Annotated in this window: 51 protein-coding genes and 2 riboswitches (2 of these 53 cut by a window edge); of the genes, 19 read left to right on the top strand and 32 right to left on the bottom strand. The window is 76.1% G+C overall.

The window, feature by feature from the left end:
- On the bottom strand, positions 1–844 hold the 5' portion of the coding sequence (locus tag ACFY07_RS03270) for a class II 3-deoxy-7-phosphoheptulonate synthase (protein ID WP_390867143.1). The gene continues 491 nt to the left of window position 1, outside the view; 844 of the gene's 1,335 nt are visible here — the first part of the coding sequence; its start codon is at positions 842–844; its stop codon lies off the left edge, out of view.
- A 333-nt stretch (positions 845–1,177) separates the two neighbouring features.
- Here ACFY07_RS03270 and ACFY07_RS03265 point away from each other — a divergent pair, with 333 nt between their 5' ends.
- Both ACFY07_RS03265 and ACFY07_RS03260 read left to right on the top strand, forming a co-directional pair.
- Positions 1,178–3,199: a chorismate-binding protein gene (locus ACFY07_RS03265; RefSeq protein WP_390867142.1), complete on the top strand. Its 2,022-nt coding sequence runs from the start codon at positions 1,178–1,180 to the stop codon at positions 3,197–3,199.
- Positions 3,200–3,301: 102 nt separating this feature from the next.
- On the top strand, positions 3,302–4,456 hold the full coding sequence (locus tag ACFY07_RS03260; RefSeq protein WP_230648236.1) for a P1 family peptidase: 1,155 nt from the start codon (positions 3,302–3,304) through the stop codon (positions 4,454–4,456).
- Here the strand turns inward: ACFY07_RS03260 and ACFY07_RS03255 are convergent.
- From ACFY07_RS03255 to ACFY07_RS03235, 5 genes are all read right to left on the bottom strand, one after another.
- Entirely contained in the window at positions 4,423–4,953 is a 531-nt protein-coding gene (locus ACFY07_RS03255) for an AAA family ATPase (RefSeq protein ID WP_390867141.1), read from the bottom strand. The genes ACFY07_RS03260 and ACFY07_RS03255 overlap by 34 nt on opposite strands.
- Positions 4,954–5,059: 106 nt before the next feature.
- Positions 5,060–6,085, bottom strand: a complete 1,026-nt coding sequence (locus tag ACFY07_RS03250) for a 6-phosphofructokinase (RefSeq protein WP_390867139.1) — start codon at positions 6,083–6,085, stop codon at positions 5,060–5,062.
- A 128-nt stretch (positions 6,086–6,213) separates the two neighbouring features.
- Positions 6,214–6,858 (bottom strand): response regulator, encoded by a 645-nt coding sequence (locus tag ACFY07_RS03245; RefSeq protein ID WP_390867401.1) that lies wholly within the window; start codon positions 6,856–6,858, stop codon positions 6,214–6,216.
- Positions 6,859–6,962: 104 nt separating this feature from the next.
- The gene (gene macS, locus ACFY07_RS03240; RefSeq protein ID WP_390867138.1) at positions 6,963–8,135 is read right to left on the bottom strand and encodes a MacS family sensor histidine kinase; all 1,173 of its coding nucleotides are present in this window, start codon (positions 8,133–8,135) and stop codon (positions 6,963–6,965) included.
- 180 nt (positions 8,136–8,315) lie between these two features.
- Entirely contained in the window at positions 8,316–9,152 is an 837-nt protein-coding gene (locus ACFY07_RS03235; RefSeq protein ID WP_390867400.1) for a lysophospholipid acyltransferase family protein, read from the bottom strand.
- Positions 9,153–9,301: 149 nt separating this feature from the next.
- On the opposite strand from ACFY07_RS03235, the gene ACFY07_RS03230 reads away from it, so the two are divergent.
- Positions 9,302–10,069 carry a carboxylesterase gene (locus ACFY07_RS03230; RefSeq protein WP_230648240.1) on the top strand — a complete coding sequence of 256 codons (768 nt, stop codon included), beginning with the start codon at positions 9,302–9,304 and terminating at the stop codon, positions 10,067–10,069.
- A gap of 40 nt (positions 10,070–10,109) precedes the next feature.
- Positions 10,110–10,811, top strand: a complete 702-nt coding sequence (locus ACFY07_RS03225; protein WP_390867137.1) for a hypothetical protein — start codon at positions 10,110–10,112, stop codon at positions 10,809–10,811.
- A 157-nt stretch (positions 10,812–10,968) separates the two neighbouring features.
- Here the strand turns inward: ACFY07_RS03225 and ACFY07_RS03220 are convergent, their stop codons facing one another.
- The 6 genes from ACFY07_RS03220 to ACFY07_RS03195 all read right to left on the bottom strand — a co-directional run bounded on the left by ACFY07_RS03220 (position 10,969) and on the right by ACFY07_RS03195 (position 16,536).
- On the bottom strand, positions 10,969–11,709 hold the full coding sequence (locus ACFY07_RS03220; protein ID WP_390867399.1) for an endonuclease/exonuclease/phosphatase family protein: 741 nt from the start codon (positions 11,707–11,709) through the stop codon (positions 10,969–10,971).
- A 234-nt stretch (positions 11,710–11,943) separates the two neighbouring features.
- Positions 11,944–12,888 carry an ROK family glucokinase gene (locus tag ACFY07_RS03215; protein ID WP_390867398.1) on the bottom strand — a complete coding sequence of 315 codons (945 nt, stop codon included), beginning with the start codon at positions 12,886–12,888 and terminating at the stop codon, positions 11,944–11,946.
- Between the two features lie 222 nt (positions 12,889–13,110).
- The gene (locus tag ACFY07_RS03210; RefSeq protein ID WP_390867135.1) at positions 13,111–13,632 is read right to left on the bottom strand and encodes a DUF5304 family protein; all 522 of its coding nucleotides are present in this window, start codon (positions 13,630–13,632) and stop codon (positions 13,111–13,113) included.
- A 223-nt stretch (positions 13,633–13,855) separates the two neighbouring features.
- Positions 13,856–15,076: an ArsA family ATPase gene (locus ACFY07_RS03205; protein ID WP_390867134.1), complete on the bottom strand. Its 1,221-nt coding sequence runs from the start codon at positions 15,074–15,076 to the stop codon at positions 13,856–13,858.
- Between the two features lie 152 nt (positions 15,077–15,228).
- On the bottom strand, positions 15,229–15,663 hold the full coding sequence (locus tag ACFY07_RS03200) for an SRPBCC family protein (protein ID WP_230648244.1): 435 nt from the start codon (positions 15,661–15,663) through the stop codon (positions 15,229–15,231).
- A gap of 105 nt (positions 15,664–15,768) precedes the next feature.
- A complete protein-coding gene (locus tag ACFY07_RS03195) occupies positions 15,769–16,536 on the bottom strand; it encodes a metallophosphoesterase (protein WP_230648245.1) in 768 nt (255 codons plus the stop codon).
- A 284-nt stretch (positions 16,537–16,820) separates the two neighbouring features.
- On the opposite strand from ACFY07_RS03195, the gene ACFY07_RS03190 reads away from it, so the two are divergent.
- Positions 16,821–18,614 carry an AMP-dependent synthetase/ligase gene (locus tag ACFY07_RS03190; RefSeq protein WP_390867133.1) on the top strand — a complete coding sequence of 598 codons (1,794 nt, stop codon included), beginning with the start codon at positions 16,821–16,823 and terminating at the stop codon, positions 18,612–18,614.
- Positions 18,615–18,798: 184 nt separating this feature from the next.
- On the opposite strand, the gene ACFY07_RS03185 is transcribed toward ACFY07_RS03190, so the two are convergent.
- Complete coding sequence (locus ACFY07_RS03185; protein WP_390867132.1) at positions 18,799–19,938, bottom strand: glycosyltransferase family 4 protein; 1,140 nt, start codon at positions 19,936–19,938, stop codon at positions 18,799–18,801.
- A gap of 147 nt (positions 19,939–20,085) precedes the next feature.
- Here ACFY07_RS03185 and ACFY07_RS03180 point away from each other — a divergent pair, with 147 nt between their 5' ends.
- Positions 20,086–21,627 (top strand): glycosyltransferase 87 family protein, encoded by a 1,542-nt coding sequence (locus ACFY07_RS03180; RefSeq protein WP_390867131.1) that lies wholly within the window; start codon positions 20,086–20,088, stop codon positions 21,625–21,627.
- Here the strand turns inward: ACFY07_RS03180 and ACFY07_RS03175 are convergent.
- Entirely contained in the window at positions 21,577–22,854 is a 1,278-nt protein-coding gene (locus ACFY07_RS03175) for a M48 family metalloprotease (RefSeq protein WP_390867129.1), read from the bottom strand. The two genes, ACFY07_RS03180 and ACFY07_RS03175, sit on opposite strands and share 51 nt — an antisense overlap.
- Before the next feature lie 105 nt (positions 22,855–22,959).
- Positions 22,960–23,940 carry a hypothetical protein gene (locus ACFY07_RS03170; RefSeq protein ID WP_390867128.1) on the bottom strand — a complete coding sequence of 327 codons (981 nt, stop codon included), beginning with the start codon at positions 23,938–23,940 and terminating at the stop codon, positions 22,960–22,962.
- Here ACFY07_RS03170 and ACFY07_RS03165 point away from each other — a divergent pair.
- Positions 23,917–24,138: a hypothetical protein gene (locus ACFY07_RS03165; RefSeq protein ID WP_390867127.1), complete on the top strand. Its 222-nt coding sequence runs from the start codon at positions 23,917–23,919 to the stop codon at positions 24,136–24,138. The two genes, ACFY07_RS03170 and ACFY07_RS03165, sit on opposite strands and share 24 nt — an antisense overlap.
- A gap of 128 nt (positions 24,139–24,266) precedes the next feature.
- Here ACFY07_RS03165 and ACFY07_RS03160 read toward each other — a convergent pair whose 3' ends face one another.
- The 4 genes from ACFY07_RS03160 to ACFY07_RS03145 all read right to left on the bottom strand — a co-directional run bounded on the left by ACFY07_RS03160 (position 24,267) and on the right by ACFY07_RS03145 (position 29,284).
- A complete protein-coding gene (locus ACFY07_RS03160) occupies positions 24,267–25,295 on the bottom strand; it encodes an NlpC/P60 family protein (RefSeq protein WP_390867126.1) in 1,029 nt (342 codons plus the stop codon).
- Between the two features lie 307 nt (positions 25,296–25,602).
- The gene (locus ACFY07_RS03155) at positions 25,603–26,667 is read right to left on the bottom strand and encodes an NlpC/P60 family protein (protein WP_390867125.1); all 1,065 of its coding nucleotides are present in this window, start codon (positions 26,665–26,667) and stop codon (positions 25,603–25,605) included.
- Positions 26,668–26,678: 11 nt separating this feature from the next.
- A riboswitch (cyclic di-AMP (ydaO/yuaA leader) is annotated at positions 26,679–26,830 on the bottom strand.
- Positions 26,831–27,350: 520 nt separating this feature from the next.
- Entirely contained in the window at positions 27,351–28,874 is a 1,524-nt protein-coding gene (locus ACFY07_RS03150) for an NYN domain-containing protein (protein ID WP_390867124.1), read from the bottom strand.
- A gap of 104 nt (positions 28,875–28,978) precedes the next feature.
- Entirely contained in the window at positions 28,979–29,284 is a 306-nt protein-coding gene (locus ACFY07_RS03145; RefSeq protein WP_230648253.1) for a hypothetical protein, read from the bottom strand.
- A gap of 235 nt (positions 29,285–29,519) precedes the next feature.
- On the opposite strand from ACFY07_RS03145, the gene ACFY07_RS03140 reads away from it, so the two are divergent.
- Both ACFY07_RS03140 and ACFY07_RS03135 read left to right on the top strand, forming a co-directional pair.
- Positions 29,520–30,362 (top strand): rhomboid family intramembrane serine protease, encoded by an 843-nt coding sequence (locus ACFY07_RS03140; protein ID WP_390867123.1) that lies wholly within the window; start codon positions 29,520–29,522, stop codon positions 30,360–30,362.
- Between the two features lie 116 nt (positions 30,363–30,478).
- Positions 30,479–30,760, top strand: coding sequence for an Lrp/AsnC family transcriptional regulator (locus tag ACFY07_RS03135; RefSeq protein WP_230648255.1), 282 nt, complete (start codon positions 30,479–30,481; stop codon positions 30,758–30,760).
- Positions 30,761–30,820: 60 nt separating this feature from the next.
- Here ACFY07_RS03135 and ACFY07_RS03130 read toward each other — a convergent pair whose 3' ends face one another.
- From ACFY07_RS03130 to ACFY07_RS03120, 3 genes are all read right to left on the bottom strand, one after another.
- Positions 30,821–32,293: an aminotransferase class V-fold PLP-dependent enzyme gene (locus ACFY07_RS03130; RefSeq protein WP_390867122.1), complete on the bottom strand. Its 1,473-nt coding sequence runs from the start codon at positions 32,291–32,293 to the stop codon at positions 30,821–30,823.
- Positions 32,294–32,553: 260 nt separating this feature from the next.
- Positions 32,554–32,671, bottom strand: a riboswitch (SAM riboswitch).
- A gap of 107 nt (positions 32,672–32,778) precedes the next feature.
- The gene (gene trpD / locus ACFY07_RS03125) at positions 32,779–33,852 is read right to left on the bottom strand and encodes an anthranilate phosphoribosyltransferase (RefSeq protein WP_390867121.1); all 1,074 of its coding nucleotides are present in this window, start codon (positions 33,850–33,852) and stop codon (positions 32,779–32,781) included.
- 169 nt (positions 33,853–34,021) lie between these two features.
- The gene (locus ACFY07_RS03120) at positions 34,022–34,438 is read right to left on the bottom strand and encodes a hypothetical protein (protein WP_390867120.1); all 417 of its coding nucleotides are present in this window, start codon (positions 34,436–34,438) and stop codon (positions 34,022–34,024) included.
- A gap of 173 nt (positions 34,439–34,611) precedes the next feature.
- Between ACFY07_RS03120 and ACFY07_RS03115 the strand changes: the two genes are divergently transcribed.
- The 5 genes from ACFY07_RS03115 to ACFY07_RS03095 all read left to right on the top strand — a co-directional run bounded on the left by ACFY07_RS03115 (position 34,612) and on the right by ACFY07_RS03095 (position 39,422).
- Positions 34,612–35,232 (top strand): heme-copper oxidase subunit III, encoded by a 621-nt coding sequence (locus ACFY07_RS03115; protein WP_230648259.1) that lies wholly within the window; start codon positions 34,612–34,614, stop codon positions 35,230–35,232.
- Between the two features lie 68 nt (positions 35,233–35,300).
- A complete protein-coding gene (locus ACFY07_RS03110; RefSeq protein ID WP_230648260.1) occupies positions 35,301–36,104 on the top strand; it encodes a c-type cytochrome in 804 nt (267 codons plus the stop codon).
- Complete coding sequence (locus ACFY07_RS03105; protein WP_390867119.1) at positions 36,101–37,165, top strand: Rieske 2Fe-2S domain-containing protein; 1,065 nt, start codon at positions 36,101–36,103, stop codon at positions 37,163–37,165. The genes ACFY07_RS03110 and ACFY07_RS03105 overlap by 4 nt, the downstream gene beginning before the upstream one ends.
- Positions 37,162–38,820 carry a cytochrome bc complex cytochrome b subunit gene (locus tag ACFY07_RS03100; protein ID WP_230648262.1) on the top strand — a complete coding sequence of 553 codons (1,659 nt, stop codon included), beginning with the start codon at positions 37,162–37,164 and terminating at the stop codon, positions 38,818–38,820. The genes ACFY07_RS03105 and ACFY07_RS03100 overlap by 4 nt, the downstream gene beginning before the upstream one ends.
- Before the next feature lie 233 nt (positions 38,821–39,053).
- Positions 39,054–39,422 (top strand): GntR family transcriptional regulator, encoded by a 369-nt coding sequence (locus ACFY07_RS03095; RefSeq protein WP_390867118.1) that lies wholly within the window; start codon positions 39,054–39,056, stop codon positions 39,420–39,422.
- A 126-nt stretch (positions 39,423–39,548) separates the two neighbouring features.
- Here the strand turns inward: ACFY07_RS03095 and ACFY07_RS03090 are convergent, their stop codons facing one another.
- The 5 genes from ACFY07_RS03090 to coxB form a co-directional block, all read right to left on the bottom strand.
- The gene (locus tag ACFY07_RS03090; protein WP_390867117.1) at positions 39,549–40,295 is read right to left on the bottom strand and encodes a hypothetical protein; all 747 of its coding nucleotides are present in this window, start codon (positions 40,293–40,295) and stop codon (positions 39,549–39,551) included.
- A 225-nt stretch (positions 40,296–40,520) separates the two neighbouring features.
- Positions 40,521–41,948, bottom strand: a complete 1,428-nt coding sequence (locus ACFY07_RS03085; protein WP_390867116.1) for an Ig-like domain-containing protein — start codon at positions 41,946–41,948, stop codon at positions 40,521–40,523.
- 283 nt (positions 41,949–42,231) lie between these two features.
- Positions 42,232–42,630 carry a cytochrome c oxidase subunit 4 gene (locus ACFY07_RS03080; RefSeq protein ID WP_230648266.1) on the bottom strand — a complete coding sequence of 133 codons (399 nt, stop codon included), beginning with the start codon at positions 42,628–42,630 and terminating at the stop codon, positions 42,232–42,234.
- On the bottom strand, positions 42,627–44,384 hold the full coding sequence (gene ctaD / locus ACFY07_RS03075; protein WP_390867115.1) for a cytochrome c oxidase subunit I: 1,758 nt from the start codon (positions 44,382–44,384) through the stop codon (positions 42,627–42,629). Before ctaD ends, ACFY07_RS03080 begins: the two co-directional genes overlap by 4 nt.
- A complete protein-coding gene (coxB, locus tag ACFY07_RS03070; protein ID WP_230648268.1) occupies positions 44,381–45,226 on the bottom strand; it encodes a cytochrome c oxidase subunit II in 846 nt (281 codons plus the stop codon). Before coxB ends, ctaD begins: the two co-directional genes overlap by 4 nt.
- A gap of 356 nt (positions 45,227–45,582) precedes the next feature.
- Here coxB and ACFY07_RS03065 point away from each other — a divergent pair, with 356 nt between their 5' ends.
- Positions 45,583–47,109 (top strand): cysteine desulfurase/sulfurtransferase TusA family protein, encoded by a 1,527-nt coding sequence (locus tag ACFY07_RS03065; protein ID WP_390867114.1) that lies wholly within the window; start codon positions 45,583–45,585, stop codon positions 47,107–47,109.
- A 109-nt stretch (positions 47,110–47,218) separates the two neighbouring features.
- Here the strand turns inward: ACFY07_RS03065 and ACFY07_RS03060 are convergent, their stop codons facing one another.
- The gene (locus ACFY07_RS03060) at positions 47,219–48,193 is read right to left on the bottom strand and encodes a carbohydrate kinase family protein (protein WP_390867113.1); all 975 of its coding nucleotides are present in this window, start codon (positions 48,191–48,193) and stop codon (positions 47,219–47,221) included.
- A 233-nt stretch (positions 48,194–48,426) separates the two neighbouring features.
- Here ACFY07_RS03060 and ACFY07_RS03055 point away from each other — a divergent pair, with 233 nt between their 5' ends.
- A complete protein-coding gene (locus tag ACFY07_RS03055) occupies positions 48,427–48,651 on the top strand; it encodes a hypothetical protein (RefSeq protein ID WP_390867112.1) in 225 nt (74 codons plus the stop codon).
- A gap of 320 nt (positions 48,652–48,971) precedes the next feature.
- Positions 48,972–49,589, top strand: a complete 618-nt coding sequence (locus ACFY07_RS03050) for a hypothetical protein (RefSeq protein ID WP_390867111.1) — start codon at positions 48,972–48,974, stop codon at positions 49,587–49,589.
- Positions 49,590–49,718: 129 nt separating this feature from the next.
- Here the strand turns inward: ACFY07_RS03050 and erpA are convergent, their stop codons facing one another.
- The gene (erpA, locus tag ACFY07_RS03045) at positions 49,719–50,072 is read right to left on the bottom strand and encodes an iron-sulfur cluster insertion protein ErpA (RefSeq protein ID WP_230648273.1); all 354 of its coding nucleotides are present in this window, start codon (positions 50,070–50,072) and stop codon (positions 49,719–49,721) included.
- 297 nt (positions 50,073–50,369) lie between these two features.
- Between erpA and ACFY07_RS03040 the strand changes: the two genes are divergently transcribed.
- Complete coding sequence (locus ACFY07_RS03040; protein ID WP_390867110.1) at positions 50,370–51,248, top strand: GNAT family N-acetyltransferase; 879 nt, start codon at positions 50,370–50,372, stop codon at positions 51,246–51,248.
- Positions 51,249–51,311: 63 nt separating this feature from the next.
- Here ACFY07_RS03040 and ACFY07_RS03035 read toward each other — a convergent pair whose 3' ends face one another.
- Positions 51,312–52,682 carry a pyridoxal phosphate-dependent decarboxylase family protein gene (locus ACFY07_RS03035; RefSeq protein ID WP_390867109.1) on the bottom strand — a complete coding sequence of 457 codons (1,371 nt, stop codon included), beginning with the start codon at positions 52,680–52,682 and terminating at the stop codon, positions 51,312–51,314.
- Positions 52,683–53,046: 364 nt separating this feature from the next.
- Positions 53,047–53,538, bottom strand: a complete 492-nt coding sequence (locus tag ACFY07_RS03030) for an Lrp/AsnC family transcriptional regulator (protein WP_230648276.1) — start codon at positions 53,536–53,538, stop codon at positions 53,047–53,049.
- Between the two features lie 223 nt (positions 53,539–53,761).
- Here ACFY07_RS03030 and nadA point away from each other — a divergent pair, with 223 nt between their 5' ends.
- Positions 53,762–54,946, top strand: coding sequence for a quinolinate synthase NadA (gene nadA / locus ACFY07_RS03025; RefSeq protein WP_390867108.1), 1,185 nt, complete (start codon positions 53,762–53,764; stop codon positions 54,944–54,946).
- A 164-nt stretch (positions 54,947–55,110) separates the two neighbouring features.
- Here nadA and ACFY07_RS03020 read toward each other — a convergent pair whose 3' ends face one another.
- A protein-coding gene (locus ACFY07_RS03020; RefSeq protein ID WP_390867107.1) for a hypothetical protein crosses the window boundary here: on the bottom strand, positions 55,111–55,267 show its 3' portion. The gene runs 122 nt beyond the window's last position; only the last 157 of its 279 coding nucleotides appear in the window; its start codon lies off the right edge, out of view; it ends in the stop codon at positions 55,111–55,113.

Genomic DNA, 55,267 nt, shown 5'->3' with positions numbered 1-55,267 from the left:
TGCGGATGCGGGAGGCGAACTCGACGTGCGCCCCGTCCAGCTGCCGGGTCCGCTCACCGATCCAGACCATGTGGCCGGAGACGTCGTAGAGGTGCCCGGTGCGCGAGTCGGTGCGGGTGAGCGCCGTCTCGTAGTCCAGGATCAGCGCCTCGTGCGAGGAGAAGAACTCGACCGTCCGGAACTCCTCCGGCTCGGCGCCGCAGGCCCGCATGAAGGCCAGCGCGTTGTCGATCTCCTTGGCCAGCGACTCGTAGCGCTGCCCGGCCGGGGAGTTGCGCACGAAGTCCTGGTTCCAGGCGTGCACCTGCCGCAGGTCGGCGTAGCCGCCCGTGGTGAAGGCGCGGACCAGGTTGAGGGTGGCGGCGGAGGCGTTGTACATCCGCTTGAGCCGCTCCGGGTCCGGGATGCGGGACTCGGGGGTGAACTCGAAGCCGTTCACCGAGTCGCCCCGGTAGACCGGCAGCGTCACGCCGTCGCGGGTCTCCGTCGGCTTGGAGCGCGGCTTGGAGTACTGGCCGGCGATGCGGCCGACCTTCACCACCGGCACCGAGGCGGCGTAGGTCAGCACGACCGCCATCTGGAGCAGTGTCTTGAGCTTGTTGCGGATGTGGTCGGCGGAGACGCCGTCGAAGGCCTCGGCGCAGTCGCCGCCCTGCAGCAGGAACGCCTCGCCACGCGCGACAGCGCCGAGCCGGGCGCGCAGCTGGTCGCACTCGCCGGCGAAGACGAGCGGCGGATACGACGCGAGGTCCGCGAGTGCGGTGCGCAGAGCCTCGGGGTCGGGCCATTCGGGCTGCTGCGCCGCGGGCAGGGACTGCCAGGTGTGGAGATCGTTCACGGTCACACACCCAAGGCTACGGGGTGTGTGCACGGATGTGTCCGAAGGGCCCGAGGACTGAGACGCGTCGCGGACACGCCTGGTCCCGGGCCCGGCCGCGGCGGCACGGCGCGCGGACGGCCCCTCCGGGGGCGCCCGATCCGCTAGAGTCGGAGCCATGCACGCGCCGCACACCTTCTCCTGGTGGTGGACCGTCCCTCACGGCGGCCCACAGCTCGCGCGTCCCTAGACGAACACGACGGCCGCCCCGCGGGGCGGCCGTCGGCGTACCGGCCAGGCGACCCTCCCCGGACGGCGGAAGCACCCGCTCCCCGCAGCCCCCTCGGAAGGAAGCCCGCCATGGCCCCCGAACCGCACCCGGCACCCCCCGCCCCGCGGACACCCCCCGCCCCTGGCAGCCCGGCGTCCGGCACCCCGGCGTCCGGCACCGCGGCGTTCGGGACCCGGGCGCCCGAGGCGCTGGTCGGCCGCCTCACCGCTCCCGGCGCCCCCGCGTTCGCCCTGCTCCACCGCCGGGCCCCCCGCCTCGCCCCGGACACCGTCGAGGTGCTGCTCGGGGAGATCGGCACCCACGAGCGCCTGGCCGACCTGCCGGTCCCCTCCGGCGCGCCCGCCTCCCGCACCCCCGTGCACGACCTGCTCGCGCTGGTCCCGTACCGGCAGATCCGCGAGCGGGGCTTCGAGGTCCGCGACGACGGCACGCCGCTGCAGGCGCTGCGGGTCGCCGAGCAGTACGCGCTGCCGCTGGACGCCCTGCTGGCCGCCCTCCCCCGCGAGCGGGTGGTGCTGCGGGACGGCGCCTTCGACGTGGACGACGCGCGGTACGCCGAGACCGTGCGCCGGGTCGTGGAGGAGGAGATCGGCCGGGGCGAGGGCGCCAACTTCGTGGTCCGCCGCGACTTCACCGGCACCCTGGAGGGCTTCTCGCCCGCCGTGGCGCTCACCCTCTTCCGGCGGCTGCTGGAGCAGGAGCGCGGCGCGTACTGGACGTTCCTGGTCCACACCGGGGAGCGGGTGCTGGTGGGGGCGAGCCCGGAGGTGCACGTCCGGCAGACCGGCGGCACCGTCGTGATGAACCCGATCTCCGGCACCTACCGCTACCCGGCGGGCGGGCCGACCCTGCCGACGCTGCTGGACTTCCTGGCCGACCCCAAGGAGCTGGAGGAGCTCACCATGGTGGTCGACGAGGAGCTGAAGATGATGTGCACGGTGGGCGACCTCGGCGGCCAGGTGCTCGGGCCCCGGCTGAAGGAGATGTCCCACCTCGCCCACACCGAGTACGAGCTGCGCGGGCGGACCAGCATGGACGTGCGGGACGTGCTGCGGGAGACCATGTTCGCCGCCACCGTCACCGGCAGCCCGGTGCAGAACGCCGCCCGGGTGATCGCCCGCCACGAGCCCACCGGGCGCGGCTACTACTCGGGGGCGCTGGCCCTGATCGGGCGCACCGGGAGCGGCGGGCAGCTGCTGGACTCCCCCATCTGCATCCGCACCGCCGACGTCGACGCCGCCACCGGCCGGCTGGCCGTGCGGGTCGGCGCGACCCTGGTCCGGCACTCCGACCCCGCCTCCGAGGTCGCCGAGACCCACGCCAAGGCCGCCGGCGTCCTCACCGCGATCGGTGCCCGGCCCGCCCCCGCGGGCCGCCCGGTGCGGCGGGCCGCGCCGCGGCTCGCGGACGACCACCGGGTGCAGGCCGCCCTGGACGCCCGGCGGGCCGGCCTGGCGCCGTTCTGGCTGCGGATGCAGCAGCCGCTCCCCGCGACCGGCCCGCACGCGCTCGTCGTCGACGCCGAGGACACCTTCACCTCGATGCTGGCGCACCTGCTGCGGTCCCTCGGCCACCGGGTCACCGTGCTGCGGCACGACGCGCCGGGCCTGCGGGAGGCGGTCGCCGCCCACGACGGGCCGCTCGTCCTCGGCCCCGGCCCGGGCGACCCGTCCGACCCGGACGACCCGCGGATCGCGGTGCTGCGGGAGCTGGCGGACCACGCCCTGGCGGAGCACCGCGGCGGGGTGCTGGCCGTCTGCCTCAGCCACCAGCTGGTCGCCGGGCGGCTCGGCCTGCCGCTGCGGCGCCGGGCCGTCCCGTACCAGGGCGCGCAGGAGCAGGTCGACCTCTTCGGGTGGCGGCGGACGGTGGGCTTCTACAACACCTTCGCCGCGCGCTGCGACGACGCGGACGCCGCCCGGCTCGCCGCCCTGGGGGTGGAGGCGGCCCGCGACCCGCTGACGGGGGACGTCCACGCGCTGCGCGGGCCCGGCTTCGCGAGCGTGCAGTTCCACCCCGAGTCGGTGCTGACCCGGGAGGGCGCCGCGATCACGGCGGAGCTGCTGCGGGCCGCCGTGCCGGCGGTCTGACCCGGGCCCGGCGGCCGGCTGCGGGGCCGGGGCGGCCCGCGCCGCCGGATCCGCCCCGCGGACCCCCTTCCCCGGGGCGCCGCCGGCTGGGAGGCTCGCCCCATGAGCCAGCTCACCGCGCCCGGCTCCCCCACCGGCCCCGTCCCGGTCCACGGCCCGGTCCCCGGCCCGCGCAACGCGATCACCGACGTGCCGGGCCTGCGGGTGGGCCACGCCCGGCTGCCCGGCGCGCTCGCCCTCAGCGGCACCACGGTGGTGCTGGCGCCGCCGGGCGGGGCGGTGGCGGCGGTCGACGTGCGGGGGTCCGGTCCGGGCACCCGGGAGACGGACGCGCTCACGCCGGGCAACGTGGTGGAGCGGGTGGACGCCGTGGTGCTGACCGGGGGCAGCGCGTACGGCCTGGCGGCGGCCGACGGGGTCGCGGCCTGGCTGGAGGAGGCGGGCCGCGGCCACCGGGTCGGGCCCGACCCGGCGCAGGTGGTGCCGGTGGTGCCGACGGCCGCCCTCTTCGACCTGGGGCGCGGCGGCGACTTCCGGGCCCGGCCCGACGCGGCGACCGGCCGGGCCGCGGTGGCGGCGGCCGCCGCCTCCCCGGAGGGCGCGCCGGTGGAGCAGGGGGCGGTGGGCGCGGGCACCGGTGCGATGACGGCCGGGATGCGGGGCGGGGTCGGCACGGCCAGCGCCGTCCTGCCGGGCGGGGTGACGGTGGCGGCGCTGGTGGCGGTCAACGCCCTGGGGTCGACGGTGGACCCCGCCACCGGGCTGCCGTACGGCGTCGGCGACGGGCTGCGGTACGCGGACGGGACGCCGGAGTTCCCGCTGCGGGTGCCGGGCCCGGAGGCGGCGGAGCGCGCCCGGCGGCGGCTGCGGGAACTGGCGGCGGAGCGGGAGGCGCTCTCCCCGCTGAACACCACCCTCGGCGTGGTCGCGACCGACGCCCGGCTGGACCGGGCGCACACCCGCAAGCTGGCCGCGGTCGCCCACGACGGCATGGCGCGCGCGGTGCGCCCCTGCCACTCGCTCGCCGACGGCGACACCGTCTTCGCCCTGGCCACCGGTACCGCCGGGCCGCCGCCCGCACGGCCGGGCCTGCTGCCGGAGCACGCCGCCGCGGACGCGGTGAACGCCCTGCTGGCGGCGGTCGCGGACGTGTTCGCGCGCGCCGTGGCGCACGCGGTGCTGCACGCGGAGCCGGCGACGACGCCGTGGGGGCACCTGCCGTCCTACCGCGAGCTCCACCCCGAGGCCTTCGCCTGAGACTCCAGGGCGAACATCAGCTCGGCGAGGCAGTCGCTGACGCCGCGCCCGGCGGTGTCCAGGACGATCCGGTCGCGGTGCCACGGCTCGTACGCGCGGCGGCAGACCGCGTCCCAGTCGGGGAGCGGCAGGCCGGGGACGTCGGCGGAGCGGGAGGCCACCCGGCGGCGGTGCTCGGCGCGGTCCGAGCAGACGACCTCCACCTCGGCGACGTCGGCGCCCGCCCGGCGTCCGGCGTCCCGCCAGGCGTCGCGGGTGACGGCCAGCGGGTTGACGGACTCGGCGACCACGGACAGGCCCTGCCGCAGGTGGTCCTCGGCGAGGGCGTACCCGACCGCGTACCCGGCCGGGCCGACCGGGTGGACCGCCAGGCCGGAGCGGACGATCGCCTGCTCCACCGTACCGGTCCGCAGGTGGACGGCGCCGGTGCTGCGGGCCAGGGCCCGGCCGACGGTGGTCTTGCCGGTGGCGGGGAGGCCGCCCAGGACGATGAGCATGCTCCATCCTGGCGCACGCCCGCCCCCCGGCGGGGGCGGACGCCGCTGACGTCCCGCCGGTCCCGCGGGAGGGGCACCGGTCCCACGGGAGGGGCACCGGGGGCCGTCAGCCGAAGAAGACGCCGAACTCCTCGTAGAGGGCGAGGTCCACGGTCTTGACGCGGGCGGTGGCGGCCTCCAGCGGGGCGCGGACGATGTCCGTGCCGCGCAGGGCGACCATGGTGCCGAAGGCGCCGTCGCGCACGGCGTCGACCGCGTGCAGGCCGAAGCGGGTGGCGAGCCAGCGGTCGGCGGCGGTGGGGGTGCCGCCGCGCTGGATGTGGCCGAGGACGGTGGTGCGGGCCTCCTTGCCGGTGCGCCGCTCGATCTCGGCGGCCAGCCACTCGCCGATCCCGGAGAGCCGGACGTGCCCGAAGGCGTCCCGGGAGTCGTCCTTGGTGACCATGCCGCCGTCGGCGGGGACGGCCCCCTCGGCGACGACCACGATCGGCGCATAGTTGATCTTGAACCGGTTCTCCACCCACCCGCAGACGCGGTCCAGGTCGAAGGGGTGCTCCGGGACGAGGATCACGTTGGCGCCGCCGGCGACGCCCGCGTGCAGCGCGATCCAGCCCGTGTGGCGCCCCATCACCTCCACCACCAGCACCCGCCGGTGCGACTCGGCGGTGGTGTGGAGGCGGTCGATGGCCTCGGTGCAGATGTTGACGGCGGTGTCGAAGCCGAAGGTGTAGTCCGTGCCGTCGAGGTCGTTGTCGATGGTCTTCGGCACGCCGACGACGCGCACCCCGGCCCGGCCCAGTTCGGCCGCCACGCCGAGGGTGTCCTCGCCGCCGATGGCGATCAGGGCGTCCACCCCGTGCCGGTCGAGGTTCTCCCGGACCCGCCGCACCCCGCCGTCGACCCGGAGCGGGTTGGTGCGCGAGGAGCCGAGGACGGTGCCGCCGCGGGGCAGGATGCCCCGCACGGCCGGCACGTCCAGCCGCACCGCCACGTTCTCCAGCGGCCCGCGCCAGCCGTCGCGGAAGCCGACGAACTCGTAGCCGTGGCTCTGCACGCCCCTGCGCACGATGCCCCGGATGACCGCGTTGAGCCCGGGGCAGTCGCCGCCGCCGGTGAGCACTCCGATCCGCATGGTCCGTTCCCTCCAGCCGTGCGGCCCCCGGCCGTGCGGTGGCGCGGGGGCCCGCAGGACGAGTGTGACCCGGATCACCCGGCGGCGGGAGGGGGCCCGGGGGCCCGGCGGGCCCCGCCGGCGGACCGTCAGTCCCCGTCCAGCCCCTGCTCGATGGCGTACCGGACCAGCTCCACCCGGTTGTGCAGCTGGAGCTTGCCGAGGGTGTTCTGGACGTGGTTCTGCACGGTGCGGTGCGACAGCACCAGCCGGTCGGCGATCTGCCGGTACGACAGGCCCTTGGCCACCAGCCGCAGCACCTCGGTCTCCCGGGGGGTGAGCTGCGGCGGCGCCGGGGCGCGGGTGTCCGCGGACGGCGGCTCGGCGGCGAGGCGGCGGAACTCGCCCAGCACCAGGCCGGCCAGCCCCGGTGTGAAGACGGCGTCGCCCGCGGCGGTGCGGCGCACCGCGTCCAGCAGCTCCTCCCGGCCCGCGGACTTCACCAGGTAGCCGGTGGCCCCGGACTTCACCGCCTCCAGCACGTCGGCGTGCTCGCCGCTGGCGGAGAGCACCAGGACCCGCACGCCCGGGTCGGCGGCGACGACCTCCCGGCAGACCTGCACGCCGGGCAGGCCGGGCAGGTTGAGGTCGAGCACCAGTACCCGGGGGCGCACGGCGCGGGCGCGGCGCACCGCCTCGTGGCCCTCGCCGGCGGTGGCCGCCACGTCGAACCCGGCGTCGGCGAGGTCGCGGGCGACCGCGTCGCGCCACATCGGGTGGTCGTCCACCACCATCACCCGGAGCGGTGCCCCGCCGTCCGACGGCGTCCCCTCCACGGGCGCCCCCTCCACGGGAGCCCCGTCCTGCGGTGCCCCGTCCGCCGCTCCGCCGCCTGCCGTCACGCCGTCCCGTCCTTCCCGGGGCCGCGCGGCCGCGGCACCCGCATCTCGACCTCCGCGCCCTGGCCCGGCACGGAGACCACGTCGGCGCTGCCGCCGAGGTCGCGCAGCCGGCCCCGGATGGACTGGGCGACGCCCAGCCGCCCCTCGCGCTCCGCGTCCCCCAGCCGCCCGGGCGGGAAGCCGGGCCCGTCGTCGCGGACGCCGACCACCACCTCGTCCGGCTCCTCCTCGACCAGGATCCAGGCGCGGGCGCCCTCCCCGGCGTGGACGCGCACGTTGTCCAGCGCCGCGCCCACGGCGGCGGCGAGCTCGGCGGCGGTGCGGCCGGGCAGCAGCACCGGCGTGCCGGGCGCGGAGACGGTGACCCGGGCACCCGCGTACCGGCCGAGCAGCGCCCGCAGGTCCTGCGGCGCGGCCGGGTCGGGCCCCGGGGCGGCGCCCCGCGGTCCGGCGGGACCGCCCTGCTGCGGGACCCCGCCCACCAGGGCGCGCAGCGCCGCCTCCTGCTCGCCGGCCCTGCGGCCCAGTTCCGCGGCCTCCCCGCCGAGCTCCGCGCCGCGGCGCTGCACCATGGCGAGCACCTGGAGGACGCCGTCGTGGATGTCCCGGGCCAGCCGCTCGCGCTCCCGGGTGGCCGCCTCCAGCTGCAGGGCGCGGGCGAGCGCGGTCTCGCTGGCGCGGGCGAGGTCGACGATCCAGCCGATGGCGCAGCCGGCCACCAGGAGCAGCACGATGTTGTGGACGTTGTCGGTGGTGACGGCACCGCGCTCGGCGATGTCCGCGGTCCCGACGACGGCCGCGGCGAGGGCTGCGGTCCGCCAGCCGCCCTTGGCGGCGAAGCCCAGGACGGGTCCGGCCGCCCAGATGGTCGGCAGGGTGACCTCCTCCGGCAGGGCGATGCGGGCGGGGGCGTCGAGGAACCGGGTGAGCATGATGCCGGTGACGGCCATGCCGAGGTCGGCGGCGAGCAGCGGCCAGGCGCACCGCTCGGCGGAGAGGAACGAGCGGGCGGTGGCGAGGGTCCAGGCGGCGAGCACGGCCATGAAGAGCCAGCCGCCCAGCGGGTGGGCGTACTCGCGGTGGACGGCGAGGTAGCGGAAGGCGGCGTAGGCCAGGGTCAGCAGGCGGAAGAACGCGATGGCGCGCCAGAGCGGGAGCTCGACGGACATGCCCCCGCCCGGACCGGCCCCCGGGGCCCGCCCGGCCGCGGCCGCCCTCTCCCCCGTCCCGGCGGTCCCCGCCCTTCCGGCCCGCGCTCGTCCGGTCCGCACCATCCCGACACCCCCCATCCCGGCGGCCCCCGCCCCTTCCGGTCCTCGCTCCCCGGCCCCGTCCCGCGGCGCCCGGCGTCAGCCGGCCGCCGGGCGCTCGTCCCGCTGCTCCGGCTCCGCCGGCTGCGACGGCTGCGACGGCTGCGCAGGCTGTCCGGCGTCGTGCGCCTGGGCCTGCTGGGCCTTGGCGGCGGCCTGCTCGGCCTTCCGCTCGGCCTTGCGCTCGGCGTCGGCCTGCTTCTTCTCGTCGGCGATCCGGCGCTTGGCGGCGGTGGCGTAGATGTCCACGTACTCCTGGCCGGAGAGCTTCATGATCTCGTACATGACCTCGTCGGTCACCGAGCGGAGGATGAAGCGGTCGTTCTCCATGCCCTGGTAGCGGGAGAAGTCCAGCGGGCGGCCGACCCGGATGCCCGGGCGGACGCCGAAGTTGGGGACGACCTGGCCGGGGGGCTGCACCTTCTCGGTGTCGATCATCGCGACGGGGATGACCGGGGCGCCGGTGGCCAGCGCGACGCGGGCGAGGCCGCCGACCTTGCCGCGGTAGAGCTTGCCGTCGGGCGAGCGGGTGCCCTCCGGGTAGACGCCGAACAGCTCGCCGCGCTCGATGACGGCGATGCCGCTGCGGATCGCCGCCTCGCCCGCGCCGCGGGTGCCGGAGCGGTCGACCGGCAGCTGGCCGACGCCCTTGAAGAAGGCGGCGGTGAGCTTGCCCTTGAGGCCGGGGGTGGTGAAGTACTCGGCCTTGGCGATGAAGGTCACCCGGCGCTTCATCAGCGCGGGCAGGAAGAAGGAGTCCGAGAAGGACAGGTGATTGCTGGCGATGATGGCGGGGCCCTCGTCGGGGATGTTCTCCATGCCCTCGACCCACGGGCGGAAGAAGATCCGCAGCAGTGGTGCGACGATCATCTTCATGAACCGGTAGAACAACGCCTGACCTCCTGAGTCCCGGACCGATAGAACCTTAATGCCGATCCGGGGAAAGTCTCTCCCGGGACCGGGCCGCTGTACGACTCCGGCACCGCCGTGGGACGATGCGCTCCCGCCCCGCGAAGGAGCCCGTCATGACGCTGCTGCCCGGTGCCGAACCGTTCCACCACGAGGGCGGCCCGGTGGGGGTCCTCCTCTGCCACGGATTCACCGGTACGCCGCAGTCGCTGCGCCCCTGGGGCGAGCACCTGGCCGCGAACGGCCTCACCGTCTCCCTTCCGCTGCTCCCCGGCCACGGCACCCGCTGGCAGGACATGCAGGTCACCCGGTGGGAGGACTGGTACGCGGAGGTGGACCGCGAGCTGCGGTCCCTGTCCGCCGCCTGCGAGCAGGTCTTCGTCTGCGGCCTCTCCATGGGCGGGGCCCTGGCGCTGCGGCTCGCGGCGCAGCACGGCGACGCCGTCTCCGGCCTGGTGCTGGTCAACCCGTCGGTGCGGTCCGACAGCCCGGCGACCGCGCTGCTGCCCGTCCTGCGGCACCTGGTGCCGAGCATCCCGGGTGTGGCGAACGACATCGCCCGCGAGGGCTCCACGGAGGTCGCGTACGACCGCACCCCGCTGCACGCCGCGTGGTCGCTCTCCCGGCTCTGGCGGACGGTGCAGGCCGAGCTCCCGCAGGTCACGCAGCCGCTGCTGCTGTTCCGCAGCCCGGAGGACCACGTGGTCTCCCCCGGCAGCGCACGGCTGCTGCTCGGCCGCATATCCTCCACTGATGTGGAGGAGCGGCTCTGCGAGCGCTCGTACCACGTGGCGACGCTGGACCACGACGCCGAGGTGATCTTCGAGGGCGGCCTCGACTTCATCCGCCGTCTGGCGCCGGCCGCGAAGGCCGACCCGGTCTGAGCCGGGCGGCGGGCCACCGACACAAGGCTGGGGACCACGGGTGCAGGAGAGCGACAGGACGGGCGGCGACGCCGACCTCCCGGAGGACGGCGCGCAGGGCGCCGCGACACCCGGGGGCGGCTCCGGGCGGCCGGTCGGACCCGGGACGCCCGCGGGCGGACCCGCCGGACCCGAGGGGCCCGGCAGGCCGGACGGGCGCCGGCCGGCGGGGGGCAGCCAGGCCGAGCAGGACGCGATCTTCCGGGAGCTGGTGGCCTCCTTCGACGCCCCGGTGGACCTGCGCACCTGGCCCGACTCCGAGGACCTGAACGAGGTGCCCGGCTCCGGCGGCGCGGACGGCCGGGACCGGTCCGGCGGCCCGAAGGGGCTCGACGGGCTCAACGGGCTGGAGGACTTCGCCCCGCAGCCGCGGCCGCGGCCGGGCACGGCGCACCCGTCCTCCGGCGGGCCGCTGCCCGGCCCCCGGGACTGGGACGCGGCCGAGGACCCGGAGGACGACCACTACGTCCCGCCGGAGCCCCCGCCGCTGCCGACGGGCGACACCACGAGCCGGTTCGCCTGGATCGCGGTGCTCGGCGGCCCCGCCCTGCTGCTCTTCTCCGCGCTGGTGTGGGGCGAGGTCGGCGGCTGGCCCGCCCTGCTCGGCGTCGTCGCCTTCATCGGCGGCTTCGTCACCCTGGTGGCCCGGATGAAGGACCGCGACGAGGAGGACGACGACCCGCACGGCGGCGCCGTCGTCTGACGCCCGGTCGGCTCCGGCCCACCGCCGGCTCCCGCCCCGCTGCAGGGTCTTCCGGCACCCGCGGGTCCGTCGGCCGGCCGCGCGGCAGGGGCCGGACGGGCCGGGGCCCGCGTCCCGGCCGGCCCGCCCACCGGCCGGGGCCCGCCCGCGGGCCGTCTCACCCGGCGGGGAGCCGCAGCACCGCGAGGACCGGCAGGTGGTCGGTGGCGGCGACCAGGTCCGCCGGGTCGACGCCGGGCAGCCCGTGGGGGACGCCGCAGGCCAGCACCTCCACGCCGGGGGTCGCGAACACCGCGTCGATGCGCTGGTGGGGGTCGGCGGGCACCGAGGTCATCGTGCCGCCCCAGGGCGCCACCGCGTGGCCGTCGCGCAGCCGCCCAGCGAGCAGCCGCCAGGCCGGCCCGTCCGGCCGCTCGTTGAAGTCGCCGCCCACCACGCCGTACGGGACGCCCTGCCCGGCCATGTGGTCGAGCAGCGCGGACGCCTGCTCCAGGCGCTCGGCGGCGTCGAGGCTGAGGTGGCAGCTGGTGACGCAGAGGGGCGCGGCCCGGCCGATCCGGACCACGGCGGTGGCGAAGCCGCGCTGGTGCAGGCCCGGCGTGCGGGGCAGCAGCAGGTCGGCGGTGCGCAGCACCCGGGCGCGGGCCCTGCCGAGGAGCAGCGGACCGGCGGCGCGGCGGCCGCCGGAGAGGACGGCGGTGCCGGTGCCGCGGGCGAGGCGGGCGGCCTGGTGGGCCGGGCGCCAGAAGCGGGGCGACTCCTGGACGCAGACCAGGTCGGGCTCGCAGGCGCGGACCACCCGGGCCAGGGCGGCGCGGTCGTCGCGCAGCGAGCGGACGTTGTAGCTGAGGACGCGGACGCACTCGGACCCGTCGGGCCCGGGTCCGGAGGGCGGCAGGGCGGGCGGCGGAGCCGGTGCGCCGGACGCGGCGGGGGCGCCGGGAACGGCGGGTGTGCCGGGTGCGTCGTCCACGGCGTCCTCCTCGCGGCGGTGCGGCGCCGCCCGGGGACGACGATACGGCGGGACGGGAGGTGAGGGCTCCCGCCCCGCCGCAGGGGTCGTGCTGCCGGGCCGCCGCGCACCCGGCGTGCGGGGCGGGCGGTGGTCCGGGGTGTCCGGTGGGACCGGCCGTCAGGCGGTGCGGGCGAGGTCGCCCGCACCGGCGATGCCGGCCGCCGAGCCCATGGAGGCGAGGACGACCTCGGCGCGCGGCCGGTGGACGCCGCCGGTGAGGTACTTCTCGAAGGCCTTGGAGACCGGGTCGAGCAGCAGGCTGCCCGCGTCGGAGACGCCGCCGCCGAGCACGAAGACCGCCGGGTCGAAGAGGGCGGCCAGGTCGGCCATGCCGCGGCCGAGCCAGTCGGCGACCTCGGCGTAGACCTCCAGGGCGAGCGGGTCGCCCTCCTCCGCGGCCTGGGTGATGTGGACGCCGCGGATGGTCTCGGCGACGCCGTCGTTGAGGTCGAGCATCCGCTTGCCGGCCACCGGGTCGGCGGCGGCCTTCTCGCGGCCGTAGCGGCGCAGCGAGCGGCCGGAGGCGTACTGCTCCCAGCAGCCCCTGCCGCCGCAGCCGCAGGGCAGGCCGTCGGGGACCATGTTGAGGTGGCCGATCTCGCCGGCGACGCCGAAGCGGCCGCGGTGCAGGCGGCCCTCCAGGACGATGCCGCCGCCGATGCCGGTGCCGACCGTGATCATGAGCATGTCGTCGTGCTCGGCCGCGGCGCCGAACCGGAACTCCGCCCAGGCGGCGCAGTTGGCGTCGTTCTCGACGACGGTGTCGAGGCCGGTCAGCTCCTCGATGCGGGACTTGAGCGGCTCGTTCTCCCAGGCGATGTTGGGCGCCATGATGACGGTGGAGCGCTCGCGGTTGATGTACCCGGGGGCGCCGACGCCGACCGCGGACACCTCCGGGTGCTGCTCCTTGAGTTCGCGCACCGCCTGGGCGATGGCGTCGACGGCCCACTGCGGATCGGCCGGCGTGGGCACCCGCGTCCGACCCAGGATCCGGCCGCTCTCGTCGACCACTCCTGCAGCGATCTTGGTCCCGCCGACGTCGACGCCGATGGTGAGTCCCATGTGTCCCTCAGTCATTCACTCGGTCCCCGCTGGGCGGTACCGTACCCGGCCGCAGGCCGCGGGACCACACCGCCCCGTACATTATCCGAAGACAACTCCCGGCCGGAAGGTCCGCGCGCCTTCAGAAGTCGTACGGTCCGTCCCGCTCCGTGACAGCGCCGAACGCCTCGGTGACCGGCCGCGACCTGCGCGTTCGGCCCTGCGCCCGAGGCGCGGGGAGGGTCAGTCGAGGTCGATGCGCTCACTGCCGGACGGCCCCCGGCCGGACCAGCGCCGCTCGTGGCCGGAGACGGCCGCGCGGTAGGCGGCGAGCAGCTCGCCGCCGGCGGCCGCGAGGTGGCGGTACACCTCGGGGTGGCGCTCGCGCAGCGGTGCGGTGAACTGGCCCAGGCCGTCGCCCGCGCCGGCGCCGAGGCCGCGGGAGGCCTCCTGCACGCGCTCGCCGACGGCGGACGCGAACCGGCGCACCTCGTCGACGAGCGGGCCGAGTTCGGGTCCGAGGTACGGGCCGGACCCGGAGCCGGAGCCGGAGGCGCCGGACGGCCCGCCGCCGGCACCCTCCCCGCGGGCGCCCTCGCCGTGCTCGCCGGAGGCCTGCTCCCCGCGGGCCTCCCGGTGCCGGGCACGCTCCGCCTCGGCCTCCCGGCGCCTGCGCCGCTCCTCGGCGGCCTGCTCCGCCGCGTCCTCGGCGACCACCCGCGCCCAGACGTCCTCGTCCTCGCGGCGGTCGTCTGCACTGCTCATGGGGGTCTCCTCGACTGGGGGGTGTACGGCGCGTCGACTGCGGGGGAATCCCTGGTGCTTCGACGCTACCCGACCGGGCGCCCGCGCGGAGCGCTGTCGGCGGGCCGGGTCGCGCGGGACACCGGCAGGCGGGCCGGTGCCGGGCGCGGGCACCGGACGCGGGGGCACCGGACGCGGGGGCCGGGCACGCGGCCCCGGGAGGGGTGCGGCGCGGACCGGGGCGTCAGCCGCGCGGCCACAGGCCGGGGTCGGGGGTGAAGCGGACCGAGAGCAGCCCGTCGCGCAGGCCGGCGCCGGACACGGTGCAGCGGCGCAGCGCGGAGGGCAGCCGGACGATCCGCCGGTAGGCGCCGGTGCCGACGACCAGCTCGTCGCCCCGGCGCACCAGCTCCAGGTCGGCCCGCTCGGCGCCGGGCAGCGGCAGCCGCCAGACCAGCAGGCCCTCCTCGGCCAGCCGGTCCTCCACGGTCCAGGGCGCCCGGGGGGCCGGTCCGGGACCGGCGGAGTCGCCGTGCAGCCCGGCGCCGAGCTCGGCGAGGTCGTCGGGGCCCTCGGGCGCCCGGCCCAGGTGGGGGGCGGACAGCAGCGGCGCCGCGCCGGCGAACTCGGCGGCCAGGGCGGCGAGCCGGTCGCGCTCCTCGCCGGCCAGGGCGGCGAGCCAGGGGTCGGCGGAGCCGGCCGCGGTCGGCGGCAGGGTGCGGGAGGCGACGACGGCGTCCGGGTGGTGCCCGTACAGGGCGAGTCCGGCGCGGGCCCGGCGCACCTCCGGGAGGGTGTGCGCCCCGGCGTCGACCACCAGCCGCACGGAGGTCTCCGGCGCCTCGACGACGGCGCGGGCGGCGGCGAGCCGCCCGGCGGCCCAGGCCCGGGCCTCGAAGAGCCGGTCGGCGGGCATGGGGACCCCGGCGAGGGCCGCGAGGACGGGGCGCAGCGCCCGGGCGGCCTGGCGCTGCTCGGGCAGCAGCCGGGCGAGGTAGCGCTCCAGCCGCTCGGGCAGGGCGAGGGCGGCGACGAGCTCGGGCACCGGCGGGGCGTCGACGACGACGAGGTCCCAGCGGCCGGAGGCGGTGTGCTCGCCGAGGGCCCGCAGCAGGACGAGGTGGCGGGTGCCGGGGAGGGCGGTGAGCTCCTCGGGGTCCAGCGGGTCGACGCCGAGCAGGTCGAAGGCGGGCCGGACGCGGTCGGCGAGCTGCCGGGCCTCCTCCTGGAAGGAGCGCTCCTCGTCGATGCGGGCCGCCTGCGGCCCCAGGCCGCCGTCGCCCGCGGGGGCGGGCGCCTCGCCGAGGCGCACCCCGAGGAGGGTGTCGAGGGTGCGGTGCGGGTCGTGGGCGGCCAGCAGCAGGGTGCGCAGGCCGTGCCGGGCGGCGTGCACGGCGGTGGCGGCGGCGGCCGTGGTGGCGCCCGCCCCTCCCCTGCCGGTGACCAGCACCGTACGGGTCGTCATGGCGTGGGGCCCTCCGCTCGGCGGTCCGGCGGCCGGCGGCCGCCTCCTCCTTCATGGCCTTCGTCGGCGCGCCCCCGGGGGGACTCCCCTCCAGGATGGCCGTCCGGCCTCCGGCGCGCCTCCCGGCCCCGGCGCCGCCGGGGCCCGGCCCCTCAGGCCTCGACGCGCTTCTTCAGCCCGGCGAGGGCCCGGTCGATGATGACCTTCTCGGCCTTGCGCTTGATCATGCCCAGCATGGGGATCTTGACGTCGACGGCGAGCTGGTAGGTGACCTCGGTGGCGCCGGCCGCGGCCGGGGCGAGGGTGTAGGAGCCGTCGAGGGCCTTGAGCATCTGGCTCTTGACCAGGGTCCAGGTGACGCGGCGGTCGCCGTCCCAGGTGTAGGCGAGGACGTGCTCGTCGCGGATGGCGCCGGCGTCCAGCAGCAGCCGCACCTGCTCGGCGCGGCCGTCGGCGTCCCGGGAGAGGACCTCGATCTCCTTGACCTCGCCGGTCCACTCCGGGTAGGCGGCGAAGTCGGCGATCACGCCCATGACCTCGGCCGGGGTCGCGTCGATCGTGATGCTCGACCTGGTGTGCTCCGCCATCGGGTGGCCCTCCGCGTCTCGGCCGCTGTGCTGTGGTCAGGCTGATCGGGTGCTGCGTGCTGGAAGGTTATCGCGGCCGTCCCCGGACACCGCGGCGGCGGGGTGTCACCACTCCAGGACGTAGGGGCGGCCGGTGGCGCGGAAGTGGCCGACGTTGACGCACTCGGTGCGGCCGATGCGCATCCGCCGCACCAGCGGCTGGTGGACGTGCCCGAAGAGCACGAGCTCCGGCCGGGTGGCCCGGATCGCCTCCAGCACGGCCTCGCTGCCGCGTTCGAAGCGGCGGGCCACCGTGTCGTACGTCAACTCCGGGACGGCCGGGGGGATGTGGCAGCACAGGACGTCGACCGCCCCGACGGCGGCGACCTTCGCGGCGTACTCCTCCTCGTCCACCTCGTAGGGGGTGCGCATCGGGGTCGGCAGCCCGCCGCCGACGAAGCCGAAGGTGCGGCCGCCGATCTCGGCGGTCTGCCCGTCGAGGACGGTGACGCCCTCGCGGGCGAAGTCGGGCCACAGGCGCGGCACGTCGACGTTGCCGTAGGTGGCGAAGGTGGGGGTGGGGAAGGCGGAGAACAGCTCGGCGTACTGGCGGCGGACGGCGTCCTCGACGGCCTCCCGCCGGGGGCGTCCCAGCGTCCTCCACAGCCCGTCGGCGAAGGCGCGCGCCTCGTCGAAGAGGCGGGCGGTGCGCAGTTCGACGTAGCGGGAGGCGTTGGCGGCGCCGAAGAGGTCGGGGAAGATGCCGCGGCCGTGGTCGGCGTAGTCGAGGAAGAGGACCAGGTCGCCGAGGCAGAGCAGGGCGTCCGCGCCCTCCCCCGCCCGGGCGAGGGCGTCGGCGCTGCCGTGTACGTCACTGACCACGTGGACCCGCATGACCGCCACCCTAGGCCGTGGGCGGGGGTTCGGACACGGACGGTCCACCTGGGGCCTGCGACGGACGTTCACCGGGCCGTGATCCGGCTGCCGTAGGGTTCGGGTGGAGGGGCCGCGCCGACGGGTGCGGTGCGCTCCCCCTCCGTCACCGGCCGGAGGCGGGCGGCAACCTGCGGTCAACGGCCGTGTGACACAACGAACACATTGCCCGGCCCCCCTACCTGAACGTACCTACCCGGCAGTAACGTCCTGGCGTCCCGCAGCGTCGCAGACGAGGAGCAGTCTTGCGCGAGTTCAGCCTTCCGGCCCTCTACGAGGTTCCGAGCGGCGGCAACCTCACCGACCCGATCCACCGGAACGCCGAGGCGCACGCCGACGTGGCCGTGGTGAGCCGCAAGATCGACGGCCGGTGGCAGGACCTGACCGCCGTACAGTTCCTCGCCGAGGTGCGCAGCGCCGCCAAGGGGCTCGTCGCCTCCGGCGTGCGCCCCGGGGACCGGGTCGGCCTCATGTCGCGCACCCGCTACGAGTGGACGCTGCTGGACTTCGCGATCTGGTGCGCGGGCGCCGTCACCGTGCCCGTGTACGAGACCTCCTCCGCCGAGCAGGTCGAGTGGATCCTCGGCGACTCCGGCGCCGTCGCCGTCATCGCCGAGACCCCGGCCCACGAGGCGACGGTGGCGCAGGTGCGCGACCGGCTCCCCGGGCTCAAGCAGGTCTGGCAGATCGAGGCCGGCGCCGTCGACGAGCTGGAGCGGGCCGGCGCCGGCGTCGCGGACGCCGAGATCGAGGAGCGGCGCGCCGCACTCGGCCCGGACACCGTCGCCACGATCGTCTACACCTCCGGCACCACCGGCCGGCCCAAGGGCTGCCAGCTGACGCACGGCAACTTCCTGGCCGAGCTGGGCAACGTCACCCGGCGGCTGGAGCCGCTCTTCCGCCCCGGCGAGGGCTCGGTGCTGCTGTTCCTGCCGCTGGCCCACGTGCTCGGCCGGATCGCCGAGATCGCCTGCGCCATGGCGCCGGTGAAGATCGGCCACGTCTCGGACATCCGGGACGTCACCGCCGAGCTGGGCGCCTTCTCCCCCACGCTGATCCTCGGCGTGCCGCGCGTCTTCGAGAAGGTCTTCAACACGGCCCGCTCCAAGGCCCAGGCCGACGGCAAGGGGAAGATCTTCGACCAGGCCGCCGAGACCGCCATCGCCTACAGCCGCGCCCTGGACGCGGGCGGCGCGGGCCTGGCCCTGCGGCTCAAGCACAAGGTCTTCGACCGGCTCGTCTACAGCAGGCTGCGGGCGGCGCTGGGCGGCCGGGCCACCCACGCCATCTCCGGCGGCGCCCCGCTCGGCGAGCGCCTGGGCCACTTCTACCGCGGCATCGGCTTCACCGTGCTGGAGGGCTACGGCCTCACCGAGACCTGCGCCGCCACCGCCTTCAACCCGCACGACCGGCCGAAGATCGGGACCGTCGGCCAGCCCCTGCCGGGCTCCTCCGCGCGGATCGCCGAGGACGGCGAGGTGCTGCTCAAGGGCCCGCAGGTGTTCACCGGGTACTGGAACAACCCGGCCGCGACCGCGGAGGCGCTGCGGGACGGCTGGTTCGCCACCGGCGACATCGGCACCCTGGACGACGACGGCTACCTGGTGATCACCGGCCGCAAGAAGGAGATCATCGTCACCGCCGGCGGCAAGAACGTCGCCCCCGCCGTCATCGAGGACCGGGTCCGCGCGCACCCGATCGTCGGCGAGTGCATGGTGGTCGGCGACCGCAAGCCGTTCATCGCCTGCCTCGTCACCATCGACGAGGAGTTCCTGCCGACCTGGAAGCAGCTCCACGGCAAGCCCGCCGACGCCACCGTGGCCGACCTCAAGGACGACCCGGACCTCCTCGCCGCCGTGCAGGCCGCCGTGGACGACGGCAACAGCGCGGTCTCCAAGGCCGAGGCGGTGAAGAAGTTCCGCATCCTCGACACCCACTTCTCCGAGGACAGCGGCCACCTGACGCCGTCGATGAAGCTCAAGCGCAACGTGGTGCTCAAGGACTACGCCGCGGACGTGGACGCGCTCTACCAGCGCTGACCCGCCCTCCGCACACGGCCGGGGGGGGGGCCGGCGCCCCCCGCCGGCCCCCCCCCCCGGGGCGCCCCCCCCCCCCCCCCCCCCCCCCCCCCCGCGCCCCCCCCCCCCCCCCCCCCCGGGGGGGGGGCGCCCCGCCCCCCCCCGGCGCCCCCCCCGGCCGTTCCGCGCCCGGCCCCGGCGCGGCTCAGTCCGCGTGCAGCAGCTCCGCCAGACGCCCCGCCAGCAGGTCCCAGCGCCAGGACTCCTCCACCCAGCGGCGCCCCCGCTCCCCCATCCGCCGCCGCAGGCCCTCGTCGAGCAGCAGCTCCGCGATCCGGTCCGCCGCCGCCTCCGGCGAACGCCCCGGCACCACGTACCCGGTCTCCCCCTCCAGCACCGCGTCCGGCGCGCCGCCGGAGTCGCCCGCCACCACCGGCAGCCCGGTCGCCGACGCCTCCAGGTACACGATCCCGAGGCCCTCCACGTCGAGCCCGCCGCGCCGGGTGCGGCACGGCATGGCGAAGACGTCGCCCGCGCCGTAGTGCGCCGGCAGCTCCTCCCACGGCACCGCCCCGGTGAACCGGACCGACCCGCGGACCCCGACCGCGTCCGCCAGCCTCTCCAGGTCGGCCCGGTAGGGGCCGCCGCCCACGACGAGCAGCACCGCGTCCGGCACCCGGGCCAGGATCCGCGGCAGCGCCCGGATCAGGGTGTCCTGGCCCTTGCGCGGCACCAGCCGGGAGACGCACACCACGACCGGCCGGTCCGCCAGCCCCAGCCGGCGGCGGACCTCCGCACCGCCCGAGCCCGGGTGGAAGGTCTTCTCGTCCACGCCGGGCGGCAGCTGCGCCATCCGGGCCGCCGCCTCCGGGCCGACCGCGGCGGCGATCCGCGAGCGGGTGTACTCGCCGAGGTAGGTGAGGACGTCGGTGCCCGCGCCGATCCGGCGCAGCAGCCGCCGGGAGCCGGGCAGCTGCGCCCAGGCCGCCTCGTGGCCGTGGGTCATGCCCAGCAGGCGGCGGGCGCCCGCCCGGCGCAGGGCCGGCGCCATCAGGCCCAGGGGGGCGGCGGCGCCGAACCAGACCGAGGTGCACCCCTCGGCCCGCAGGATCTCCGCGGCCCGGCGCACCACGCGCGGCGTGGGCACCATCATCCGCGTCCGGTCGCGGACCACGGGGAAGGGCTGCTCCGCGTCGAAGCGGGCGGCCTCCGCGCCGTCGCGCCACGTCGAGGCGTACACCACCACGCTGCCCGGGGCCTGCCGCACCGCCATGTTGTGGACGAACTGCTGGATGCCGCCGGGCCGGGGCGGGAAGTCGTTGGTGACGATGAGGGTCTTCTGCATGGTGATCCGTACCATAGGTCAGGACCGTGCGCCCGCGGGAACCGGGAAACACCTTGTCCCCGTCCCGACAAGGGGCGGTACGCTCGCCCGACCGGCCGGGACGTCCCCCCGACGCAGGCCGTCCGCGACCGAGTGAGGGATGCACCTGTGGAGTCGGCAGAGCCCGGAGAAGCCAGTCCCCCCTCCCCGGCCCGCACACGGCCCCTCCCGCCGTCCCCCGGCCCCCTCCCCCCGGCCGCGCCGGCGCCGCGCACCGCCGCCGGTCCGCTGTGGGCGCTCGGCCTGTCCTTCGTCGCCACCCGCGTCCTCGTGGTGCTGATGTGCCTGGGCGTGTGGCGGATCTCCGACCTCGACGTCACCACCGACGTGTCGGTGATCTACCACGGCTGGTACGAGGTGCTGCGGACCGGCACCTTCCCCCTGGACGACGTCACCTGGCAGTACCCGCCCGGCGCGGCCCTGGTGATCCTCGCCCCGGGCCTGCTGCCGTGGTCGTACCTGACGTCCTTCATGGTGCTCGCCGGCGCCTTCGACGCCCTCGCCATGCTGCTGCTGGTGCGGGCGGGCGTCCGCGGCCGCCGCCGGTACGCGGGGGCGTGGCTGTGGGTGGTGGCGGTTCCGCTGCTCGGCCCCACCGTCTACGCCCGCTACGACATCGTCGTGACCGCCGTCGCCGTCGCCGGCCTGCTGGCCGCCGCCCGCCGCCCCCGGCTGGGCGGCGCGCTGCTCGGCCTCGGCGGCCTGCTGAAGGTCTGGCCGCTGCTGGCCGTGCTCGGCACCCCCCGCGGCCGCCGGACCCGGCGCACCTGGACGGCCGCCGCGGCCGCCGCCGCGGGCCTGGGCTTCCTCCTGGCGGCGGCGATGAACGGCGCCTTCCGGTTCCTCGCCTTCCAGCGCGACCGCGGCGTGGAGGTGGAGTCGCTGGGCGCGCTGCCGGTCCACTGGGCGCGGCTGGCCGGCCGGTGGCAGGGGGAGGTCGCCCTCAACTACGGGTCGGTGGAGTTCCTCGGCCCCTGGGTGCACACCATCGGCCGGATCTCGCTGGGCGCCACCGCGCTGGGCTTCGGCTGGCTGCTGCTGTGGCGGCTGCGGGCCCGGGAGCGGCGGGCGGCCACCCCGTACGACGCGGCGCTGGCGGCGCTGCTGGTGTTCACCGTCACCAGCCGGGTGGTCAGCCCGCAGTACCTGGTGTGGCTGATCGGCCTGGCCGCCGTCTGCCTGACGGCCCGGGGGACGACGCAGCGGCCGGTGGCGGTGCTGATCCTGCTGGCCTCGGGGCTGACGGTGCTGGAGTTCCCGGTGATGTTCGGCCCGGTGGTCACCTCCTCACCGAGCGGCGTGGCGCTGCTGACCGCCCGGAACCTGCTGCTGCTGGCGGCGACGGTGCTCTCCTGCGCCCGGCTGTGGCGCTCCACGGCCCGGCGGCCGCGGCCGGAGGCGGACACCGGGGAGTGGGAGGCGGGGTCCGAGGTGCACACGCGGGCCGGCGACCCCTTCGAGGCGGAGACCGTCGCGTACACCGTCCGTCCCGGCATCGTGTACGAGAAGCACCTCCTGGACGGCCTGGAGAGGCCGGACGGCCCGGAGGAGCAGGGCGGCGCGGGCCCCGGGGCCCCGGCCCGGTCGGGCGCCGCCCGCTCAGGCGGCGTCCCCTCCTGGGCGCGCGACGACCGCTCCGCCCCGCGCTGACTCCCACGCCCGGGCCGCCGCGATCCGCCGCACCGCGCTCGGGTGGGTGGCGAAGAGCAGCTCCAGCACGCGCGGCGGGTCGACGTCCGCGACGTTGGCCACCGCGAGGCGCCGCTGCATGGCGGCGAACGCCCGGGGGTCGCCGGTGAGGTCCAGGGCGTGCCGGTCGGCGCGGGCCTCGAGGCGGCGGCTGACCGCGCACCGGGGCGGCCCGGCCAGGGCCCCGGCCAGCGCGGCGCAGGCGGCCAGCAGCGGCAGCGACCGCGGGTCCGCGGCGTCCGCCGCGCCCGCCGCCCCCAGCAGCGGCTCCAGGGACAGCAGCAGGCCGAGCAGGCAGACGCCGGCCGCGGCGCCCGCCGCGCCCAGCAGGGTGCCGCGCAGCACGTCGCGGTGGACCACGTGGCCCAGCTCGTGGGCGACCACCAGCTCCACCTCGCGCGGCCCGGCGGTGGTCAGCAGGGTGTCGTACGCGACGATGCGGCGGGTGGCGCCGAGGCCGGAGACGTAGGCGTTCAGCGCCGTCGTGCGGCGGGAGGCGTCCGCCACCAGGACCTCCCGGACCGCCACGCCGTCGCGCCCGGCCAGGTCGAGCAGGGCGGTGCGCAGCGCGCCGTCCGGCATCGGCGTGAAGCGGTTGAAGAGCGGCTCCACGACCAGCGGGAAGAGGAACGAGAGGGCGACGGCCAGCACCGCGGCCGCGCCGGCGGCCGGCAGCCACCACCGCTGCGGGGACCACGCGGTGAGCGCGTACACCCCGTACGCGGCGGGCAGCACGAGCACGAGCGTGAGCAGCAGGCCGCGCAGCACGTCCACGGCCCAGCCGCCCCAGCCCTGCGTCACCAGCCCGTACCCGCGCCGGACGACGCGGACCCGGGCGGCGAACGGGAGCCGCAGGGCCTCCCCGAGCAGCACCAGCGCGGCGGCGCCGCCGAGGACCTGGGCGGTCCGCGTCCCGCCGAGCAGGCCGCCGACGGCCGTCACCAGGGCAGCGCCCGCGCCGGTGAGGCCGAGCCCGGCCGTCAGCGCGAGGCCGGCGAGCCGGCCGCCCAGCACCCAGGGGGTCTGCGCCCGGCGCAGGGCGCACCCGCGGGCGGCCTCCTCGGGGGTGAAGTCCCGGTACCCGCCGCCGTCCGCGCCGCCGCCGCCGTTCACACCGCCGCCGTCCGCGCCGCCGGCCCCGTCCCTGCCGTCGGCCCCGCCCCTGCTGCTGACCCCGTCGGCGTCCACCCGCTGCCTCCCGCCTCCCGTCGCGGCCGGTCGCCCGGCAGGGCCAAGCATCGCAAAGCGGCGCCGCCCGTGCGAGGAGGGCCGCGCAGGGCCGGCGGCCGGGGCTCAGCCGAGCGCGGCGCGCAGGGCGGCGCGCCAGTCCCGGGTGAAGGCGTCGAGGCCGGTGCCGAGGGTGCGGCGCAGGGCGCGGTCGACGACGGCGGCGCGGTCGGCGGGCCGGTCGGAGGAGGGCGGTCCCCCGGCGGCGACGGCGCGGTAGAGCGCGGTCAGGCGCTGCGGGCCGTGGCGGCGGGCGACGAGGTCGCAGGCGAACCAGGCCGACTCGTAGGCCTGGGCCAGGCCGGTCGCGGTGGTGGCGAAGTCGGCGTCGGCCGGGAGCGCCCGCGGCAGGCGCCCGGCGGCGACGTCGGCGGCCAGTTCGGGGGCGACCAGGCGGGCGGTGCGCCCGGTGCCGAGGTAGGCGGTCCAGTCGGCGGCGCCCTCGGAGAGCCACAGCGGCGTCCAGGGCCGGGTGGCGGCCCGGGTGGCGACGTGGACGGCCTCGTGGGCGGTGACGACCCGGCGCCCGAGGGTGCTCAGCCCGTGGTAGGCCTCCGGGTTCACCAGGATGCGGTCCGCCGGGGCGGCGGGGGCGCCGGGCGCGGCGGTGGTGACGGCGGCGATGTTCCGGTAGTCGGCGGCGGTGGCGTCCAGCAGGCGGGCGAGCTGGTCCAGCGAGGCGGGCGCGTACAGCAGCAGCCGCCCGGCCCAGCCCGCGCCCCAGACGGCGCCGACGGCGGGGACGGCGCGGTCGGCCTCCCGGGCGAGGGCGCGGAGGTCGCCCTCGGGGGCGAGGCCGAGGACGAGGGAGTGCCGGCCGTGCACCGCCCGCACCGTGCCGAGGTCCCACAGCAGGGCGCTCCCGACGGGGTCGTCGGCGGCCACCAGCCACCGCCCTCCGGCGGGCACGAGCGCGAAGCGCCGGGTGGCGGTGGAGGGGAGGCGGTCGTAGCCGGCGATGCGGTGGTCGAGCTGCACCTCGGCGGCGAGGCCGGCGGCGGTGCGCTCCAGGCGCACCAGGCGGTGGGCGTACGCGGCCAGCGGCACCTGCGCGGTGCGCTCCAGCAGCCCGCCCTGGAGGGGGCGCAGGGCCGGGGCGGCGGTGGCGGCGAGCGCGGCGGGGTCGCGGCGCAGGACGGCGTCGGCCCGGCGGGCGAGCAGGGCCTCGACCTCGCGCCGGGCCTCCGGCGGCGCGGCGGCGGGCCGGGCGCCGCCGGCGGGGGCGGGCCGGACGGGGGCGGGTGACGGGGCCCGCAGCGGGGACAGCTGGAGGAGTCCGCCGGCGGCGAGCAGCAGCGCGCCCCGGCGGCCGATCCGGCGGCCGCCGCCCGGTATGGCGGGGGCCGCTCCTGCCGCGTCCGCCCCGGTCGCGCTCAGACGCGCACCACGGCCGCGACGGGCATGGTGTCGACCCGCTCGTAGCGGACCCGGGCTCCGGGGTAGGGCGCGTGGATGATGGTGCCGCCTCCGACGTACATGCCGACATGATGCATGTCACCGTAGTAGATGACGAGGTCCCCCGGCCTGGCGTCGGCCAGCGGGACGCGGCGGCCCGCACCCGCCTGGCCCTGGGAGGTGCGGGGCAGGGCCACTCCGGCCTTCGCCCAGGCCCAGGAGGTCAGCCCGGAGCAGTCGAAGGCGCGGGGGCCTGCGGCGCCGAAGAAGTACGGGGAGCCGAGGGCGGAGGTGGCGGCGGCGACGGCGGCCGCGGCCCGGTTGTCGGCGGGGGCCGGGAGGGCGGCGAGGGCCGTGCGCCCCGCGCCGCGGCCGGCGCGCAGCTCCGCCCCGCGGGCGTCGTCCGCGGCGAGGCGGGCGCGCTGTGCGGCGCTGAGCGTGCCGAGGAGGGCGCGGGCCCGGCCGAGCCGGTCCTGGATCTGCCGCTTGTCGCGGGCGAGGGCGCTGCGGACCCGTTCGAGCTCGGCGAGCCGGGCGTCCGCCTCGGCGCGCTGCTGGGCCAGGGCGCGCTGCCGGGCGGCGACCTCGCGCAGGGCGTCGGCCTGCTGGGCGGCGAGGCGGTCCACCACGGCGGCGCCGTCGAGGTAGTGGGCGGGGTCGGAGGAGAGCATCAGCTGCACGCCGGGGTCGATGCCGCCGGAGCGGTACTCGGCGCCGGCGACCTGGCCGAGGTCGTCGAGCATGCGGTTGACCGCGTCCTGGCCGCGGGCGAGCCGGTCCTGGAGGTCGGCGGCCTCGGTGCGGAGCGTGCGGAGGCGCTCACGGGCGCCGTCGTAGCGCTCGGTGGCGGCCTCGGCCTGGGCGTAGAGCGCGTCGACCTGCTGCCCGACGTCCTGTTCGGAGGGCTGCCGGGGCGGGGCGGCCGGGGCGCCCGGGGTGCCGGGGGCGGCCTGCGCGACGGCGGCCGCGGACAGGGCGAGGGCGCCGGCCGCGGCCGTGGTGAGCACGGCGGCACGGGTCCGGCCGGGTTGCCGGGGACGTCGGTGGGTGGCCAACGCGGGTGCGCTCCCTTCGTCCTGCCGCCCCCGGAGGGGCGGTGGTCCGGGGGCAGAGGCTAGTGACAGCGGTCCCGTCTGTCCAAATTGCCGTTTGTCATAACTTTTGACCCCTCTTCGGAAAGCCCTGCTGAAGGGGCCGGGGCGGACGGGCCGGGGGCGCGAAGACCGGCGCGCACGACTCGTACGCGCCGGTCCGGAACGCCGAGGGCCCGGCACCCCGAGGGGGTGCCGGACCCTGGACGGGGCTGAAGGCGCGTCAGATGCGGACGATCTTGGCGATCGGCATCACGGTCGCGGACTCGTAGCGGACCACCGCGCCGGTGTGCGGGGCGTGGATGATCTGCCCGTTGCCCACGTACATGCCCACGTGGCTCATGCTGCTGTAGTAGATGATCAGGTCGCCGGGCTTGGCGTCGGCGATGCTGGTGCCGACGTAGGTGCCTGCGCCGGCCTGGGCCTGCGAGGTGCGCGGCAGCGAGACGCCGGCCTGGTTGTAGGCCCACAGCATCAGGCCGGAGCAGTCGAAGGTCGACGGGCCGGTGGAGCCGTAGACGTACGGTGAGCCCAGGCGGGTCTCCGCGGCGCGGATGGCGGCGGCCGCGTAGCTGGAGGCGCCGACGGTGCTGGCGCTGCCGCCGCCGGTGCTCAGGTTCGTGCGCTGGGCGGCCCGGGAAGCGCGCTGGGCCGCGGCGGTCTCGGCGGCCTGGAGTGCGGCACGCTCCTGCGCGGTGAGCGTGTTGAGCAGGGACTGCGCCTTGGAGAGCTTCTGCTGGACCTCGCTCTTGGCGTCCTTGAGCTCCTTGGCGGTGCTGTCCAGCTCGGCGAGCTTCTGCTGCGCCTCGGCCTTGTCCTGGTCCAGCTTGCGCTGCTTCTCCTGCAGCTGGCGGAGGGTGTCGGCCTGCTGGGCGCTGACCTGGTCCAGCGAGGACGCCTTGTCCAGGAACTGGCTCGGGTCGGAGGAGAGCATCAGCTGCACGGTCGGGTCGATGCCGCCCGAGCGGTACTGGGAGGAGGCGAGCTGCCCCAGCGTGCCCTGCATGGTGGAGACCTCGGCCTGCTGCCGGGCGACCTGGTCCTGCAGGTCGTTGACCTGCTTCTGCAGCTCGTGCTGCTTCTCCTTGGCGCCGTTGTACTTCTCCGTCGCCACCTCGGCCTGCTCGTTGAGCTTGTCGACCTGGGCCTTCACGGACTCCTTGGTCGGCTTCGGGGCCGCGCTGGCGGCTCCGGCCTGCGCGGAGATCGCGACGGCGGTGGCGGCGGCGGCGGTCAGGACGGAGATCCGCGCGCGGCTCGGCTGCTTGGGACGGCGGTGGGTCGCCACGAAGGCGGGCTCCATTCTTCCAACGGCCGCCTACCGGGTGAGCTGACGGGTTCGGGCCTGGAAGGCGCCCTACGACGTCTCAGCCGCTGCGAAGCCGGCTCTGACGCCGATTCACCCCGAGGAAGGTGGTTCCCCGGCTCCGATCCGACGGCGTCCCCTGGAGGAGGGCACAGGTGCCCTGCCGCATCTCGAACTCGGCGGGAGCCCCCGCCGTCACCCGGTCGGGCGATCGCCGTGCGGTGGCTCGACGCCAGACACTAGTAACTCGACTGTGATCCGTTCAAATCCTTGTAGGTAAAAACTCCCGGCGGGAGCGGTATTTGTTCGGAAGTGACACGGGCGGTAGCCGTGACATAACCGAGAGCCGATCGTTAGGGACCCACCGACGGCCCGTATCCGGAAAAACCGTCACGTCCGGTGTGTCCGCATTGCCGCTTCCGTCCGGCCTCCTGGTGCGGGGTCAGCCGACGCACGGGACCGGTGGGGCCTCCGGGACCGGTGGGCGGACCGCCGGGGCCGCCCCGACGCCCTCCCCGCCCCCCGCGGCGCCCTCCGCACCGCCGCGCCCGGGCGGCGGCGCCGGACGGACCGCCCCGCCCGCCGCCCCGTCCGCGGAGGCGGTTCCGGACACCCCGGGGGACGGGCACGGCCACACCCCGGGCGGCCGCCGGCCCCCGGCCCGCTCAGGTGCGGACGAGACGCTTCAGCAGCAGCGCGGAGGAGACCGGCCGCGCCCCCGCCCGCCTCACCCCGTCGGCCACCTCGCGGTCGGAGGAGACCACCACCACCGGACGCCCGCCCGGCTCGGCCCGGACCAACCGCCGGATCAGCTCGTCCGCCGTCTCCCCGGTGCGGCTGAACCGCACCCGCACGCCCCGGGGCGGCGCCATGATCACCGGCGCGTCCAGGTCCTGCCCGTCGAAGACGCAGGTCACCTCGGCACCGCTCCGCGCCGCCAGCATGGACAGCCCGCCGAGCAGCCGGACCCGCTGCTGCTCCAGCGGCAGCGAGGGGTAGCCGGTCTTGGTGACGTTGTACCCGTCCACCAGCAGGTGGACCTGCGGCAGCGCCAGGAGCTGGTCGAGCAGCGCCGGGTCGTCCTCCGCCAGCGCCCGCCGGGCGACGTCGTGCGGCGACGCCGACGCGGGCGCGACCGCCTCCACCAGGTCGGCCGGGCGCAGGCCGGAGACCGGCAGCGCCAGCTCCCGCTGGAGGCCCTGCGCGGCGTGCAGCACGGTGTCCAGGAGCAGCCGCAGCCGCATGTCGTCGGCGCTGCGGCCCTCACGGGCCGTGCGGCGGGCCGCCTCCAGGGCCGACTCGGCCTCGGCGAGCCGGTGCCGCAGCCGCCGCGCCTCGCCCTCGGCGGCGCTGCGCTCGGCCTGGGCGGCGGCCCGCACCGCCTCCAGCTCGGCGGCGACCTTGCGGGTGGCGGCCTCCGCCCTGCGGGTGTCGCTCTCCAGGCTGCGGATCCGCTTGCGCAGTGTCTCGGACTCCCGCCGGGCGGCGTCCAGTTCGGCGCGCAGCCGGTCGGCGTCGGCCCGGGAGGAGGAGCGCAGCGCCGCCAGCTCGGCCTGGAGCTTCTCCGCCAGGCGCGCGGCCTCGGCGGCGCTGCCCTCCGCGTCGGCCCGCTCGGCCTCCTCGCCGGCCTCGGCCACCAGGCGGCTCCAGCCCGGCGGGCGCACCAGGTACGCGGCGGCGGCGACGTCCATGGGGTCGGCGGCGGCGGGGGCGGCGCCGGCCTCCAGCGAGCGCACCAGCTCGGGCTGGCCGAGGCGCAGCCGGTCGGCGATCCGCAGCCGGAAGGCCGGTTCGGCGGCCAGGGCGGCGGCGAGCGCGGTGGCGGCGTAGCGGGCCCGCCGGGCGGGGGTGAACTTGGCGTACGGGCGCAGGCCGGCGGGCAGTTCGGCGGCGGGCAGGCTGCCGAGCGCGTCCGCCGCTATGCCGACGACGCGGCGGCGCACGGCCTCGGGCAGCGGGCGGTCGAGCTGCTCGCCCCCGTCGGCCGCGCCGGCGTGCGGGTCCGTGCCGGGGGCGGGACCGGCGGCGGGCGGCGGCCCCGCCGGGACCGGGGCGGTGCCGGGAGCGGAGGTGCCGGGAGCGCCGGACGGGTCGGGACCGGCGTCCGTCCCGTGCCCGGTGCCGCCGTCCGCGCCCAGCGCAGGGGTGCGCCCCTGCGGCCCGGCGGCCGCCCCAGCTCTGTCCACCACGTCCTCGACTCCGATCCGTCTTGTCAGGCGCCTCCCCGTACACCGCCCCCGCATTGTCCCGCGTGCCGGTTCCTGCCCGGCGCCGCGGCGCCCGAACCGCGCCGTCAGCCCTGCGGAGCGCCTCCCGCGGACTCCCCGCCCGGCCGGCCGGCCGCCTCCTGCGCGGCCGCGGTCTCGGCGGCCCCCGGGCGGTCGACGAGCTCGACCTGGTCCACCGCGTTGCACCAGCGGCAGCGGACCGACTCCACGGTCTCGCTCAGCACCTGCCGCTCCTCGACGCGGGACTCGCCGGCGAGGTCGAGGTGGACGAACTCCACCACGCGGGAGGACCGCGTGACGTCGAAGCGGGTCAGGTTGCCGCACAGCGTGCAGCGCCAGCGGGTCGCTTCGGTGGGCACGGGGACAGGCATGGGAGGGTCCTCTCGGTCGTCCCGGTCGATCGCGTACGCAAACCCTATGGCCTGCGGCGCCGCCCGCGGGCACCGCGTTCGCACCTCGGGACGCACCGGCCCGGGGACCCGGGTCCGCACCGCGCCCGCGCCCCGCGCCGCGGCCCCGGGGGCCGCCCCGGTGCGGGGCGCGGGGCTCGCCCGTCCGCACCAGCCCGCCGTGTCGGCCCGGCGGCGCCGAGGCATGCTGCGAACCATGGTGATCCCGGTGCACGACGACAACCCGGTCCGCAGGCCGCCCCTGGTGACCTACGCGCTGATCGCGGTGAACGCCGTCGTCTTCGTCGCCGGCCCGGCCTCCGGCCTCGACCCGTCGCCCGGCCCTGCGCAGCGGCGGGCGTGCGCCGTGCAGCGGTACGACCAGCGGTGGGGGGCCGTCCCCCGGGAGCTGCTCACCAACCGCGTCCTCTCCCCCGCCGAGCTCCCGCCCCCCGCCCCCGGCGCCCCGCGCTGCCCGCCGGCCCCCGTGCGGGGGAAGGTTCCGGCGCTCTCGGCGGTCACCTCGCTCTTCGTGCACGGCGGCTGGCTGCACCTGCTGGGCAACCTGCTCTTCCTGCTCGTCTTCGGCAACAGCGTCGAGGACCGGATGGGCCGACTGCGCTTCCTCGGCTTCTACCTGGGCATGGGGGCGCTGGCGGCGTACGGGTACGCCCTGGCCGAGATCCACACCGCGGAGGCCGTCCGCAGCCTGATCGGGGCGTCGGGCGCGATCGCCGGGGTGCTGGGCGCGTACCTGCGCCTCCACCCCCGGGCGCGGGTGACCAGCCTGGTGCCGCTGCTGCTCTTCCTGCCCCTGCGCTTCCCCGCCTGGCTGGTGCTGGGGTCGTGGTTCGCGGTGCAGTGGTGGCTGGCGCACTCCGAGGACGGGGCGGCGCCGGGTGTCGCCTACCTGGCCCACGTGATCGGCTTCGCCGGGGGGTTCGTCTGCACGTGGCTCCTGTACGGACGGCGGCGGCGCGCCCCGCTGCCGCCGGCGCCCCCGGCCGCACCGGCGCCGGACCCGGCCCCGCCCCGCGAGGCCGACCCCGACCCCGTCTGAACGGGGCCGGCGCCCGCGCCCCGCCGGGGGCACGGCCCGGCACCCTGCACCCCTCCGGCCGGCCGGGCTCAGTACGCTGGCTGACGGCCGTCCCCCCTTCCGCCCAGGAGACCTGTGTGATCACCGCGATCGTGCTCATCAAGACCACCGTCGACCGGATCCCCGAGATCGCGGAGACCGTCGCCGCCCTGGACGGCGTCAGCGAGGTCTACTCCGTCACCGGCACGTACGACCTGGTCGCGATGGTCCGGGTGCGCCGGCACGAGGACCTCGCCGAGGTGATCCCCGGCCGGCTCAACAAGGTCCCCGGCGTGCTGCACACCGAGACGCACATCGCCTTCCGCACCTACTCGCAGCACGACCTGGAGACGGCCTTCGCCCTGGGCCTCGACGAGTAGCCCCGGCGGCCCCGTCCCCGGGCCCGGCGGCCCGGGGGCGGGAACGCCCGGCGGCGCCGGTCAGCGGCGGCGGGTGTCCGGCACGCAGCGGCCGCCCTCGGTCCGGTACGACCAGCGGGCGCCCTCGGCGACCAGCTCCCGCAGCGCCGCCAGGAACCGCTCGACGTGCTCGTCGGGGGTGCCCGCCCCGAAGCTGACCCGCACCGCGTTCAGGCTGCGCGCGCCGGGGAGGGACGCGTCGGGCGCGCCGCACGCGGTGGGCTCCTCCTCGGTACCGCCGAGCAGCGTGCGCACCAGCGGGTGGGCGCAGAAGAGGCCGTCGCGCACCCCGATGCCGTACTCGGCGGAGAGTGCGGCGGCGACGTGCGAGCTGTTCCAGCCGCGGACCGTGAAGGAGAGGACACCGACCCGCGGGTGGTCCTCGCCGAACAGGGTGAGCACCCGCACCCCGGGGACCTGCGCCAGCCCCTCCCGGAGCCGGGCGAGGAGCCGCTGCTCGCGGGCCCGCAGGGCGTCGAAGCCGGCCTGGGTGAGCGCCCGGCAGGCGGAGGCGACGGCGTGGGCGCCGACGACGTTGGGCGAACCGGCCTCGTGGCGGGCCGGGCCGCGGTGCCAGTCGACGGCGAGCGCGCCGCCGGCCTCCCGGGCCACCGTGCGGCTGGCGCCGCCCCCGGCCAGGTACGGCTCGGCGGCGTCCAGCCAGTCGGCGCGCCCGGCGAGCACGCCCGCGCCGAACGGCGCGTAGAGCTTGTGGCCGGAGAAGGCCGCCCAGTCCACGCCCAGCTCCCGCACGGAGACCCGCTCGTGCGGGGCGAGCTGGGCCGCGTCCAGCACCACCCGGGCACCGTGGCGGTGGGCGGCGGCGGCGAGCTCGGCGACCGGCCAGACCTCGCCGGTGACGTTGGAGGCGCCGGTGACGCAGAGCAGCGCGGGCCCGTCCGGGCCGTCCGCCAGCGCCTCCTCCACGGCGGCGACGGCCTGCTGCGGCGAGCGGGGGGCCGGCAGGCAGGTCAGGGTGATCCCCTCGCGGCGCCAGGGCAGCAGCGCGGCGTGGTGCTCGGTCTCGAAGACCAGGACGCGGGTGCCCGCGGGCACGGCGGAGGCCAGCAGGTTGAGGGAGTCGGTGGTGGAGCGGGTGAAGACGACCTGGTCGCCGTCGCGCAGGTCGAGGAAGGCGGCGACCGTCCGGCGGCTCTCCTCGAAGAGGTCGGTGGAGAGCTGGGAGAGGTACCCGGCGCCGCGGTGCACGCTGCCGTAGAGGGGGGCGTAGGCGGCGACGTCGTCCCAGACCCGGCGCAGGGCCGGGGCGCTGGCGGCCTGGTCGAGCGCGGCGTACGGCACCCGGCGGCCGTCGGCGAGGGGGACCTCCACGTCGGTGCCGAGCACCGGCAGGGGCGCGTCGGCGGCAGCCGGGGCAGCAGCAGCCGGGGCAACGGCGGTCGGGGCAGCGCCGGTCGGGACGGCGGCGGTCGGGACGGCGGCGGTCGGGACGGCGGCAATCGGGACGGCGGCGTACGCGGAACGGACGGTCATGGCGGTGCTCCAGGGGGCGCGAAGGCGTGCGGGGGCGGGCGCCGGACGGGCGCGGGCAGGGCCGACCGCGGCGCGGCGGTGCCGCACCGGACGAGGGGTGCGCCGGGAGGGCTGCGAGGGGGTCGGCCCCGGGGCCGGGGAGGGCGCGCGGGCGGGGGCGCACGGATCCGGCCGTGGGGAGGGGAGGCCTGCGGCCTCTAGCGCATTCGCTGCTTCACGGGTGGACTCCTCGGGACAGGACCCCCGGACGTGGCACGAGGGGTCCGCGCTTGCCGCGGGGCGTCTGCCGCACGGCCCGGTCCTCACCCGGGGCACCCCGCCACGGACGGAGGGTTGCCGGACAGCCGGCCGGGGCCTTGGTGGCTGTCACTCGTGACCTGCCGAGGAGTATGCCAGGGCCCGGCCGCCGCCGCAGCCGCCGTCCGGGATGCGGACGGGAGGTGCGGCGGCGGCCGGGCCTGCGGAGCGGGGGCGGCGCGGCGGGGTCAGCCCCGCTGGGTGGCGGCGGCCCAGCGCTCCAGGGTCCGCTGCGCGGCGCCGGAGTCGACGGCCTCCGCCGCGCGGGCGACGCCCGCGGCCAGCTGCCCGGTGAGCGGCGCACCGGTGAGGTCCAGGGCGGTGAGGGCGGCCGCCGCGTTGAGGAGCACCGCGTCCCGTACCGGCCCGCGCTCGCCGGCGAACAGGCGGCGGGCCACCTCGGCGTTGTGGGAGGCGTCGGCGCCGCGCAGCGCCTCGACGCCGACGAGCGGGATGTCCAGGTCGCGCGGGTCGAAGCCGGTCTCGGTGACGGCGCCGTCGCGGACCACCCAGACGTGGGAGGTGCCGGTGACGGTGAGCTCGTCGAGGCCGTCGTCACCGCGGAAGACCAGGCCGGTGGAGCCGCGCCGGGCGAGCACGCCCGCCATGATCCCGGCCATCCGGGGGTCGAAGCAGCCGATGGCGGAGGCGGTGACGCGCGCCGGGTTGGTGAGCGGGCCGAGGAAGTTGAACGCGGTGGGCACGCCCAGTTCGCGGCGGGCCGGGGCCGCGTGCCGCATCGCGGGGTGGAACCTCGCCGCGAAGCAGAAGGTGATGCCGGTCTCCTCCGCGACCTCGGCCACCCGGCGGGCGGACAGGTCGAGGGAGATGCCGAGCTTCTCCAGGACGTCGGAGGAGCCGCTCGCGGAGGAGGCGGCACGGTTGCCGTGCTTGACGACCTTGGCGCCGGCCGCCGCGGCGACGATCGCCGCCATGGTGGAGATGTTGACGGTCCTGGCCCGGTCGCCGCCGGTGCCGACGATGTCGACGGCGGGTCCGGGGATCTCCAGCGGCTCGGCGTGGGCGTACATCGCGTCGACCAGGCCGCCGACCTCGTCCACGGTCTCGCCCTTGGCGCGCAGCGCCACCATGAAGCCGGCGACCTGGGCCGGGGTGGCCTCCCCGCTCATGATCCGGTCCATGGCCCAGGAGGTGTCGGCCGCGGTGAGGTCCTGGCGCTGCAGCAGGGCAGCGAGGACGTCCGGCCAGGACCGTGCCTGCACGGGGTCGACGCCTCCGTACGCAGGTGACACGTTCGCCATGACCAACTCCAGCCTTCGCCTCGGGACAGATGGGAGAGGAGAAGGCCCACCCTATCCAGCCGGGGAGGCGGGACGCCCGGAGCCGGGCCTCCCGTCCCACCGTGCGGACGGGCCGGAGGGCCGCGGCGCGCCGGGCCCGGACGCGGAGTCCGGGCCCGGCCGGGGGCGCTCAGGAGGCGGCGTGCGCCCGTCCGGCGGTACGGGCCCGCAGCAGTTCGACGGCGGCGCCGGCCAGCGCGACCGGGTCGACGGGGTGGGGGACGGCGGCGTCGGCGCGGCTCCAGGCGGCCAGCCAGGTGTCCTGCGGGCGGCCGATGAGGACGAGCACCGGCGGGGCCTGGTAGATCTCGTCCTTCAGCTGGCGGCACAGGCCCATGCCGCCGGCGGGCGCCGCCTCGCCGTCGAGGACGCAGAGGTCGACGCCCCCCGCGTCGAGCGCGCGGACCACCGCGGGCGCCGTGGCGCACTCCAGGTACTCCACCTCGGGCAGGTCGGCGGCGGGGCGCCGGCCGAGGGCGAGGCGGACCTGCTCGCGGGTGGTGCGGTCGTCGCTGTAGACGAGGACGGTGACGGTCTCGTGCGCCATGGACGGTGCCCCCGGGGCTCGGCGGGATGTGATCGGGACCACTTCGACTGCTGGTGGATGGTACTCCCGATCAGGGCCGCCGACACCCCGCGTGAGCCGTTGGAGGGTACGTCGTCCACCGGACACACCGAGGGAGGACCCCCGGAGTGAAGGCTGAATAAGGGACCGACATAATGTCGGACGTGGCGACAGCAACAGCAGTAGAAACCGGGCACGCGCACGGATCGGTCAACCGGCCGAACATGGTCAGCGTCGGAACCATCGTCTGGCTGAGTTCCGAGCTGATGTTCTTCGCGGCCCTCTTCGCGATGTACTTCACGCTCCGGTCCGTGACGGGGCCCGCGTTCTGGCACGAGAAGGCGGCGGCGCTCAACGTCCCCTTCTCCGCGACCAACACCACGATCCTGGTGCTCTCCTCGTTCACCTGCCAGATGGGTGTCTTCGCCGCCGAGCGCGGCGACGTGAAGAAGCTCCGGTCGTGGTTCACGGTCACCTTCATCATGGGCGCGATCTTCGTCGGCGGTCAGATCTTCGAGTACACGGAGCTGGTCAAGAAGGACGGCCTGTCGCTGTCCTCCGACCCGTACGGCACCGTGTTCTACCTGACCACCGGCTTCCACGGGCTCCACGTGACCGGCGGACTGATCGCGTTCCTGCTGGTCCTCGGCCGCACGTACGCCGCCAGGCGGTTCACGCACGAGCAGGCCACGGCCGCGATCGTCGTGTCCTACTACTGGCACTTCGTCGACGTCGTCTGGATCGGCCTCTTCGCGACCATCTACCTGATCAAGTAGCGGTCCCGGGCCGACCCGCCTGCCGACCAGACACCCAGACGACCAAGATCCTGACACCGGGGTTATCCGTGAAAAAGCTCTCCGCACGACGGCGCCACCCGCTGGCGGCGCTTGTCGTCCTACTCTTCGCGCTGGCGGCCACCGGGGGGCTGTACGCCGCGTTCGCGCCCGCCGGGACGGCGCAGGCCGACTCCTCCTCGCAGTCGCTCGCGATCGAGGAGGGCAAGAAGCTCTACGCCGTCGGCTGCTCCTCCTGCCACGGCCTGAACGGCCAGGGCGGCACCGACGGCCCGAGCCTCGTCGGCGTGGGCTCCGCCGCGGTCGACTTCCAGGTCGGCACGGGCCGCATGCCGGCCCAGCAGCCCGGCGCGCAGGTGCCCGCGAAGAAGAACATCTACTCGCAGGCCCAGATCGACCAGCTCGCCGCGTACGTCGCGTCCTTCGGCCCCGGCCCGGTGGCTCCGACCAAGGACCAGTACGACACGGCCAAGGGCGACGTCTCCGCCGGTGGAGAGCTGTTCCGCACCAACTGCGCGCAGTGCCACAACTTCGCGGGCAAGGGCGGCGCCCTGACCCACGGCAAGTACGCCCCCGCGCTGGACAACACCTCCCCGAAGCACATCTACGAGGCCATGCAGACCGGCCCGCAGAACATGCCGGCGTTCCCGGACTCGGTGATGCCCGAGAAGCAGAAGCGCGACATCGTCGCCTTCGTGCGCCACACCGCCGAGGCCCCGTCGCCCGGCGGCATGGACCTCGGCAGCCTCGGCCCGGTGACCGAGGGCCTGTTCGGCTGGATCTTCGGACTCGGCGCCCTGATCGCCGTCGCCATCTGGGTCGCCGCCCACACCTCCAAGGCCAAGAAGTCATGAGCCACGACATGTCAGAAGAGAAGCTGCCGGAGCACCGCGGCTCCGAGGGCCACGAGGTCGCCGTCCACGACGACCCGTTCGCCGACCCGGGGCTGCCGCCCCACGAGGTCCGCCGCACGGACATCGACGAGCGCGCCGCGAAGCGCGCCGAGCGCCAGGTCGCGCTGCTGTTCACGGTCTCGATGCTGGCCACCATCGGCTTCATCGCCTCCTACGTGGTCTTCCCGATCGACCAGATCGTGTTCATCTGGCCGTTCGGCCACGTCAGCAGCCTGAACTTCGCCCTGGGCACCACCCTCGGCGCGGCGCTGTTCTGCATCGGCGCGGGCGCGGTCCACTGGGCCCGCACGCTGATGTCGGACGTCGAGGTCGCCGACGAGCGCCACCCGATCGAGGCCCCCGAGGACGTCCGCGCCAAGGTCATCTCCGACTTCAAGGCGGGCGCCGAGGAGAGCGGCTTCGGCCGCCGCAAGCTGCTCCGCAACACGCTGATCGGCTCGATGGCCCTGGTGCCGCTCTCCGGCGTGGTGCTGCTCCGCGACCTCGGGCCGCTGCCCGAGAAGAAGCTGGAGCACACCGGCTGGGACGCGGCCACCCCCGCCAAGCCGATCAAGCTCGTCTCGATGAACACCGACGAGCCCCTCAAGGCCGAGGACGTCACCGTCGGCTCGCTGGTCTTCGCCAAGCCCCAGGGCCTCTCCGAGGCGTCCGAGGGCTTCCAGCAGGCCATCGCCAAGGACGCGGTCATGCTCGTGCGCATCGCGCCGGAGGACATCAAGGACCGCCCCTCGCGCGAGATGGGCTTCGATGGCATCCTGGCCTTCTCGAAGATCTGCACGCACGTGGGCTGCCCGATCAGCCTGTACGAGCAGCAGACCCACCACGTGCTGTGCCCGTGCCACCAGTCGACCTTCGACCTGTCGGACGGCGCCCGCGTGATCTTCGGCCCGGCGGGCCACCCCCTGCCGCAGCTGAAGATCAAGACCGACGCGGACGGCAACCTCATCGCCACGGGTGACTTCAACGCCCCCGTCGGCCCGAGCTACTGGGAGCGCGCATGAGTGCCGCGAGCGGCGCCGCCTCAGGCGGCGCGAAGCCGAGCAGCAGCCGCGCGAAGCCGGCCAACAAGGCCGAGGCGGCTGCCGACTGGGCGGACGGCCGGCTGGGCATCTACAGCCTGGCCAAGTCCAACCTGCGGAAGATCTTCCCGGACCACTGGTCCTTCATGCTGGGCGAGATCTGCCTCTACACCTTCATCATCATCATCCTGACCGGCGTCTACCTCACGCTCTTCTTCAAGCCGAGCATGGGCGAGGTCGTCTACCACGGCTCCTACATGCCACTGAACGGCATCAGGATGTCCGAGGCGTACGCCTCGACGCTGGACATCAGCTTCGACGTCCGCGGCGGTCTGCTCATCCGGCAGATCCACCACTGGGCGGCCATCCTCTTCGTGGCCGCGATGCTGGTCCACATGATGCGCGTCTTCTTCACCGGCGCGTTCCGCAAGCCGCGTGAGATCAACTGGATCTTCGGCGCCATGCTGCTGATCCTGGGCATGTTCGACGGCTTCATGGGCTACTCGCTCCCCGACGACCTGCTGTCGGGCACCGGCATCCGGTTCATGGAGGGCGCGGTCCTGGCGGTGCCGATCGTCGGCACCTACCTGCAGATGTTCCTGTTCGGCGGGCAGTTCCCCGGCGACGACATCATCCCGCGCCTGTTCACCGTGCACGTGCTGCTGATCCCGGGCATCATGCTGGGCCTCCTGGTGGCCCACCTGATCCTGGTCTTCTACCACAAGCACACCCAGTTCGCCGGTCCCGGCCGGACCGAGAAGAACGTCGTGGGCATGCCCCTCATGCCCGTCTACATGGCGAAGGCCGGCGGCTTCTTCTTCCTGGTCTTCGGCGTGACCTCGGTGGTCTCCGCGATCGCCACGGTCAACCCGATCTGGGCGTACGGCCCGTACCGTCCGGACCAGGTGTCGACCGACGCCCAGCCCGACTGGTACATGGGCTTCTCCGAGGGCCTCATCCGGCTCATGCCGGGCTGGGAGATCCGGGCCTGGGGCCACACCCTGAACCTGGGCGTGTTCATCCCGCTGATGATCTTCCCGCTGGTCCTCGTGGCCATCTGGGTGTACCCGTTCATCGAGGCCTGGGTCACCGGCGACAAGCGCGAGCACCACATCGCCGACCGCCCGCGCAACGCCCCGGTCCGCACCTCCTTCGGTGCGGCGTGGATCAGCCTCTACCTCGTCCTGCTGGTCGCGGGCGGCAACGACCTGTTCGCCACCCACTTCCACATGTCGATCAACTCGATCACCTGGACGATGCGGATCGCGTTCTTCGTGGTGCCGGTCCTGACGTTCATCGTCACGAAGCGGATCTGCATGGGCCTGCAGCGGCGCGACCGCGACAAGGTCCTGCACGGACGCGAGAGCGGCATCATCAAGCGCCTGCCGCACGGCGAGTTCATCGAGGTCCACGAGCCGCTCAGCCCGGCCCAGCTGCACAAGCTGACCGCGCACGACCAGCTCCGTCCGGTCGAGCTGCCCGCCGCGGTGGACGAGAACGGCGTCAAGCGCAAGATCACGCGCTCGCAGAAGCTGCGGGCGAAGCTGTCCCGCGGCTACTTCGGCGAGGAGGGCCAGATCGCCAAGCCCACCGCCGAGGAGTACCGCGAGATCACCAGCGGCCACGGCCACCACTGACGCTCCCCGGAGCAGTCGCCACACCAGCAGGGCCCGTCCCCGGCAGCAGCCGGGGACGGGCCCTCGGCCTTTGCCCGGCTCCCCGCCCGGAGCCCGCGGCCCCGGCCCGCCCCGGCCCGCGCTGCCGCCACAATGGGGTCCACCGCCACCGCCACCGCGCCGCGCCGTCCGCCACCGGACCGGGCCGCCGGCGGCCGGACCCGCAGCCGGAACGAACCCGAGGGACCCGCACCGTGCAGATCACCGTCGACCCGTCCTCCCCCGTCCCGCCCTACGAGCAGGTCCGCGCCCGGATCGCCGAGCTGGCCCGCTCCGGGGAGCTGCCCGCCGGCCACCGGCTGCCCGCCGTCCGGGCCCTGGCCTCCGACCTGGGCCTGGCCGCGAACACGGTGGCCCGCGCCTACCGGGAGCTGGAGGCGGACGGCGTCGTGGAGACCCGGGGCCGGCACGGCACGGTGGTCGCGGCGGCCGGGGACGCGGCCCACCGTCGGGCGGCGGCCGCCGCCGCCGAGTACGCCGGACGCGCCCGGCACCTGGGCCTGGACCACGACGAGGCCCTGGCGGCCGCGGTGACGGCCCTGCGGGCCGCGTACGGCGGCTGACGGGGCCACCCCGGGCGGGCCCGGGCCGGGAGTGCCCACAGGGCCGACGGAGGCCGGGGGAGGCCGGCGAGAGGACGGCGAGGCGCCTGCGGCCCCGACGAAGGGCCGGGGACGGTCCGCGCGGGGTCAGCGGGGCCCGGCGGGCCGGGCGGCGGTGGTCGGGGCCGACGGGACGGCCCGCGGGACCGGGGCGGCCCGGCCCGGCGCGCGGACCCGCCCGCCGGGCGGCGCCGGCGGGGAGGACGGCCCGGCGGAGGCGGGCGGCTGCGGGAAGGGGACCGCCGGGGAGTCCCCTGGCGACGCGGCAGCACCGGGCCCGCGGGCGCAGAAATCCCGGGGGAAGGGCGCCACGGGCAGGCCGCGCGCCAGGCGGGACCGGACACTGCGGCAGAACGAGGTGGCGCCCGGTCCGGCCGCGCCGGCGGGCTCGTGGGCCCGGCCGGCGAACCGCGCGTGACGCCGGCAGTGGAGGGCGAGGCCGGGGTCGAGGGTCCGGTCGCCGGCGGCGGCCCGCCGGTCGACGGCCGAGCAGGTCGGGCTGGGGCCCTCGGCGGAGCGCAGCCCCAGCCGCCCGGCCTGGCGGCGCAGGTCCTCCATCGCGGCGGACTCCTGCCGGTCGCAGGCGACGGCCCGGGCGGTGTCGACGGCGCGTCCCGCCTCGAGCGCGGAGGTGAGGGCGGCGCAGTCGGCGGACTGGCTGGCCCCCAGGACCCTGACCTGCGGGAGGCGCTCCCGGGCCGGCGCCGCACCGCCCCCGGAGAGCGCCCCCAGGGCGGCGGCGGCCGTGCCGGCGGCCAGCAGGGCGCCCACCAGCAGGCCGCCGAGGACCGGCGCCCCCCTGCGGCGCTCAGCAGGACGATCGGCACCGTCCATGGTCACCCTCCTCCCTTCCCTTCCTCTCCCTTCCCGGCCGTCGCGGACGGCCGGAGGTCCCTCCGGCGGCCGGGCCTCGGCCGCCTGCCGGGGCCGGGCGGCGCCCCGCGCGGTCCGGGCCGCGGCGGCCGGACGCCTCCGGCCGGCCGGTCCGCACGGCGCCGCCGGACGGCCCCGGCCGTGCGCCCCGTCCCGCACGGCCCGCGGGCCGGACGGCTGCCCCGCTCAGAGCAGCGGTGCGAGCGCTCCGGCGGGCGCCGCGGCGCCGCCGCCGGTACCGGCCCCGGCCGTCGCCCCGGTCGCCGCCCCGGCTCCGGCCGCGGCGACGGGCGCCGCGGGGGGACCGGCGGTGGAGACCGCCTGCCCGGCGGCCGACCCGGCCAGCCACCGGCTCCAGGTGAGGTTCCAGTCGCCGAACCCGTTGCCGAACGGCTCCATCATGTGGCCGTTGCTGCGGACCACCCGGACGACGTCGCCGACCCGGACCTGCCCGTAGAACCAGTGGGCGTCCTCGGTGGACATGCCGGTGCAGCCGTGGCTGACGTTGGCGTGGCCCTGCGCGGCCACCGACCAGGGCGCGGCGTGCACGTACTCGCCGCTCCAGGTGACCCGGGTCGCCCACTGCACGTCCAGGCTGTAGGCCTCGGAGCTGCCGGCGGCGATGCCGACGGTCTCCCCGTCCATGCGCACCTCGGCCTCCTGGCCCAGCACGACCTTGACGCCGTTGCGGGTCTCGAAGCCGGGCTTGCCGGTGGTCACCGGGAGGGTCCGGACGAGTCTGCCGTTGCGGCGGAACTCCATGTGGTCGGTCACCGCGTCGACCAGGGCCTCCACCCGGTCGCCGGTGCGGAAGGAGATGCGGCTGGGCGCTCCGCCGTACAGGCCCGGCCGGATGTGCCGCCCCTGGGCGTCGAAGGCGACCTGGACGGCGGCGTGGGCGGGCCAGTACTGCTGCGGCCGGAAGTGCAGGGTGCTGTCGTCGACCCAGTGCCAGGCGCCGGTGACGGCGGGCTGGGAGGTGACCCGCAGGCCGTGCTCGACGGAGGCGCGGGCGGCGCGGTCGTGGACCGGCCGGGAGAGCTGGACGGTGACGGGCTGGCCGACGCCGTAGACGGCGGCCGCGCCCTCCTGGCCGCCGGCCGGGCCGAGGACGGCGGTCAGCAGCGAGGTCCCCGGCCGGGTGGAGAGGGCGGCGGTGGTCCCGCCCCGGCCGCCGCGGCCGTCGTCGGCGCCGACCCGGACCGTGTAGCGGGCCCCGGCGGCCAGCGGGGAGGTGCTGCGCCAGGTCCGTCCGTCGGCGCTGAGGCGCCCGGTGACCTGCCGTCCGTCCGCGGCGGCCACCGTGACGTCGGTGAGGCGGCCGCGGGCCAGGGTGACGGTCAGCGCGGTGGAGGGGTCGGCGACGGTGCCTGCGGCCGGGGTGAGCCGGACCAGCGGTGCGATGTCGACGGCCCGGGGCGGCGCGACGGCGTCCTGGGGGGCGCGGGAGGGGGAGGTGCACGACCCGAGCAGGACGAGGGAGCCGGCCAGGACGGCGGGGAGCGCCGCCCTGCCCCGGCGCCGCCGGCGGGACCCGACCGGGCGGAGCCTGCCCGACGGTGACGCACCGGCCGGGGACGCACCGTTGTGCGGTGTTCCTGCCGCAGTGCCCATCGCTGCCTCCGCATCGCCGAAGATCCTTCACATCGTAGGAAGAGCGGACGGAGGGGGCCCTCCACGCCGGGCGCGGGTCGTCCGCACGGGTGAACCGCTCACCCGTACGGACGCGCGGACAGGCGCGCGGACAGGCGCGCGGACGGGGACGCACGGAGGGGGACGTGGGCGGGGACGCACGGACGGGAACGCACGGACGGGAACGCACGGACGGGAACGCACGGACGGCCAGGGCCGGGCACCTCGGAAGGTGCCCGGCCCCGGCCGTCGTGCACGGGTCCTGCTACTGGTTCTGGTTCTCGCCCCGGTAGTACTCGAAGACCCAGCCCCACAGGCCGACCAGGATGATCGGGAGGGACCAGTAGAGCAGCCACCAGCCGAAGACCACGCCCAGGAAGGCGAGCGCGCCGCCGAAGCCGAGGGCGAGCGGCTGCCAGCTGTGCGGGCTGAAGAAGCCCTGCTCGCCGGCGTCGTCGGAGACCTCGGCCTCGGGGTTGTCACCGGCGCCGGTGTCCACCCGCCGGGCGGTGAAGCCCAGGTAGAAGGCGATGAAGATGCACAGGCCGAAGGCCAGGAAGAGGGCGGTGGTGCCCGCCGGCTCCTTGGACCACAGGCCGTACGCGATGGCCACCGCCAGGATGAAGACGGAGAGGCCCGCGAAGATCTTGCCCTGCTCCCTCATCGGGCGTCGCCCTCCTTGCGGTCAGCCGGGGCCGCGGCCGCGGTGAGGTGCTTGGCCGGCTCGCCGTGGTTCTCCAGGTAGTCCTGGGCCGCGATCTCCGGGTGGTGCAGGTCGAACGCCGGGGACTCGGAGCGGATCCGCGGCAGGGTGAGGAAGTTGTGCCGCGGCGGCGGGCAGGAGGTCGCCCACTCCAGCGAGCGGCCGTAGCCCCACGGGTCGTCCACGGTGACCTTCTCGCCGTACCGGGCCGTCTTCCAGACGTTGTAGAGGAACGGCAGGATCGACAGGCCGAGCAGGAACGAGCCGATGGTCGAGACGGTGTTCAGCGTGGTGAAGCCGTCCGCGGCCAGGTAGTCGGCGTACCGGCGGGGCATGCCCTCGGCGCCGAGCCAGTGCTGCACCAGGAAGGTGGCGTGGAAGCCGACGAAGAGCGTCCAGAAGGTGATCTTGCCGAGGCGCTCGTCGAGCATCCGGCCCGTCATCTTCGGCCACCAGAAGTGGAAGCCGGCGAACATCGCGAAGACGACGGTGCCGAAGACCACGTAGTGGAAGTGGGCCACCACGAAGTAGGAGTCCGAGACGTGGAAGTCGATCGGCGGGGAGGCCAGCAGCACGCCGGTCAGGCCGCCGAAGAGGAAGGTGACCAGGAAGCCGACCGTCCACAGCATCGGCGTCTCGAAGCTCAGCGAGCCCTTCCACATGGTGCCCAGCCAGTTGAAGAACTTCACACCGGTGGGGACCGCGATGAGGAAGGTCATGAAGGAGAAGAACGGCAGCAGCACCTGGCCGGTGACGTACATGTGGTGGGCCCACACCGTCACCGACAGGCCGGCGATCGCGATGGTCGCCGCGATCAGGCCGGAGTAGCCGAACATCGGCTTGCGGCTGAAGACCGGGATGATCTCCGACACGATGCCGAAGAACGGCAGCGCGATGATGTACACCTCTGGGTGGCCGAAGAACCAGAAGAGGTGCTGCCAGAGGAGTGCCCCGCCGTTGGCCGGGTCGAAGACGTGGGCGCCGAACTTCCGGTCCGCCTCCAGCGCGAAGAGCGCGGCGGCGAGCACCGGGAAGGCCAGCAGCACCAGGACACCGGTGAGCAGCACGTTCCAGGTGAAGATCGGCATCCGGAACATCGTCATGCCGGGCGCGCGCATGCAGATGATCGTGGTGATGAAGTTGACCGAGCCGAGGATCGTGCCGAAGCCGGAGAAGGCCAGACCCATGATCCACATGTCGGCGCCGACGCCCGGCGAGCGGACCGCGTCGGAGAGCGGGGAGTAGGCGAACCAGCCGAAGTCGGCCGCACCCTGCGGGGTGAGGAAGCCGGCGACGGCGATGATCGAGCCGAACAGGTAGAGCCAGTAGGCGAACATGTTCAGCCGGGGGAACGCCACGTCGGGCGCACCGATCTGCAGCGGCATGATCCAGTTCGCGAAGCCCGCGAAGAGCGGCGTCGCGAACATCAGCAGCATGATCGTGCCGTGCATGGTGAACGCCTGGTTGAACTGCTCGTTGGAGAGCAGCTGGGTGCCCGGGCGGGCCAGCTCGGCGCGCATGACCAGGGCGAGGACGCCGCCGATCAGGAAGAAGGCGAACGAGGTGCCGAGGTACAGCGTGCCGATCGTCTTGTGGTCGGTGGTCGTGAGCCACTTCACCGCGGAGGCGCCCTTGCGGGTGCGCGGCTCACCCCCGCCGACCGGAGCCGCAGGCGCTCCCGCGGCTGCCCCGTGGGGCTCGTTGAGGATGGTCACTTCTCACTTCCCGTGCTGATGAGGCCGGAGGGGACCGCGCCGGTCTGGCCCTTGGCCCGCAGTTCCTGCAGGTGCTTCCGGTAGTCGGCCGGCGAGACGACCTTGACGTTGAAGAGCATCCGCGAGTGGTCCACACCGCACAGCTCCGCGCACTTGCCGCGGAACGTGCCGTAGGCGGTGGGCGTCACCTGGAACTGGTTGACCAGGCCGGGGACGACGTCCTGCTTCATCAGGAAGTTGACCGTCCAGAAGTCGTGGATGACGTCCCGGGAGGTCAGCTTGAACAGGACGGACTCGCCCTTCGGCAGGTACAGCGTCGGCGGCTGCGCCGGGGTGCCCACCTCGTACGCGCCGGCGGCGTTCTTGCCGTGCTCGTCGTTCTCGTAGTTGAACGCCCAGCTCCACTGGAAGCCCACGACGTTGACGACGTGGTCCGGCTTCTTGGAGGTCTCCAGCAGGCGGGACTCGTCGCGGGCGGTGAAGTAGAACAGCACCGAGACGATGATGATGGGGACCGCGGTGTAGAGCGCCTCGATGGGCACGTTGTACCTGGTCTGGGGCGGAACCTCCACCTTGGTGCGGCTGCGGCGGTGGAAGACCACACTCCAGAGGATCAGGCCCCAGACCAGCACGCCGACAACGAGTGCAGCGATCCAGGAGCCCTGCCACATCAGGAGGACGGTGGGTCCTTCCTTGGTGACGGGCGAGGGCAGGCCGAGCCTGGGGAGGTCCTGGGACGAGCAGCCGGTGGCGGTCGCGATGACGAGGCCCAGTGCCAGCGCCTGAGGCAGCTTCCGCCGCATCGTGCGCCGCGGCGAGCGGTCGGAGCCGTTGGGACTCACGTAGCGCCTTCCCGAAGTCTCGCCCGCGATCGCGCCCGGCGGGGAAGGTCTGTCGACCTCCGACCCGTTGGGGCCCGGCCACGGGCAGGGTTTGGATGTTTATGCGGGCCAAACCCTACTCCAGCCCGGTGCAGGTCTCGCGGGCAGGTCCCGCTAACGCGCCGTCCGGGTACCCGATCAGCCCTTGTGGGAGGGGAATCGCAGGTCACGGGGGTCGTACAGCCGATCGGGGGACGGTCGGCCGCAGGGGCTGCAGACGGTCCCGGGGGAGGCGTGGGAGGGCCTCGGACGGGGTATCCCGCAGGTGTGCGGACGGCGTCCGGCCGGTGGCCCGCGATCGGGCTACCGTGGCCTGCGTGCCCTACTTCGACGCCGCCTCCACCGCCCCCCTCCACCCGGTCGCCCGGCAGGCCCTGACCGCCGCCCTCGACGAGGGCTGGGCGGACCCCGCCCGCCTGTACCGCGACGGCCGGCGGGCCCGGATGCTGCTGGACGCGGCCCGCGAGACGGCCGCCGAGGTGCTGGGCGCCCGGGCCGACGAGGTCTCCTTCACCGCCTCCGGCACCCAGGCCGTGCAGCTCGGGGTGCTCGGCGCCCTCGCGGGGAACCGCCGCACGGGCCGTCACCTGGTGCACTCCGCCGTGGAGCACTCCAGCCTGCTGCACGCCGCCGAGGTGCACGCGGCGGCCGGCGGCGAGGTGACCGAGGTGCCGGTGGACCGGCTGGGCAGGGTCGACGCCTCCCGCCTCGCCACCGTGCTGCGGCCCGCGGCGGAGCACGGCGCCGGGCGGGGCACCGCCCTGGCCTGCCTGCAGTCCGCCAACCACGAGGTGGGCACCGTGCAGCCGGTGGCGGAGGCCGCCGAGCTGTGCGCGGCGGCCGGGGTGCCCCTGCTGGTGGACGCGGCGCAGAGCGCCGGGCGGCTCCCGGTGCCCGGCGGGTGGTCGCTGCTGGCGGCCAGTGCCCACAAGTGGGGCGGGCCGGCCGGGGTGGGGGTGCTGGCGGTGCGCAAGGGGGTCCGGTACGCCTCGCCGCTGCCTGCGGACGAGCGGGAGCGCGGCCGGGTGCCGGGCTTCGTCAACGTGCCCGCCGTGGTGGCGGCCGCCGCCTCGCTGCGGGCGGTGCGGCAGGAGGCCGAGGCGGAGAACGCCCGGCTGCACGCACTGGTGGAGCGGATCCGGGCCCGGGTGCCGCAGCTGGTGCCGGACGTCGAGGTGGTGGGCGACCCGGTGCGGCGCCTCCCCCACGTGGTGACCTTCTCCTGCCTGTACGTGGACGGCGAGGTGCTGCTGACGGAGCTGGACCGGGCCGGGTTCGCCGTCTCCTCCGGGTCGTCGTGCACCTCCAGCACGCTGACGCCCAGCCACGTGCTGAAGGCGATGGGGGTGCTGACCGAGGGGAACGTGCGGGTCTCGCTGCCCTTCGGCGCCGAGGAGGCCGACGTGGAGCGCTTCCTGGCGGTACTGCCGGATGCGGTGGCCGCCGTGCGCGCCCCCCTGGGGCTGGACGCGCCCCCGTTCGCGCCCCCCGCCGCACCCCCGGTGGAGTCCCCTGCCGCGGCGCCCGCCGCCGCGGCGGACCCCGTCACGGGAGCTCCCGTCCCGGGGGCGGCCGTCCCGGGGGCGGCCGTCCCGGGGTCCGCCGTCATGGTCGTGGACACGCTCGGACGGCGCTGCCCGATCCCGGTGATCGAACTGGCCAAGCGGATCGGCGGGGTGCCGGTCGGCGGCACGGTGGCGGTGCTCTCCGACGACGAGGCGGCCCGGCTGGACATCCCCGCCTGGTGCGGGATGCGCGGCGAGGAGTACGCGGGCGAGGCGCCCGCCGCACGGTACGGCGGCGACCGGGGAACGGCGTACCTGGTGGTGCGACGCAGCGGATGAGCCGGCCGCGGCCCGGCCGGCGCCGGACGGGGCGGGGCGCTCCCGTCCGGCGCCGGGCCGAACCCGGCGGGCCGGGCCGGGCCGGACGGCCCGGCCCGGCCCGGGTGCCTCAGCCCAGGTGGGCGCGGACCTCGGCGGCCGCGGTGTCGCCGTAGGCCTTGGCGAACCGCTCCAGGAAGTGGCCGCGGCGCAGCGCGTACTCCTGCGTGCCGACGGTCTCGATGACCAGGGTGGCCAGCATGCAGCCGACCTGCGCGGCCCGCTCCAGGCCCAGCTCCCACGAGAGGCCCGCCACGAAGCCGGCCCGGAAGGCGTCGCCGACACCGGTCGGGTCGGCCTTGGCCTCCTCCTCCGGGCAGCCGACCTCGATCGGCTGCTCGCCGCGGCGGTCGATCCGGGCGCCGCGCGGGCCGAGGGTGGTGACACGGGTGCCGACCCGCTCCAGGATGTCGTCGGCGGACCAGCCGGTCTTGCTCTGGATGAGGGCGGCCTCGTACTCGTTGGTGAAGAGGTAGTCCGCGCCGTCGATCAGCTCGCGGATCTCCTCGCCGCCCATGCGGGCCAACTGCTGGGAGGGGTCCGCGGCGAAGGCGTAGCCGCGGGAGCGGCACTCCTGGGTGTGGCGGACCATCGCCTCGGGGTCGTCGGCGCCGATGAGCACCAGGTCGAGGCCGCCGACGCGGTCGGCGATCGGCTTGAGCTCGATGTTGCGGGCCTCGGCCATGGCGCCGGTGTAGAAGGACGCGATCTGGTTGTGGTCGGCGTCGGTGGTGCAGACGAAGCGGGCGGTGTGGCGCAGCTCGGAGATCAGGACGGAGCCGGTGTCCACGCCGTGGCGCTCCAGCCAGGAGCGGTACTCGGCGAAGTCGGGGCCGGCCGCGCCGACCAGCAGCGGCCGCAGGCCGAGCAGGCCGAGGCCGAAGCAGATGTTCGGCCCCACGCCGCCCCGGCGCACGTCGAGGTCGTCGACGAGGAAGGAGAGCGAGACCGTGTGCAGCTGGTCCGCGACCAGCTGGTCGGCGAATCGGCCGGGGAAGGTCATCAGGTGGTCGGTGGCGATCGAGCCGGTGACGGCGATGCGCACGGCGGGGTCTCCTCGGTGGGGGGCTGGGTCGAACCCCCACACGGTACCCGTGCTCCGGAGGGGTCGCGGGCGCAGCGCCGCAGGCCGGCTCCGGAGGGTGTCCGGGCGGCTACCTTCCGGTAGGGGTGGCTGGCGGACGCAGGTCGGCCTAGGGTCGCAGACGGGGCGCCGTACCCGCCCCCGCCTGCGCGCGCGCCCTGCGCGCGGGCCGCCGAGCGAACCGGAGCAGGCCCATGACGTCCGACCGCGACACCCGTACGGCCCCGACCCCGCCGAGGCGCGACGCCGACCCCGAGACGCTGGCGGGACTGGTGAGCTCCTCCCGCCGGATGGGCCTGTTCTGGCCGGTGCTGGCGGAGGCGCCGGCCCCGCGGCCGCGCCGGGCGGCCCGGCCGGCCTTCGCGGTGCCGCCGCGCGCCGCGTGGGTGGTGGCCGGCATGGCGGAGTACGCCGACTGAGGCGGGGCCTCCGGCCGGGGGCGGCGGGCCGGGGCGGTGCGCCGGGCCGGGACCCGGGCGCGCCTCCCCCGTCCGGGCGGCGGGCGGGAACCGGGGCGCCGTCCGCCGCGTCCCACCGGGGGTTCCGCAGCGGCGGGGCCGTACCGGCAGGACGTGCGCCAGGAGGATGAGCGGTGGAACCGGAAGCGGTGGAACCGGAGGGGGCGGGGACGGGACGGGCGCCCGCACGCCCGGAGGCCGGGGACGCCCCGGGCGCGCGCGGGACCGGCGGGACTGGTGGGCCAGGTGGGTCCGGTGGGCCCGGCGGGTCGCGGCGGCGGGTGTGGCCGGTCGCGCTGGCGGTGGTCGCGGTCCTGGCCGTAGGGGGCGGTACGGCCCTGGCGGTGCGCGGCGGGGACGGTCCCGCCACGGCCGGTGCGGGCCGCTCCCCCGGCGCCACGGCGACGGCCCCGGCCACGGTGGTGCCGGGTGCCCCCGGGAAGGCCGGCCCCTCGGGGTCCGCCACGCCCTCCGGGGAGGGGAAGGCGCCGCTGAGGCCCGGCAAGGGCGGCCCGACCGAGGTGCGGCCGCCGGACTGGCCGGAGGGCAGCGCGCCCCCGGACCGCGCGGGCGGCCCGGCCCCCCGCTCGTGGACGGCGGACGGGAACCGGCTGTCGGTCTGGTTCTGGGCGGGCGTCTGCCAGAAGTTCGCCCTGCGGGCGGACGAGTCCCGCGACGGGGTCGTGGCGGTGCGGGTGGTCGTCGCCGAGCCGGCGCCCCCGGGCCAGGTCTGCCCGATGATCGCCAAGTACCAGCGGGTGGAGGCGGTCCTGCAGCGGCCCGTCGGGGACCGGTCGGTCGTCGACGCGGCCACCGGCAGGCCGCTCCCCCACGGCTCGGCCCTGCCGGTGCTGCCGCGGCCGGGCGTGCGCACGCCCACGGAGAAGGGCCCGCAGTAGGCACGGGGCCCGTCCCCGGCACGCGCCCCTCGGGCCCCGGCACGCGCCCGGCCCGCACCGGGACGCACCGCGGGCGGCGGCCGGGGTCGCCCCCGGGCCGCCGCCCGCGTCACGCCGGCGGGGTGCCGGTCAGCTGAAGGAGTCGCCGCAGGCGCAGGAGCCGGTGGCGTTGGGGTTGTCGATGGTGAAGCCCTGCTTCTCGATGGTGTCGACGAAGTCGACGGTGGCGCCACCCAGGTAGGGGGCGCTCATGCGGTCGGTGACGACCTTGACCCCGCCGAAGTCCGCGACGACGTCGCCGTCGAGCGAGCGCTCGTCGAAGAAGAGCTGGTAGCGCAGGCCGGAGCAGCCTCCGGGCTGGACCGCGACCCGCAGCGCGAGGTCGTCGCGGCCCTCCTGCTCGAGCAGGCCCTTGACCTTCGCCGCGGCGGCATCGGTGAGGATGATGCCGCTCTTCGCGGTGGTCTCGTCCTGGACGGTCATCTGCATACTCCCGGTTCTGACGACAGACTGCCGCCAGCGTGAACCGGCGGCCTCCCGGATGTATTCCGGGGTGGTCCCGGGGTCCGCGGCGCCGTGTCCGGCGGCGGCCTCCCCGCCGCTCCATGCTCGCACACGGACCGGGCGCGGTCACGGCCGCGCGGTCACGGCCGGGGACGGCGGGCGGGGCAGCGGGCGGAAGGGGCGGGCGGAAGGGGCGGGCGGGGCCCGGACGGCGGGATCGCGCCGCGGACCGCGGAACGGCTGCCGGGCGGAGGTGCGGCGTGCCAGCGTGGAGGGATGATCCTTCGACCGGTGCGCGACACGGAGGCCGACGCCGAGGCGGTGCAGGAGGTGTCGGACGCCGCGTTCACGGCGGCGTCGGCGGCCCGGGGCGAGCCCGTCCGGCACCCGGACCCGGCGGACGGGGTGCGGAACCGGGCCGGGACCCGCCACCTGGCCAGGAACGACCCGCAGGGCTGCTGGCTGACCGAGGAGGACGGCCGGCCGGTGGGGGTGGCGCTGTCGGCGCGCCGGGAGGGCACCTGGATCCTCGCCCTGTTGGCCGTGCGGCCCGAGGCGCAGGGCAAGGGCGTGGGCCGGACGCTGCTGAAGCAGGCCGGCCGGTACGGGCAGGGCTGCCTGCGCGGGATGCTCTGCGCCTCCCCCGACCCGCGGGCCGTCCGGGGCCACCGCGCGGCGGGCTTCACCCTGCACCCGGCGATGGAGCTGCACGGCCGGGTGGACCGGTCGGGGCTGCGCGACCCGGGCGAGATCCCGGTCCACCCCGGCGGGCCGGCGCAGCGGCACCTGCTGGAGTCGGTGGACCGGCTGGCGCGGGGCGCCTCCCACGGCCCGGACCACGGCTTCCTGGCCCTGCACAGCGACGAGCTGCTGGTGGCGGACACCCTCGCCGGCAGCGGCTACTGCTACCGGCGCGGCGGCCGGGTCGTGCTGCTGGCCGCCACCTCGCGGCGGCTGGCGGCCCGGCTGCTGCGGGAGGCGCTGGCGCGGGTGCCGGACGGTGCGGAGGCGGAGGTGGCGCACCTGACCGCCGCGCAGGAGTGGGCGGTGGACGTCGGCCTGGAGGCGGGCCTGGAGCTGTCCACCCGGGGGTACGTGGCGCTGCGCGGCATGCGCCCGCCGTCCCCGTACGTGCCGCACGGCGGCCTCCTGTAGGGGAGGCCGCCGTGCGGGGGCGGAGGGGACGGCGGGAGCGGCCGGGGCCGGCGCGCCGGGCGGTCAGGCCATGGTGCCGAGGATCTCGTGGACCATCTCCATGCTGGTGCCCGGGTGGAGGAAGGCGAAGCGGGCGACGGTCTCGCCCTCCCAGCCGGTCGGGGTGACGAAGCCGACCTGGCCGGCCAGCAGCCGCTGCGACCAGTCGTAGTAGTCCTGCGCGCCCCAGCCCTTGCGGCGGAAGACCACGGCGGACAGCTCGGGGTCGCGGACCAGCTCCAGGTGCTCGGTGTCCCGGATGGCCTGGGCCGTCTCGCGGGCCAGCCGCAGGCCCTCCTCGATCGCGTCGGTGTACGCCTGGGTGCCGTGGACCGCGAGGGAGAACCAGAGCGGCAGGCCGCGGGCGCGGCGGGTGAGGTGGTAGGCGTAGTCGGTGGGGTTCCACTCCTCGCCGTCGCCGGTGTGCAGCACGTCGAGGTAGGAGGCGTCCTGGGTGTGGACGCCCTTGGCGAGCCACGGCTTGCGGTAGATCAGCGCCGCGCAGTCGAAGGGGGCGAAGAGCCACTTGTGGGGGTCGACCACGAAGGAGTCGGCGCGCTCGATGCCGTTGTAGCGCTCCCGGACGGAGGGCGCGAAGAGGCCCGCGCCGCCGTAGGCGCCGTCGACGTGGAACCACAGGTCGTAGTGGCCGGCGACGTCGGCGACGCCCGCCAGGTCGTCGATGATGCCCGCGTTGGTGGTGCCGGCGGTGGCGACCACGCCGATGATGCTGCCGCGGTCGTCGTCGGCCTCGATGGCGGCGCGCAGCGCCTCGCCGGTGAGGCGGTGGCCCTCGGTGGGGACGACCAGGGCCTCCACGCCGATGATGTTGAGCGTGTTGGTGATCGAGGAGTGGGCCTGGTCGCTGACGGCTATCCGCAGCCGGGCGCGGGCGTCGACGCCGTGCTTGCGGCGGGCGGTGTCGCGGGCGACGACGAGGGCGGAGAGGTTGCCGGCGGAGCCGCCGGAGACGAAGCAGCCGCCGGCGGTGGCGGGCAGGCCGGCCCGGTCGGCGATCAGGCGCAGCACCTGGTTCTCGGCGGCGATGGCGCCGGCCGCCTCCAGCCAGGAGATGCCCTGGAGGGAGGCGCAGGAGACCACCATGTCGAAGAGGAGGGCGGCCTTGGTGGGGGCGCAGGGGATGAAGGAGAGGTAGCGGGGGCTGTCGGCGGAGATCACGGCCCGGCTGAGGTGCTCGTCGTACAGCTTCATCACGTCCGCGGCGGCGTTGCCCTGCTCGTTGAGGAGGCCGTCGAGGTGGGCGCGGAGCTTGTCGCCGTTGCCGGGGTGGTCCAGCGGCACGGGGTCGTACTGCAGGCGTCCCCGCATGTAGTCGAAGACCAGGTCGACCAGGTCGGCGTCGTACTGGTGCATGCGGTGCGGCGCGGCGGACACGGGCACCCCTCTCGGTGGCTGGCGCGGTGCGCGCGGTGGACTGCGGACGGTGCGGCGGGTGCCCGGGGAGGCCGGGGACCGGCGCTCCGGCGAGGGTCGGCGCTGGTCACTGGTCGCGTTCGCGTCGCCGGAGCGGTCCCGGGCCGGTGCGCCCGCGCCCGGCGTGACGCGGGGTGCGTCCGGGGCGCCCGGGGCGCTGCCGGACGGAGTTCAGCCTAGGCAGGGGGCGGCTCCGGGCGCGCGTCGATCCTTTGCACGGCGCGCAGCATTCGGGCGTGTTCGGCGGGTCGGCTGCAGGATTCCTGCGCGGGGGCGGGATGGGCCGGACGGGTGGGGGCGACGGGCCCGGGGCCGGGGGCGGCCGTCAGCCGATGAGGCGGGAGAGGACGACGGAGCTGCGGCTGCGCTGCACGCCGGGCTCGCGGCGGATGCGCTCGATGACGGCCTCCAGGTGCCGCATGTCGGCGGCCCGCAGGTGGACGAGGGCGTCGGGGTCGCCGGTGACCGTCCAGGCGGCGACGACCTCGGGGAACTGGCGGAGGCTGGCGAGGATCTCCTCGGGCGAGGTGCGCTCGCGGCAGTACACCTCGACGAAGGCCTCGGTGCCCCAGCCGAGCAGTTGCGGGTCGAGGACGACGGTGAAGCCGCGGACCACGCCGCGGGCGCGGAGCCGGTCGATGCGGCGCTTGACGGCGGTGGCGGAGAGGTTCACCTCGGCGCCGATGCGGGCGTAGGAGGCGCGGCCGTCCTCGCCGAGGCGGCGCAGCAGGCGGCGGTCGACGTCGTCGAGGCCGGTGTCGGGCGCGGTGCCGAGAGGCGGGAACGGGCCGTGGCCGCCGGGACGGCTCGTACTCATGGGTTGCAGCTCCCGCTGGTCGGTGAAGACGGGGCGACACGCCCCGGGGTCCTTGCGATTCGACGCCCCCACCAGGCTAGTACCTGGGATTCCGTGCCGGGCGCACCGCGGTCGTCCGCGTCACATCGCCGGGGCGGCCATCGTCAATCTGACGCGAACGCGTTATGATAGATAGCGTCAGATAGACGAAAAGCCGTTGGCGATCGAAGAAGGGCACCGGCCCGTGACCACCACACCCGCCGCAGAGCCTCTGCTGGACGTGCAGCCCACCCCCCTCGCCCTGCTGCTCCTCGGCAGGGAGGCCGACCCGGCCAGCGAGCGGGGCGTGGAGTGCCCCGGCGACCTCCCCGCAGCGTCCGACCCGGACCTGGTGGAGCGCGCCCGCGCCGCCAAGGCCCGCCTGGGCGACCGGGTCTTCATCCTCGGCCACCACTACCAGCGGGACGAGGTCATCGAGTTCGCCGACGTCACCGGCGACTCCTTCAAGCTGGCCCGGGACGCCGCGGCCCGCCCGGAGGCGGAGTACATCGTCTTCTGCGGCGTGCACTTCATGGCCGAGTCGGCGGACATCCTCACCTCCGAGCGGCAGCAGGTGGTCCTCCCCGACCTGGCGGCCGGCTGCTCCATGGCCGACATGGCCACCGCCGAGCAGGTCGCCGAGTGCTGGGACGTCCTCACCGACGCCGGCGTGGCCGACGCGACCGTCCCGGTCTCGTACATGAACTCCTCCGCCGACATCAAGGCCTTCACCGGCCGGCACGGCGGCACCATCTGCACCTCCTCCAACGCGAAGCGGGCCCTGGAGTGGGCCTTCTCCCGGGGCGAGAAGGTGCTCTTCCTGCCCGACCAGCACCTGGGCCGCAACACCGCCGTGCGCGAGATGGGCCTCACCCTGGACGACTGCGTCGTCTACAACCCGCACAAGCCGGGCGGCGGGGTGACCCCGGAGCAGCTGCGGGCCGCGAAGATGATCCTGTGGCGCGGCCACTGCTCGGTGCACGGCCGCTTCTCGCTGGACTCGGTCAACGAGGTCCGCGAGCGCGTCCCCGGCGTGACCGTGCTGGTCCACCCCGAGTGCAGGCACGAGGTGGTGGCGGCCGCCGACATGGTCGGCTCCACCGAGTACATCATCAAGGCGCTGGACGCCGCCCCGGCCGGCTCGAAGTGGGCGATCGGCACCGAGCTCAACCTGGTGCGGCGCCTCGCCAAGGCCCACCCGGACAAGGAGATCGTCTTCCTCGACCGGACGGTCTGCTTCTGCTCCACCATGAACCGCATCGACCTGCCGCACCTGGTGTGGGCGCTGGAGTCGCTCGCCGACGGCCGGGTGGTCAACCGGATCCAGGTCGACCCGGAGACCGAGAGGTTCGCCAAGGCCGCGCTGGACCGGATGCTCGCGCTGCCGTAGCGGCGGGCGCCCGGCGGCGCGGACGCGCCGACGTCCGGCGCACGGGACAGGCAGGACGCGCAGGACACGTCCAGGACACGTCCAGGACACGCGGGAGGGCCCCGGCACGCGGTGCCGGGGCCCTCCCGCGTCGTGTGGTGCCCGGCCGCGCCGGGGCCGGGGGCTCAGCCCGGGATCAGGCCCCCGTCGCGCAGCAGCCTGCCGACCTCCTCCGCCGTGGCGTCCTCGTTCGGCAGGATCAGCTCGGACGGCTCCAGCGCCTCCGCGGGCAGCGGCGAGCCGCTCTCCCGCACCGCCGCCAGCAGGCTGCGCAGCACGTTG

The organism is Streptomyces sp. NPDC001380 (assembly GCF_042895785.1).
Classification (GTDB): domain Bacteria; phylum Actinomycetota; class Actinomycetes; order Streptomycetales; family Streptomycetaceae; genus Peterkaempfera.
The sequence above is the reverse complement of the archived record's forward strand: the minus strand, read 5'-3'. Positions and strand labels throughout refer to the sequence as shown.

Excerpts from the sequence above, each read along its gene's own strand:
- ACFY07_RS03265 (WP_390867142.1), top strand. The coding sequence starts at position 1,178 with ATGGCCCCCGAACCGCACCCGGCACCCCCCGCCCCGCGGACACCCCCC.
- ACFY07_RS03260 (WP_230648236.1), top strand. The coding sequence starts at position 3,302 with ATGAGCCAGCTCACCGCGCCCGGCTCCCCCACCGGCCCCGTCCCGGTC.
- ACFY07_RS03255 (WP_390867141.1), bottom strand. The coding sequence starts at position 4,953 with ATGCTCATCGTCCTGGGCGGCCTCCCCGCCACCGGCAAGACCACCGTC.
- ACFY07_RS03250 (WP_390867139.1), bottom strand. The coding sequence starts at position 6,085 with ATGCGGATCGGAGTGCTCACCGGCGGCGGCGACTGCCCCGGGCTCAAC.
- ACFY07_RS03245 (WP_390867401.1), bottom strand. The coding sequence starts at position 6,858 with ATGGTGGTGGACGACCACCCGATGTGGCGCGACGCGGTCGCCCGCGAC.
- macS (WP_390867138.1), bottom strand. The coding sequence starts at position 8,135 with ATGTCCGTCGAGCTCCCGCTCTGGCGCGCCATCGCGTTCTTCCGCCTG.
- ACFY07_RS03235 (WP_390867400.1), bottom strand. The coding sequence starts at position 9,152 with ATGAAGATGATCGTCGCACCACTGCTGCGGATCTTCTTCCGCCCGTGG.
- ACFY07_RS03230 (WP_230648240.1), top strand. The coding sequence starts at position 9,302 with ATGACGCTGCTGCCCGGTGCCGAACCGTTCCACCACGAGGGCGGCCCG.
- ACFY07_RS03215 (WP_390867398.1), bottom strand. The coding sequence starts at position 12,888 with ATGGGACTCACCATCGGCGTCGACGTCGGCGGGACCAAGATCGCTGCA.
- ACFY07_RS03210 (WP_390867135.1), bottom strand. The coding sequence starts at position 13,632 with ATGAGCAGTGCAGACGACCGCCGCGAGGACGAGGACGTCTGGGCGCGG.
- ACFY07_RS03205 (WP_390867134.1), bottom strand. The coding sequence starts at position 15,076 with ATGACGACCCGTACGGTGCTGGTCACCGGCAGGGGAGGGGCGGGCGCC.
- ACFY07_RS03200 (WP_230648244.1), bottom strand. The coding sequence starts at position 15,663 with ATGGCGGAGCACACCAGGTCGAGCATCACGATCGACGCGACCCCGGCC.
- ACFY07_RS03195 (WP_230648245.1), bottom strand. The coding sequence starts at position 16,536 with ATGCGGGTCCACGTGGTCAGTGACGTACACGGCAGCGCCGACGCCCTC.
- ACFY07_RS03185 (WP_390867132.1), bottom strand. The coding sequence starts at position 19,938 with ATGCAGAAGACCCTCATCGTCACCAACGACTTCCCGCCCCGGCCCGGC.
- ACFY07_RS03145 (WP_230648253.1), bottom strand. The coding sequence starts at position 29,284 with ATGCCTGTCCCCGTGCCCACCGAAGCGACCCGCTGGCGCTGCACGCTG.
- ACFY07_RS03140 (WP_390867123.1), top strand. The coding sequence starts at position 29,520 with ATGGTGATCCCGGTGCACGACGACAACCCGGTCCGCAGGCCGCCCCTG.
- ACFY07_RS03130 (WP_390867122.1), bottom strand. The coding sequence starts at position 32,293 with ATGACCGTCCGTTCCGCGTACGCCGCCGTCCCGATTGCCGCCGTCCCG.
- trpD (WP_390867121.1), bottom strand. The coding sequence starts at position 33,852 with ATGGCGAACGTGTCACCTGCGTACGGAGGCGTCGACCCCGTGCAGGCA.
- ACFY07_RS03120 (WP_390867120.1), bottom strand. The coding sequence starts at position 34,438 with ATGGCGCACGAGACCGTCACCGTCCTCGTCTACAGCGACGACCGCACC.
- ACFY07_RS03115 (WP_230648259.1), top strand. The coding sequence starts at position 34,612 with ATGTCGGACGTGGCGACAGCAACAGCAGTAGAAACCGGGCACGCGCAC.
- ACFY07_RS03105 (WP_390867119.1), top strand. The coding sequence starts at position 36,101 with ATGAGCCACGACATGTCAGAAGAGAAGCTGCCGGAGCACCGCGGCTCC.
- ACFY07_RS03100 (WP_230648262.1), top strand. The coding sequence starts at position 37,162 with ATGAGTGCCGCGAGCGGCGCCGCCTCAGGCGGCGCGAAGCCGAGCAGC.
- ACFY07_RS03090 (WP_390867117.1), bottom strand. The coding sequence starts at position 40,295 with ATGGACGGTGCCGATCGTCCTGCTGAGCGCCGCAGGGGGGCGCCGGTC.
- ACFY07_RS03085 (WP_390867116.1), bottom strand. The coding sequence starts at position 41,948 with ATGGGCACTGCGGCAGGAACACCGCACAACGGTGCGTCCCCGGCCGGT.
- ACFY07_RS03080 (WP_230648266.1), bottom strand. The coding sequence starts at position 42,630 with ATGAGGGAGCAGGGCAAGATCTTCGCGGGCCTCTCCGTCTTCATCCTG.
- ACFY07_RS03055 (WP_390867112.1), top strand. The coding sequence starts at position 48,427 with ATGACGTCCGACCGCGACACCCGTACGGCCCCGACCCCGCCGAGGCGC.
- erpA (WP_230648273.1), bottom strand. The coding sequence starts at position 50,072 with ATGACCGTCCAGGACGAGACCACCGCGAAGAGCGGCATCATCCTCACC.
- ACFY07_RS03040 (WP_390867110.1), top strand. The coding sequence starts at position 50,370 with ATGATCCTTCGACCGGTGCGCGACACGGAGGCCGACGCCGAGGCGGTG.
- ACFY07_RS03030 (WP_230648276.1), bottom strand. The coding sequence starts at position 53,538 with ATGAGTACGAGCCGTCCCGGCGGCCACGGCCCGTTCCCGCCTCTCGGC.